The sequence below is a fragment of the Bradyrhizobium manausense genome, from assembly GCF_018131105.1.
Classification (GTDB): Bacteria; Pseudomonadota; Alphaproteobacteria; order Rhizobiales; family Xanthobacteraceae; genus Bradyrhizobium; species Bradyrhizobium manausense_B.
In genome coordinates, this window is sequence record NZ_JAFCJI010000003.1 from 54723 (window position 1) to 111162 (window position 56440).

At 64.2% G+C, this 56440-nt stretch carries 55 protein-coding genes, 1 tRNA gene and 1 pseudogene (2 of these 57 only partly in view); 32 read left to right on the forward strand and 25 right to left on the reverse strand.

The window, feature by feature from the left end:
• Positions 1 to 996 carry the 5' portion of a hypothetical protein gene (locus tag JQ631_RS26950; RefSeq protein WP_212331779.1) on the reverse strand. 219 nt of this gene lie to the left of the window's left edge, so only the first 996 of its 1215 coding nucleotides appear in the window; it begins with the start codon at positions 994 to 996; the stop codon falls past the left edge of the window.
• Positions 997 to 998: 2 nt separating this feature from the next.
• Positions 999 to 2363: an APC family permease gene (locus tag JQ631_RS26955; protein WP_212331791.1), complete on the reverse strand. Its 1365-nt coding sequence runs from the start codon at positions 2361 to 2363 to the stop codon at positions 999 to 1001.
• 356 nt (positions 2364 to 2719) lie between these two features.
• On the opposite strand from JQ631_RS26955, the gene JQ631_RS26960 reads away from it, so the two are divergent.
• Positions 2720 to 4027, forward strand: coding sequence for an alpha/beta hydrolase (locus tag JQ631_RS26960; RefSeq protein WP_212331795.1), 1308 nt, complete (start codon positions 2720 to 2722; stop codon positions 4025 to 4027).
• 171 nt (positions 4028 to 4198) lie between these two features.
• Positions 4199 to 4525 (forward strand): GrlR family regulatory protein, encoded by a 327-nt coding sequence (locus JQ631_RS26965; protein WP_212331798.1) that lies wholly within the window; start codon positions 4199 to 4201, stop codon positions 4523 to 4525.
• A gap of 17 nt (positions 4526 to 4542) precedes the next feature.
• On the opposite strand, the gene JQ631_RS26970 is transcribed toward JQ631_RS26965, so the two are convergent.
• Both JQ631_RS26970 and JQ631_RS26975 read right to left on the reverse strand, forming a co-directional pair.
• On the reverse strand, positions 4543 to 4920 hold the full coding sequence (locus JQ631_RS26970) for a hypothetical protein (protein ID WP_212331801.1): 378 nt from the start codon (positions 4918 to 4920) through the stop codon (positions 4543 to 4545).
• Between the two features lie 90 nt (positions 4921 to 5010).
• Complete coding sequence (locus JQ631_RS26975) at positions 5011 to 6183, reverse strand: MFS transporter (RefSeq protein WP_212331804.1); 1173 nt, start codon at positions 6181 to 6183, stop codon at positions 5011 to 5013.
• Positions 6184 to 6369: 186 nt separating this feature from the next.
• Between JQ631_RS26975 and thrS the strand changes: the two genes are divergently transcribed.
• From thrS to JQ631_RS26990, 3 genes are all read left to right on the forward strand, one after another.
• Positions 6370 to 8412 (forward strand): threonine--tRNA ligase, encoded by a 2043-nt coding sequence (gene thrS / locus JQ631_RS26980; RefSeq protein WP_212331807.1) that lies wholly within the window; start codon positions 6370 to 6372, stop codon positions 8410 to 8412.
• A gap of 93 nt (positions 8413 to 8505) precedes the next feature.
• Positions 8506 to 9069: a nitroreductase family protein gene (locus JQ631_RS26985; protein WP_212331809.1), complete on the forward strand. Its 564-nt coding sequence runs from the start codon at positions 8506 to 8508 to the stop codon at positions 9067 to 9069.
• A 63-nt stretch (positions 9070 to 9132) separates the two neighbouring features.
• Complete coding sequence (locus JQ631_RS26990) at positions 9133 to 10401, forward strand: serine hydrolase domain-containing protein (protein ID WP_212331811.1); 1269 nt, start codon at positions 9133 to 9135, stop codon at positions 10399 to 10401.
• Here the strand turns inward: JQ631_RS26990 and JQ631_RS26995 are convergent.
• Together JQ631_RS26995 and JQ631_RS27000 are read right to left on the reverse strand one after the other, a co-directional pair.
• Positions 10387 to 12849, reverse strand: a complete 2463-nt coding sequence (locus JQ631_RS26995; protein WP_212331813.1) for a putative bifunctional diguanylate cyclase/phosphodiesterase — start codon at positions 12847 to 12849, stop codon at positions 10387 to 10389. The two genes, JQ631_RS26990 and JQ631_RS26995, sit on opposite strands and share 15 nt — an antisense overlap.
• 887 nt (positions 12850 to 13736) lie before the next feature.
• Positions 13737 to 14588: a LysR family transcriptional regulator gene (locus tag JQ631_RS27000; protein ID WP_212331815.1), complete on the reverse strand. Its 852-nt coding sequence runs from the start codon at positions 14586 to 14588 to the stop codon at positions 13737 to 13739.
• Positions 14589 to 14692: 104 nt separating this feature from the next.
• On the opposite strand from JQ631_RS27000, the gene JQ631_RS27005 reads away from it, so the two are divergent.
• Positions 14693 to 15685, forward strand: coding sequence for a zinc-dependent alcohol dehydrogenase family protein (locus JQ631_RS27005; protein WP_212331817.1), 993 nt, complete (start codon positions 14693 to 14695; stop codon positions 15683 to 15685).
• 15 nt (positions 15686 to 15700) lie between these two features.
• Here JQ631_RS27005 and JQ631_RS27010 read toward each other — a convergent pair whose 3' ends face one another.
• Positions 15701 to 15964, reverse strand: coding sequence for a hypothetical protein (locus JQ631_RS27010; protein WP_249161117.1), 264 nt, complete (start codon positions 15962 to 15964; stop codon positions 15701 to 15703).
• Between the two features lie 498 nt (positions 15965 to 16462).
• Entirely contained in the window at positions 16463 to 17536 is a 1074-nt protein-coding gene (locus JQ631_RS27015) for an RgsD C-terminal domain-containing protein (protein WP_212331819.1), read from the reverse strand.
• 243 nt (positions 17537 to 17779) lie between these two features.
• On the opposite strand from JQ631_RS27015, the gene JQ631_RS27020 reads away from it, so the two are divergent.
• Positions 17780 to 18808 carry a patatin-like phospholipase family protein gene (locus JQ631_RS27020; protein ID WP_212331822.1) on the forward strand — a complete coding sequence of 343 codons (1029 nt, stop codon included), beginning with the start codon at positions 17780 to 17782 and terminating at the stop codon, positions 18806 to 18808.
• 20 nt (positions 18809 to 18828) lie between these two features.
• On the opposite strand, the gene JQ631_RS27025 is transcribed toward JQ631_RS27020, so the two are convergent.
• Together JQ631_RS27025 and JQ631_RS27030 are read right to left on the reverse strand one after the other, a co-directional pair.
• Complete coding sequence (locus JQ631_RS27025) at positions 18829 to 19257, reverse strand: CBS domain-containing protein (RefSeq protein WP_212331825.1); 429 nt, start codon at positions 19255 to 19257, stop codon at positions 18829 to 18831.
• A 186-nt stretch (positions 19258 to 19443) separates the two neighbouring features.
• Complete coding sequence (locus JQ631_RS27030; protein ID WP_212331828.1) at positions 19444 to 20253, reverse strand: rhomboid family intramembrane serine protease; 810 nt, start codon at positions 20251 to 20253, stop codon at positions 19444 to 19446.
• Positions 20254 to 20704: 451 nt separating this feature from the next.
• Here JQ631_RS27030 and JQ631_RS27035 point away from each other — a divergent pair, with 451 nt between their 5' ends.
• From JQ631_RS27035 to JQ631_RS27050, 4 genes are all read left to right on the forward strand, one after another.
• Positions 20705 to 21259: a PAS domain-containing protein gene (locus JQ631_RS27035; RefSeq protein WP_212331831.1), complete on the forward strand. Its 555-nt coding sequence runs from the start codon at positions 20705 to 20707 to the stop codon at positions 21257 to 21259.
• Between the two features lie 64 nt (positions 21260 to 21323).
• Positions 21324 to 21749, forward strand: a complete 426-nt coding sequence (locus tag JQ631_RS27040; protein WP_212331833.1) for a cupin domain-containing protein — start codon at positions 21324 to 21326, stop codon at positions 21747 to 21749.
• Positions 21750 to 21829: 80 nt separating this feature from the next.
• Positions 21830 to 22330, forward strand: a complete 501-nt coding sequence (locus JQ631_RS27045; protein ID WP_212331834.1) for a GNAT family N-acetyltransferase — start codon at positions 21830 to 21832, stop codon at positions 22328 to 22330.
• Positions 22331 to 22460: 130 nt separating this feature from the next.
• A complete protein-coding gene (locus JQ631_RS27050; RefSeq protein ID WP_212331836.1) occupies positions 22461 to 22787 on the forward strand; it encodes a hypothetical protein in 327 nt (108 codons plus the stop codon).
• Between the two features lie 75 nt (positions 22788 to 22862).
• Here the strand turns inward: JQ631_RS27050 and JQ631_RS27055 are convergent, their stop codons facing one another.
• A complete protein-coding gene (locus tag JQ631_RS27055) occupies positions 22863 to 24890 on the reverse strand; it encodes a DEAD/DEAH box helicase (protein ID WP_212331839.1) in 2028 nt (675 codons plus the stop codon).
• A gap of 420 nt (positions 24891 to 25310) precedes the next feature.
• Here JQ631_RS27055 and JQ631_RS27060 point away from each other — a divergent pair, with 420 nt between their 5' ends.
• The gene (locus JQ631_RS27060) at positions 25311 to 25664 is read left to right on the forward strand and encodes a cupin domain-containing protein (protein WP_212331842.1); all 354 of its coding nucleotides are present in this window, start codon (positions 25311 to 25313) and stop codon (positions 25662 to 25664) included.
• Between the two features lie 11 nt (positions 25665 to 25675).
• Here the strand turns inward: JQ631_RS27060 and JQ631_RS27065 are convergent, their stop codons facing one another.
• The 3 genes from JQ631_RS27065 to JQ631_RS27075 all read right to left on the reverse strand — a co-directional run bounded on the left by JQ631_RS27065 (position 25676) and on the right by JQ631_RS27075 (position 29314).
• Complete coding sequence (locus JQ631_RS27065; RefSeq protein ID WP_212331846.1) at positions 25676 to 26188, reverse strand: hypothetical protein; 513 nt, start codon at positions 26186 to 26188, stop codon at positions 25676 to 25678.
• 117 nt (positions 26189 to 26305) lie between these two features.
• A complete protein-coding gene (locus tag JQ631_RS27070) occupies positions 26306 to 28144 on the reverse strand; it encodes an AMP-binding protein (RefSeq protein WP_349645026.1) in 1839 nt (612 codons plus the stop codon).
• An 18-nt stretch (positions 28145 to 28162) separates the two neighbouring features.
• The gene (locus JQ631_RS27075; RefSeq protein ID WP_212331848.1) at positions 28163 to 29314 is read right to left on the reverse strand and encodes a zinc-binding dehydrogenase; all 1152 of its coding nucleotides are present in this window, start codon (positions 29312 to 29314) and stop codon (positions 28163 to 28165) included.
• Between the two features lie 129 nt (positions 29315 to 29443).
• Here JQ631_RS27075 and JQ631_RS27080 point away from each other — a divergent pair, with 129 nt between their 5' ends.
• The 4 genes from JQ631_RS27080 to JQ631_RS27095 all read left to right on the forward strand — a co-directional run bounded on the left by JQ631_RS27080 (position 29444) and on the right by JQ631_RS27095 (position 33319).
• A complete protein-coding gene (locus JQ631_RS27080) occupies positions 29444 to 30259 on the forward strand; it encodes an alpha/beta fold hydrolase (protein WP_212331850.1) in 816 nt (271 codons plus the stop codon).
• Positions 30260 to 30310: 51 nt separating this feature from the next.
• Positions 30311 to 31552: an MFS transporter gene (locus JQ631_RS27085; protein WP_283841824.1), complete on the forward strand. Its 1242-nt coding sequence runs from the start codon at positions 30311 to 30313 to the stop codon at positions 31550 to 31552.
• 197 nt (positions 31553 to 31749) lie between these two features.
• Positions 31750 to 32361 carry a PilZ domain-containing protein gene (locus JQ631_RS27090; protein ID WP_212331855.1) on the forward strand — a complete coding sequence of 204 codons (612 nt, stop codon included), beginning with the start codon at positions 31750 to 31752 and terminating at the stop codon, positions 32359 to 32361.
• Positions 32362 to 32692: 331 nt separating this feature from the next.
• On the forward strand, positions 32693 to 33319 hold the full coding sequence (locus JQ631_RS27095) for a transglutaminase-like cysteine peptidase (protein WP_212331857.1): 627 nt from the start codon (positions 32693 to 32695) through the stop codon (positions 33317 to 33319).
• A 125-nt stretch (positions 33320 to 33444) separates the two neighbouring features.
• On the opposite strand, the gene JQ631_RS27100 is transcribed toward JQ631_RS27095, so the two are convergent.
• Positions 33445 to 34152, reverse strand: a complete 708-nt coding sequence (locus JQ631_RS27100) for a GntR family transcriptional regulator (protein ID WP_212331860.1) — start codon at positions 34150 to 34152, stop codon at positions 33445 to 33447.
• A gap of 266 nt (positions 34153 to 34418) precedes the next feature.
• Here JQ631_RS27100 and JQ631_RS27105 point away from each other — a divergent pair, with 266 nt between their 5' ends.
• The 6 genes from JQ631_RS27105 (at position 34419) to JQ631_RS27130 (ending at position 40009) form a co-directional block, all read left to right on the forward strand.
• Complete coding sequence (locus tag JQ631_RS27105; RefSeq protein WP_212331863.1) at positions 34419 to 35405, forward strand: ABC transporter ATP-binding protein; 987 nt, start codon at positions 34419 to 34421, stop codon at positions 35403 to 35405.
• Positions 35406 to 35448: 43 nt separating this feature from the next.
• Positions 35449 to 36738 (forward strand): ABC transporter substrate-binding protein, encoded by a 1290-nt coding sequence (locus tag JQ631_RS27110; RefSeq protein ID WP_212331866.1) that lies wholly within the window; start codon positions 35449 to 35451, stop codon positions 36736 to 36738.
• Positions 36738 to 37697 (forward strand): ABC transporter permease, encoded by a 960-nt coding sequence (locus JQ631_RS27115; protein ID WP_212332402.1) that lies wholly within the window; start codon positions 36738 to 36740, stop codon positions 37695 to 37697. Before JQ631_RS27110 ends, JQ631_RS27115 begins: the two co-directional genes overlap by 1 nt.
• Position 37698: 1 nt before the next feature.
• Entirely contained in the window at positions 37699 to 38577 is an 879-nt protein-coding gene (locus JQ631_RS27120; protein ID WP_212331869.1) for an ABC transporter permease, read from the forward strand.
• 5 nt (positions 38578 to 38582) lie between these two features.
• On the forward strand, positions 38583 to 39314 hold the full coding sequence (locus tag JQ631_RS27125; protein WP_212332412.1) for an aspartate/glutamate racemase family protein: 732 nt from the start codon (positions 38583 to 38585) through the stop codon (positions 39312 to 39314).
• A 203-nt stretch (positions 39315 to 39517) separates the two neighbouring features.
• Entirely contained in the window at positions 39518 to 40009 is a 492-nt protein-coding gene (locus JQ631_RS27130; RefSeq protein WP_212331872.1) for a hypothetical protein, read from the forward strand.
• A gap of 218 nt (positions 40010 to 40227) precedes the next feature.
• Here JQ631_RS27130 and JQ631_RS27135 read toward each other — a convergent pair whose 3' ends face one another.
• Entirely contained in the window at positions 40228 to 40584 is a 357-nt protein-coding gene (locus JQ631_RS27135; protein ID WP_212331875.1) for a hypothetical protein, read from the reverse strand.
• Positions 40585 to 40688: 104 nt separating this feature from the next.
• Entirely contained in the window at positions 40689 to 41093 is a 405-nt protein-coding gene (locus JQ631_RS27140) for a hypothetical protein (protein ID WP_433995530.1), read from the reverse strand.
• On the opposite strand from JQ631_RS27140, the gene JQ631_RS27145 reads away from it, so the two are divergent.
• Complete coding sequence (locus JQ631_RS27145) at positions 41092 to 41322, forward strand: hypothetical protein (protein WP_212331878.1); 231 nt, start codon at positions 41092 to 41094, stop codon at positions 41320 to 41322. The genes JQ631_RS27140 and JQ631_RS27145 overlap by 2 nt on opposite strands.
• Positions 41319 to 41483: a hypothetical protein gene (locus tag JQ631_RS27150; protein WP_212331880.1), complete on the forward strand. Its 165-nt coding sequence runs from the start codon at positions 41319 to 41321 to the stop codon at positions 41481 to 41483. Before JQ631_RS27145 ends, JQ631_RS27150 begins: the two co-directional genes overlap by 4 nt.
• On the opposite strand, the gene JQ631_RS27155 is transcribed toward JQ631_RS27150, so the two are convergent.
• Positions 41480 to 42010 carry a gamma carbonic anhydrase family protein gene (locus JQ631_RS27155; RefSeq protein ID WP_027536203.1) on the reverse strand — a complete coding sequence of 177 codons (531 nt, stop codon included), beginning with the start codon at positions 42008 to 42010 and terminating at the stop codon, positions 41480 to 41482. The two genes, JQ631_RS27150 and JQ631_RS27155, sit on opposite strands and share 4 nt — an antisense overlap.
• Before the next feature lie 82 nt (positions 42011 to 42092).
• Positions 42093 to 42422: a DUF6949 family protein gene (locus tag JQ631_RS27160; RefSeq protein ID WP_212331882.1), complete on the reverse strand. Its 330-nt coding sequence runs from the start codon at positions 42420 to 42422 to the stop codon at positions 42093 to 42095.
• Positions 42423 to 42644: 222 nt separating this feature from the next.
• Between JQ631_RS27160 and JQ631_RS27165 the strand changes: the two genes are divergently transcribed.
• Together JQ631_RS27165 and JQ631_RS27170 are read left to right on the forward strand one after the other, a co-directional pair.
• Positions 42645 to 43370 carry a hypothetical protein gene (locus tag JQ631_RS27165; protein ID WP_212331883.1) on the forward strand — a complete coding sequence of 242 codons (726 nt, stop codon included), beginning with the start codon at positions 42645 to 42647 and terminating at the stop codon, positions 43368 to 43370.
• Between the two features lie 239 nt (positions 43371 to 43609).
• Positions 43610 to 45386 (forward strand): annotated as a pseudogene (locus tag JQ631_RS27170) (caspase family protein).
• A gap of 129 nt (positions 45387 to 45515) precedes the next feature.
• Here the strand turns inward: JQ631_RS27170 and JQ631_RS27175 are convergent.
• The 3 genes from JQ631_RS27175 to cysE form a co-directional block, all read right to left on the reverse strand.
• Positions 45516 to 46721, reverse strand: a complete 1206-nt coding sequence (locus JQ631_RS27175) for an FAD-binding domain (RefSeq protein ID WP_212331885.1) — start codon at positions 46719 to 46721, stop codon at positions 45516 to 45518.
• A gap of 93 nt (positions 46722 to 46814) precedes the next feature.
• A complete protein-coding gene (locus JQ631_RS27180) occupies positions 46815 to 47033 on the reverse strand; it encodes a DUF3126 family protein (protein WP_007602550.1) in 219 nt (72 codons plus the stop codon).
• A gap of 122 nt (positions 47034 to 47155) precedes the next feature.
• Positions 47156 to 47980 carry a serine O-acetyltransferase gene (gene cysE / locus JQ631_RS27185; RefSeq protein WP_212331887.1) on the reverse strand — a complete coding sequence of 275 codons (825 nt, stop codon included), beginning with the start codon at positions 47978 to 47980 and terminating at the stop codon, positions 47156 to 47158.
• Positions 47981 to 48255: 275 nt separating this feature from the next.
• On the opposite strand from cysE, the gene JQ631_RS27190 reads away from it, so the two are divergent.
• Positions 48256 to 49632 (forward strand): hypothetical protein, encoded by a 1377-nt coding sequence (locus tag JQ631_RS27190; RefSeq protein ID WP_212331889.1) that lies wholly within the window; start codon positions 48256 to 48258, stop codon positions 49630 to 49632.
• On the opposite strand, the gene JQ631_RS27195 is transcribed toward JQ631_RS27190, so the two are convergent.
• Complete coding sequence (locus JQ631_RS27195; protein WP_212331912.1) at positions 49618 to 50373, reverse strand: alpha/beta fold hydrolase; 756 nt, start codon at positions 50371 to 50373, stop codon at positions 49618 to 49620. The genes JQ631_RS27190 and JQ631_RS27195 overlap by 15 nt on opposite strands.
• A 35-nt stretch (positions 50374 to 50408) precedes the next feature.
• On the reverse strand, positions 50409 to 51545 hold the full coding sequence (locus tag JQ631_RS27200) for a hypothetical protein (RefSeq protein ID WP_212331924.1): 1137 nt from the start codon (positions 51543 to 51545) through the stop codon (positions 50409 to 50411).
• 317 nt (positions 51546 to 51862) lie between these two features.
• On the opposite strand from JQ631_RS27200, the gene JQ631_RS27205 reads away from it, so the two are divergent.
• Together JQ631_RS27205 and JQ631_RS27210 are read left to right on the forward strand one after the other, a co-directional pair.
• A complete protein-coding gene (locus JQ631_RS27205; protein ID WP_194403017.1) occupies positions 51863 to 52108 on the forward strand; it encodes a zinc-finger domain-containing protein in 246 nt (81 codons plus the stop codon).
• A 19-nt stretch (positions 52109 to 52127) separates the two neighbouring features.
• Positions 52128 to 53330, forward strand: coding sequence for an FAD-dependent monooxygenase (locus tag JQ631_RS27210; protein ID WP_212331926.1), 1203 nt, complete (start codon positions 52128 to 52130; stop codon positions 53328 to 53330).
• Between the two features lie 18 nt (positions 53331 to 53348).
• Here the strand turns inward: JQ631_RS27210 and JQ631_RS27215 are convergent, their stop codons facing one another.
• Entirely contained in the window at positions 53349 to 53759 is a 411-nt protein-coding gene (locus JQ631_RS27215) for a twin-arginine translocation pathway signal (protein WP_212331930.1), read from the reverse strand.
• A 171-nt stretch (positions 53760 to 53930) separates the two neighbouring features.
• On the opposite strand from JQ631_RS27215, the gene JQ631_RS27220 reads away from it, so the two are divergent.
• The 3 genes from JQ631_RS27220 to JQ631_RS27230 all read left to right on the forward strand — a co-directional run.
• Positions 53931 to 54019, forward strand: a tRNA-Leu gene (locus JQ631_RS27220).
• A 283-nt stretch (positions 54020 to 54302) separates the two neighbouring features.
• Positions 54303 to 55310 (forward strand): hypothetical protein, encoded by a 1008-nt coding sequence (locus tag JQ631_RS27225; protein ID WP_212331933.1) that lies wholly within the window; start codon positions 54303 to 54305, stop codon positions 55308 to 55310.
• A 281-nt stretch (positions 55311 to 55591) separates the two neighbouring features.
• Positions 55592 to 56440, forward strand: partial view of a multidrug effflux MFS transporter gene (locus JQ631_RS27230; protein ID WP_212331936.1) — the 5' portion only. It continues 402 nt past the right edge of the window; the window shows 849 of its 1251 coding nt (coding positions 1-849); it begins with the start codon at positions 55592 to 55594; its stop codon lies off the right edge, out of view.

Sequence of the window (56440 nt, forward strand, 5' to 3'; positions counted from 1 at the left end):
CAGTTCTGCGTAGCGCTCCTGGTAGCGGCCGGGGAATTCGTTGATCGGGCCGAGATAGCGGCCGAACGGGAAGAAGCGCCACTGCCGCGAATTGTAATTGCCGAGTGGAATGCCGGAATCGTCCTGAATAATGGTCGCGCTGTTGGCGAGCAGCCAGTCGCGGGCGACGGTGAAGTTGCCCCCGTGCAAGAGATACGACGCGCTCTTGAGCAGGCTGTTGCCTGGCCCCTGCGTCTCGCAGAATTTCAGGAAACCGGCGGCGCGCGCGCCCGAGTTGGAAAGATCGGTCGAGAAATAATACAGCGTACGCGCCTCGCCATCGGGGCCTGCGAAGGTGATACGGACGCCGCGCGTAGCGTTCGGCCCGGGATTGTCGTTGCCGGCGTGCATCCCCCCCTTGGCATCAAGCGCGACCATCTCGACGTTGCGGATGGTTTTGCCCGAGCGTGCGAGGAAAACGTAGAGGATCGGCAAGGTGCCATTGACCTGATTGGCATGCAGGTCGACCTTCATCTGCTTGGTAATGAAGAAAGAGAAACTCAGGATCGAGCCCAGCGAACGCTCGACATTGTAGAGCGCGGCATCGACTGATCCGCGCGACAGTTTGGTCAGATCAGGCACTGCGCCGACCGGCTCCAGCGCGCCGAGCACGTAGGTGCCGGCCTTGGAGTAGAAGGCATTGGCGTAAAGGAAATCGGGGCCACTGAAAAAATAGAACATGGTCGGCCGCGGCGCAGCAAGATTGACGTCGGACCAGCTCCGGATCTTCGATATCTGCCGTTGCTCGAGCTGGGCGAAAGCGCCGTCGAAGAATTTGGCGTGATGCTGCCAGGACGGGTTCCTGGTGAGCGCGACAAGTGGCGAGTCCGCCGAGGGCTGCATGCCCGCAAGGAAGCGCGCGGTGTCGTCGAAGGTGACTTCGGCCGCATGCGCGGACGAGATGGCCGCAGCCATCAGGGCAAGTGCGACGGCCGCAAGTCTCATGGGTCGAAACATGTCTATTCGCGATGGTGTGACGTGGCAGCGGCGACCGGCCGCCTGCGGAAAACAGCATAAATCAACAGACCCGCGAGCATGACGAGCATCCCCGACAGCGACTGCACGGGCCGCTCGGTCAAGAGGTAGTACATCATGAACGCGGTCACGAGCAGGAAAACGAGCGGCGTGAACGGGTATCCCCAGGCGCGATAGGGCCGTGGCAAATCGGGATCGGTGATGCGCAGCTTGATGACGCCGGCGACCGTGAAGAACGAGCAGAACAAGAGCGCGAACTGGATGAAGTCGAGCACCGCCTCGAAGCTGCGCGTGAATAACAGCAAATTGGCGACCGCGAGCTGAAACAGGATGGCATAGGCGGGCGCGCCGCGCACCGATCTCTTCGAGAATACACGCAGCGCCGGGATATCCTCCCCCATCGTCATCATCACGCGCGGGCCGATCCACATCATCGCACTGATCGAGGAGATCAGGCCGACACAGATCATGGCACCGACGATCCGGCCGCCGAGGGGACCGAAGATGGCGCTCCCGGCCACGCTCGCGACATCGAGCTGACCGGCCAGGGCGCCGATTGGCGTCGAGTAAAGGAACACTGCGTTGAGCGCGACATACAGCGCCAGCACGATCAGCGTGCCCACGAGCAGCGCGCGCGGCAGGCTCTGCTGCGGCGTGTTCATCTCGCCGATGATGTAGGTCGCAGCATTCCAGCCCGAGAACGAGTACATCACGAAGACGAGCCCGATCGCGAAAGGCGCGCTGGCGATATGGGCGAGATCGCCCGTCTGCGGCGCAAAGGAGATCGGCTGCGGCGTGCCGATGACGAAGCCTGCAACGAGGAAGGCGACGATCAGCACGACCTTGAGGATGGTCGAGATCAACTGGAAGGTCGAGGAGTGCCTGACGCCGGTCAATTGCACGATCGAGACCAGCCACACCACGCCGATCGCGAGCGGGATCGGCGGCACCCCCGGCACCACGGACTTGGCGTATTCGCCGAAAGCCATGGCCGCGAGCGCCACTGGCGCCGCGAAGCCCACCGTCGCCGAGACCCAGCCGGCGAGAAAGCCGAAGGCCGGATGATAGGCGCGACTGAGAAAATTGTATTCGCCGCTCGAGCGCGGAAACATCGCACCGAGTTCGCTATAGGAGAACACGCCGCACAGCGCGACAATGCCGCCGACCGTCCACAGCGCGAGGATCGAGAAGCCCGAGGGGATGTCCTTGACCTGGAAGCCGAGGCTGGTGAAGACGCCCACCCCAATCATGTCGGCAACGACGATCGCGGTTGCGACCAGAACGGAAACCCCGGAGCCGCCGGTCAGCCGCCCGGTCCAGGGCGCAGTTCCCGCATCTGATGCCGTCATCTGGGTCCTTCAGCCTCAGGCGTGGCGCCTCGTTGGAGGCAGCGAGCAGATTGGTCCAGTCAATTCAAGCAGGGTTAACAAGGGTTAAATGAGGCGGTGAAAATGGGTAATTGGCCACCTTTTACGCCCGGCTGCGGGCAATAAACCCGCATTCGGGCGCAGAAATGCGCATGTCCCTCCCACAATCGCGACACGATTGCGTGGTCTTTTTTGATCGTTCCGGATGTGGGGAAGTTTCTCCGGACACTTAACGTCGCCTAAACGCCAGTCGGCTCAATTGTCTCAAAGATTGCCGATGGTTCGTGACTTGGGGTCATGGGTGGATGGTCGGGGCCGTTCCGAAATTGAAAGCAGGCATGCGTGCTGACCGGACCAAAGTGTCCGGCGCACGCGGCCGTGCGATTCGGATCGCCCTGATCTCTGGTTTGGTGCCACTCTCGCTCACACTGGTTCAATGCGGCCAGTCGCCCAATCCGACGGCGCTCGCCGCAAGCTCGCAGGCCAATGTCCAGGTCGTTGGCAAGACCAATCCCCAATTCTCCAATCGGCAAGTCGCTGGCGGCGACACATTCGATGATCGCTTCCCGGCCCCGCAGTTCAAGGAGCGCTTTCCCTCGGCGAGCGAGAGTTTCCTGCAACGGCAGATGTCCGACTTTTCGCCCAAGCGTGCCGTGCAGCAGCAGCCTCAGCCGGAGCAGGCGCCCTACAAGGTGGCTTCGCTGGAGCCCCAGCTCCCCTACCGGCGTCCGCAGCGCGAGGATCTGACGACCCTCGTCAGCATGAAGTCCTCGGCCTTCCCCTATTTCGGCAACAACCCCGCCTCCGATGCGCCCTTCCTCAACATCTCCAAGGGCGACCGCCGCGGCCACCGCAGCTATTCGGGGCGCGTGTTCTGGCAGGACGAGACCTACAACGACAGCCGCGTGCTGGTGCACGTCCCCGAACATTTCGACGTGCGCAAGCCCGGCGTGATCGTGGTGTTCTTCCACGGCAACGGCGCGACGCTCGAACGCGACGTCCGCGACCGCCAGCTGGTGCCGCAGCAGATCACTGCGTCCGGCGCCAATGCCGTGCTGCTTGCGCCGCAGATGGCCGTCGATGCCGCAGACTCCAGCGCCGGAAAATTCTGGCAACCCGGCGGCCTCAAGCGCTTCATGGAGGAATCGGCGAGCCACCTCGCCCGTCTCACCGGCGACCCCGACAGCGTGCGGGCCTTCGCCAACATGCCGATCGTGATCGTCGGCTATAGCGGCGGCTTCCTGCCAACCGCCTGGAGCCTCGAAGTCGGCGGCATCAGCGATCGCGTCCGCGGCGTCGTGCTTCTCGATGCGGTCTATGGCGAGATGGACAAGTTCGCCTCCTGGATCGAGAGCCACCGCTCCGGCTTCTTCGTCAGCTCGTATACGCACTACACCGCGCGGCGCGACCGTGAGCTGATGGCCATGCTCAGGCAAAAGGGCATCAGCGTCTCCGAGGATATGGATAGACCCTTGCGTCCCGGCAGCGTCGTGTTCGTCGAAACCGGTGACGGCATCACCCATCGCGACTACGTCAACCGCGCGTGGACGCAATACCCACTCAAGGACGTGCTGGTGAAGATGTCGGCGACGCCGGCGCTGGCGCTGACGCGCGTCGCCGCCAGTTCTTCGGAATCGAGCCGCTGATCCAGATCGCGCGCACGCCGGCATTTCGGCGCGCCAACTGTGAATTTCTCAGGCCATGATCAAAATGTGATGTTGATGGCCGTCACTCCCCGGCAACCACCGGATTGTTTCCGCTGGTCACGATCATAATTTGCCGGCCAGGTTGAAGCTGGAATTCCGCGGGGACAGGCAGTGCGCCACGGACTGTACAAGGTCGACTTCCACACCGTTCACGGAACCGGCTGCGGTGTCGTTTACGTGATCGAGGGCAAGATGCGCGGCGGCAATTCGGCCTTCGCCTTCATCGGCACCTATACGGGCGACGGCGACAGCATCAAGGTCAAGATCTCGACCGAGCGCTACAACGACGACCCGTCGTTCAAGGCCCTGTTCGGCATCGACCGGATCACGCTGACGCTCGCCGGCCGAGAGGACGGCGACACGGCCGAGTTCGAAGGCACCGCGCTGCAAGTGCCGGGCGTTGCCTTCAGGGCCGTATTGAGCCGGATCAGCGATTAGCCGTCCGGCTGCCGAAGTCAGCTTTTCGGCAGCTTCGGAATGCTCTCGGCAAAGCCGTTGAAGCAGGCCAGCCGCTCGTCCTCCTCCTTGAGGAAGCGGCAGTCGGCAACACCCTTGGCCTTGGGCGGCTTGGGCTTCGGCGTCGGCGGAATCACCGCGTCGTAGCAGTTGAGACGGTCCTTGGTGCCGTCGTCGGTGTCGAGGCAGGCCTGGAGCCGCACCGCGATCGACTGCGGCTTGCCCTTCGGCGCGGCGGCCGGCTTGGCCGCAGCCTGTTTCGTCCCCTTGGGCGCGACCTGCACCAGCGGCTTGTCCCCCACCATCGGTGGCTTATCGGTTTGCGCAAACGCGGAGGCTGAATAGAGCACCGCGGCAACCGCCAGAATCATCCTCATTTCAGTCAAACCTCTTTGGTCCCCATGCCCGGCCTTCTAGCGCCCTCCCGCGCCGTTTGCCAAGCGCCTTGCGCACATGAAAGGCGGCTTTCAACCGGGGGCACCAGCAGCCGGCCGGGGCCGGCTCACAACCACCAGGATGAGCGCCAGGACAACGAAGCCGACCGCCACGAAGCCTGTGCTGTGCAGCAGTTCGCGGGCAAACAGGCCCCCTCCGACGGCGGAGCCAATGGCCTGGCCGATATAGAGGACCGACGTATTGAGCGCGACGGTTGCGGGCGCGAGCGGCGGGGCTGCCGCAACCAGCCGCACCTGCTGCATCGAATTGGTCGAGGCAAAGCCCAGTCCCCACATCGCCACCGCGACCGCCATCCACACGAGGGCGCCCGCGCTCAGCGCCCACCCGATGATTCCAGCCAATAACAAACACATGAACAGCAACGAGGTCGGGTACGGGCCCCATGTATCGACGATGCGGCTCGCCACCACGACCCCGAGGAAGCCGCACACACCATAGATGGCGAACACCGCGCCGATCGCATCCGGGCTCGCTCCGGTCAGCTTGTTGAGCAGCGGGCCCATGAAGGTGAACACCACGAACTGGCCGGCCATCTGCAGCATCGTGATCGCGAGCAGCAGCAGGATGGTCTTGTTGCGGCCGACCTCGCCCCAGGTCTTGAGGTCGACGGGCGTGCCCTTCAAGCCGGCCGGCAGGCGCACCAGCAGCAACAGGAAACTGATGCAGCCGAGCACGCCGATCTCGCCATAGGCGGCGCGCCACCCGTAGCGGCTGGCGACGAAGGTGATCAGCGGGAGACCAACGGCGGCAGCCAGCGACCAGCCGAGGAAGATATAGGCGATCGTGCTGCCGCGCCGCTCCGCCGGCACGATCAGCGCCGCCGTGCCCGCCGCCTGCGGCGTGTAGAGCGCGCCGACAGCCAGCATCACCAGGCGGATGACGAGGAGGGTTGCATAGTCAGGCGCAAAGGCCGAGGCGAGATTGCCTGACGCGAGCACCGCGAGCGTGGCCGTGAGCAGCAGCCGCCGTTCAATGCGGCTTGTCAACCACGCCGTCAGCGGCGAACCGATACACAGCATGATCGCGCCAAAGGTGATGAGCAGCCCGGCCGCATGGACGCTGATCCCAAGCCCCGCCGACAATTCCGGCAGCATCCCCGCCGGCGCCAGCACCGAGCAACCGGTGACGAGATTGCCAAGCATCAGGGCGGTTGCCGTGAAACGGCCGGCGCGAGCATTTTCCATGCAAATGCATGTAGAGCGGCCCCGCGGCCAGTTAAAGGGCGCCGCGCGAAATAGTTGGCGTACTGCCTCCGCTTTTGCGCGCCACTTTCTTGGAAATGCCGGATTGCACAGGCCGAATCGCCTGATATATCGCTCGTTCCCGCTTACCTGCGCTCGTTCGCAGGAGTGAGCCTCAGGAGAAAAGCAATGTCCGACCAGCCCAAATCCGAATCCGGCTTTCAATACAGCCTCAGCAACCTGAAGCCCGTGACCCCCGCCGCCAAAGTCACCCTCACCTTCCCCGACGGCGCCCAGCGCCAATACGACCAGAACATCACCGGTCTCGATATTGCCAAGGGCATCTCGCCCTCGCTCGCCAAACGCACCGTCGCGATGGCGCTGGACGGCGTGCTCACGGATCTCAACGACCCCATCGAAGCCGATGCGAAAATCGAGCTCGTCAACCGCGACGATCCGCGCGCGCTCGAGTTGATCCGACACGACTGCGCGCACGTGCTCGCCGAAGCCGTGCAGTCGCTGTGGCCAGGCACTCAGGTCACCATCGGCCCGGTGATCGAGAACGGCTTCTACTACGACTTCTTCCGCAACGAGCCGTTCACGCCGGAGGATTTCGCGGCCATCGAGAAAAAGATGCGCGAGATCATCGCGCGCGACAAACCTTTCACGAAAGAGGTCTGGGACCGCGAAAAGACCAAGCAGGTGTTCCGCGACAAGGGCGAGGCCTTCAAGGTCGAACTGGTCGACGCCATTCCCGGCAGCGAGCCGATCAAGATCTACTATCAGGGCGACTGGTTCGATCTCTGCCGCGGCCCGCACATGACCTCGACGGGCAAGGTCGGCAACGCCTTCAAGCTGATGAAGGTGGCTGGCGCCTATTGGCGCGGCGACAGCAACAATCCGATGCTGACCCGCATCTACGGCACCGCCTTCGCCAAGCAGGAGGATCTCGACGCCTACCTCAAGCAGATCGAGGAAGCCGAGAAGCGCGACCATCGCAAGCTCGGACGCGAGCTCGACCTCTTCCATTTCCAGGAGGAAGGTCCGGGCGTCGTGTTCTGGCATCCGAAGGGCTGGACCATCTTCCAGCAGCTGATCGCCTACATGCGCCGCCGCCTGACCGGCGATTACAGCGAGGTCAATGCGCCGCAGATCCTCGACAAGTCTCTGTGGGAGACCTCGGGGCATTGGGGCTGGTATCGCGAAAACATGTTCGCGGCGCAGTCGGCCGGTGACGAAGCCGAAGACAAGCGCTGGTTTGCGCTGAAGCCGATGAACTGCCCGGGCCACGTCCAGATCTTCAAGCATGGCCTGAAGAGCTATCGCGATTTGCCCTTGCGCCTTGCCGAGTTCGGCGTGGTGCATCGGTACGAGCCGTCGGGCGCGATGCACGGCCTGATGCGCGTGCGCGGCTTCACTCAGGATGACGCGCACATCTTCTGCACCGAGGATCAGCTCGCGGACGAATGCCTGAAGATCAACGAACTGATCCTGTCGACCTATTCGGATTTCGGCTTCACCGGCGAACTGACGGTCAAGCTCTCGACCCGGCCGGAGAAGCGCGTCGGCACCGATGCGATGTGGGATCACGCCGAGCGCGTGATGGCGACCGTGCTGCGCGAGATCCAGTCGCAGAACAATCACATCAAGACCGAGATCAACCCGGGCGAAGGCGCGTTTTACGGGCCGAAGTTCGAATACGTGCTGCGCGACGCCATCGGCCGCGACTGGCAGTGCGGTACCACCCAGGTCGACTTCAACCTGCCGGAGCGGTTCGGTGCATTCTACATCGACCATGACGGCGGCAAGAAACCGCCTGTCATGGTGCACCGTGCGATCTGCGGTTCGATGGAGCGCTATATCGGCATCCTGATCGAGCACTATGCCGGCAACTTCCCGCTCTGGCTCGCCCCGGTGCAGGCGGTGGTCACCACCATCACCTCGGAAGGCGACGAATACGCCAAGGTGGTGCTGGAGCAGGCGCGCCGTGCCGGGCTTCGCGTCGAGATCGACCTGCGCAACGAGAAGATCAACTACAAGGTCCGCGAGCACTCGCTGGCCAAGATCCCGGCGCTGCTCGTGGTCGGCAAGAAAGAGGCCGAGACGCATTCGGTCTCCGTCCGCCGGCTCGGCAGCGACGGCCAGAAGGTGTTGACGACCGAGGAGGCCATCGCCGCCCTGGTCGACGAGGCGACACCGCCGGATGTCCGGCGGATGCGTGAAGCGGTCTGATCCCTGAAATCGATCTAAACTCGCTTTCGGTTGCGGGCGTGCGTGCCTATCTGGGCATGGCACGCCCGACGACCTGCCGAAGAGGCCATTGCAATGCCCGACGCCATCGAACTTCTGAAGACCCGCCGCTCGGTCAAGCCGCGCGAGATGACCGGACCCGGCCCCTCGCCCGCCGAGCTTGAAACCATTCTCACCATCGGCGCACGCGTGCCCGATCACGGCAAGCTGGCGCCCTGGCGCTTCATCATCTTCGAAGGCGACGCACGCCAGCGCGCCGGCGAGGTGATCGCCAAGGTCTTCGCCCGCAAGAATCCCGGCGCTCCCGCCGCCGATGTCGAGACCGAACGCAAGCGCCTCACCGATGCGCCGCTCGTGATCGGCATCGTCAGCTTCACCAAGCCGCATCCGAAGGTGCCGGCGTGGGAGCAGGAGATGTCGGCGGGCGCCAGCGCCATGAACATCGTCACGGCCGCGACCGCGCTTGGCTACGGCGCCTGCTGGCTGAGCGGCTGGTTCTCTTTCGATCGCGATGTGCTGGACGGGCTTGGCCTCAAGGCGGACGAGAAACTCGCCGGCCTCGTGCACATCGGCAAGCCGACCAGGACGAGCGAGGATCGTCCGCGACCGGTCCTTTCCGAAATCGTGACGCGTTTTTAATCGAAGTCTTGTTGACGCCTCTGACGTCTTGCGGCTTTGTTCCCGGCAAGGGAGGAAGCCCGGATGAAGCGTCGTGAATTTCTGGTCGGGGCCGCAATGCTGGCCGGCACGATGGCGCGCAGCCGCGCCACCGACATCCCCGCCCCCGCACCCGACAAGCTGCGACGCATCACCGCGTTCTTCGAGAATGAGGTGACCACCGGCCGTTTGCCCGGCGCGATCGTGTCGATCTCCCAGCACGGCAAGCCTGTTTATTTCAAGATGTTCGGCGTGCGTGATGTCAGGACCCGGCTGTCGATGACGCCGGACACGATCTTCGCAATCCATTCGATGTCCAAGCCGATCACCAGCCTCGCGGCAATGATGTTGATCGACGAAGGCAAGCTTGCGCTGACCGATCCGGTGTCGAAATACGTTCCCCTCTTCGCCGGCACGAAGGTCGGAATGGAGATCACCAAACCGGACGGCTCGATGGCGCTCGAAATGGTGCCGCCGATCCATCCGGTGACGATCCGGGATTTGATGCGCCACACCTCGGGAATCACCTACGACTACATCGGCGGCAAATGGGTCGAGCTCGCCTACAAGTCCGCAAAGATCTTCGAGGGCCCCTTCAACAACCGCGAATTCGCCGACCGCATCGCCCGACTGCCGCTGGCGCGGCAGCCCGGCACGCTGTGGCGCTACGGTCATTCCACCGACGTGCTCGGCAGCGTCATCGAGATCATCACCGGGCAGTCGCTGTACGACGCGCTCAAGCAGCGCATCTTCGATCCGCTCGGCATGACCAGCACGAAATTCGTGCTGTCGACGCCCGACGAGTTCGAGCGGATGGCGCGGCCGCTGCCGAGTGACCAGATCCTGCTCGATGCCGAGCGCGATCGTCTCGACCATCCGGAATGGCAATCCGGTGGCGGCGGCCTGCTGTCGACCATCACCGACTACCAACGCTTCGCGCAGATGCTGCTCAGCGGCGGTGAGCTCGACGGCAACCGCTATCTCAGTCCGGCCGCTTTCAAGGCCATGACGACCGACCAGATCGGGCCAGGCTCCGGCGTCGATCGCGACTATTTCTATTTCCCGGGTGACGGCTTCGGTTATGGCTATGGCCTTGCGGTACGCACCGATCCCGGCGATGCAAAGCCGCCGCCGGCGGGTTCGATCGGCGAATTGAAATGGGACTCGGGCAGCGGCACCTATTTCGGCGTCGATCCCAAGCTCGACATGGTCTACGTCCTGATGGAGCAGACCCAGAATGAACGCGGCCGCATCACGCCCGCCTTCAAGGAACTCGTCTACGGCACCTTCCCGCCCGAGCTAAGCCGCCCGTGAAGGCCGCTCGCCGAATTCGGCGAGCAGCTTTGCGATCTCGGCAGCGGGCCGCGCCGCGCTGAACAGAAAGCCCTGCACTTCGTTGCAGCCTTCGGCGCGAAGCCAGTCGAGCTGATCCTCGGTCTCCACGCCCTCCGCCGTCGTGGTGATGTTGAGGCTGCGGCCGAGGCCGGAGATCGCTCGTACGATCGCGCCGCAATCGGGCCGTTGCGCCAGACCCTTCACGAAGGAGCGGTCGATCTTGATCTTGTCGAACGGGAAGCTGCGCAGATAGCTGAGGCTGGAATAGCCGGTGCCGAAATCATCCATGGAGATGCCGACGCCGAGCTCGCGCAATTGATGCAGGATCGCGAGATTGGCATCGGTCTCGGCGAGGAAGATCGATTCGGTGATCTCGAGCTCGAGTCGCTTCGGCGACAGGCCGGACTGCGCCAGCGCCGAGATCACGACCTGAACCAGATTGCGGCTGCGGAATTGCGCCGGCGACAGATTGACCGCGACCTTGACGTCGTTGGGCCACTTCACCGCTTCGGCACAGGCTTCCCGCAGCACCCACTCGCCGAGCTGGGTGATCAGGCCGATGTCTTCGGCAACCGGAATGAATTCCGCCGGCGAGATCATGCCCTTGTCGGGATGATGCCAGCGCAGCAGCGACTCGAAGCCGGAGATGCGGTCGGAGGCGATCGACACCAGCGGCTGGTAATGCAGCTCGAATTCGCCATTGGCGAAGGCCCGGCGCAGATCGAGCTCCATGTCGCGGCGCTTCTGCGCCTGGAGGTCCATCTCGCGCTCGAAGAAATGATGCACGCCGCCACCGTCGGACTTCGCCCGATACAACGCCATGTCGGCGTTGCGCATCAGCTCTTCCGGCGTCACGCCGTCGCCCGGCGACAGCGCGATGCCGATGCTGGCTCCGATCACCATCTCCTGGCCGTCGATCTCATAGGGCGCTTTCAGCATGTCGATCAGCACCGTCGCGCAGGCGCTGGCCTCGTTCGGCGAGACATCGGCCGCCAGGATCACGGCGAACTCGTCGCCGCCGAGCCGTGCCGCGAGATTGGCGCCGCGGACCGCAGTGGTGAGGCGCCCGGCGACCTCCTTGAGCAGGCGGTCGCCCGCGGGATGCCCGAAGGAATCGTTGATGTTCTTGAAGAGGTCGAGGTCGATATAGAGCACGCCGACCCGCCCGCCGCCGGCCTGATCGAGCGCCTGCTTCAGTCGCTCCTGGAAATATTTGCGGTTCGGCAGATCGGTGAGCCCGTCATGATGGGCCATGTGAGCGATCCGCGCCTCGGCCTTGCGCCGCTCGGTAATGTCGACCACCGCGACCAGGTAACCGTCGCGATCGTCGAAGGCGACACGGCGGCCGAAGGTCAGCACCTCGATCTCGCTGCCGTCGGCACGCAAGTGGCGCCAGTTGCGCGAGGAGTGATAGGCCTCGCCGACGCGCTCCAGCGCCTCGGCATGGCTGTCCCATTCGTCCTCGGGCCAGATCTCGTGCAGTTTCATCCGCAGGAACGCGGCGCGGCTGTAGCCGTAATGCTGGACCGCGGCGTCGTTGACGCCCAGGAATTCCTTCGTCTCGGCGTCGAACACCCACATCGGCATCGGGTTGTTGTCGAACAGCAGGCGGAACGAGGCGTCGCGCCGCTTCAATGCCGTGACATCGGAGATCGTCAGCGAGATCACGTCGGCAAACGCGGTGGCGCTGAGCCGGAGATAGCGACCATCGTGCTCGATCTCGAGCTGCTCGCCGCGACCGCCGGAGACGGCCTTGAGCAGGAACTCCATGACGTCCGACGCCGCCAGCAGCGTGGTGCCCTGGCCGATCTGGCGCCATAGCAGGCCGCCGCTCGCGATATCGAGCAGCAGCTCGGCGCTCTTGTTGTGATGCACGACCTGGAAATCGAACGGCTGACCGTTCGCATCGCGCAACGTCGCCAGCGAGACCACCGCGTCGTCGGTCGCGGAAAAGATCGCGTCCAGAAGATTGTATTGCGCGCCGCGCTCGTTGACGTAAGCGCCAACCAGCGTCGCGCCCCAGCGCGAGGCGGTCGGCAGCGCCAGCACATCGTAGGTCCTCACCATGCCATCGCGCACGCAATGGGCACTGGCTTGATACGGCCTTCCGTTCTTGAGCGCGCTCGCCGCCGCCTCCGACAGCGCGGTGGCGCAGTCCGGCGACAGTTCGGCAACCGGAATGTCCCAGCGCTCCTCACCGAGCCATTTCTGCACATAACGTCCGCTGCGCGACAGTTCGAGCGCGCCGTCGCCCTTGAGCAGTGCGATATGATCGGCGAGCCGTCCGAGGCTGCCGAGCATCACGTCCTCATAGCGCGGCAGCCGATCACCCGGCTTCAACGCGGCGCGCCATTTGCGCTGAAGCACCGGGATGTCGTCAAACATTTCGGTGACCGGTTTGCCCGGCATCTTCTTCGCGGCACTCATTGCAGTCCCCAACGCACTTTCCCGCCGCATCCAATGCACCGCCGCTTAATGGCGTGTAAAAAGCGCGCAATTGCGGTTCCGCTTTGGTGATTGTGACAGTTTTAAGTCGAGCGATGGTTAGTGCGTCTTAGAGACTGTGACAGTGGTGTGAAGTGCGATGCGTGCATGCGCGCCGCTGCATCCGTGTCATTGCGAGCACAGCGATGCAATCCAGGACTCTTCCCGCGGATACATTTCTGGATTGCTTCGTCGCAAGGGCTCCTCGCAATGACGAGCAAGGGGGCACACCTTCGCATCCTCGCGGCTTGCTTTCGCCCGAGCTTTGCCCAGTCGCCTCACCCTCATTGAAAGAGGGCGCAGGGAAGACCGGGTGCCGGCTGGCACCCGCGATCCACTGTGCGAAGGTTGCGCTACAAGAAGCTGCACAGCGGCATACAGGTGAAGCCAGGACATCCGGCCTTCCCTGCGCAGTGGGTTGACGGCTTATGTCGTGATCTCCCCGGGGAGCGATGCACTATTGCCCCCGTCGTCTCGCAGATGACCGATACGCGAACCCGGTCGGGCCACACGCATCACCACGAGCCTTGACGCACAGACACCGGGCGCCAGGACCACACGATTTTGCCGTACGCAGTCACACCGGTCGTATGCGCGAGGCCTTCGCTCACGGTTGCCCGCCCTGCAAAACCCGTCGCGCCGATGTAACCCGCGTCCACCGCCGACCGGCCCGCGTCGTGACGATCGCGATACGCCCCTCTTCCATGGGCCGGGTTGCGTGACACATACGCCGTTTCCGAATTTCGGTAAAGTGGAATATTTTCGAACGTGCGGCTTGACCTGATGGTTGGGTGTCTTGCCCGTCGGGCAACGCAAGGGAATGTGGCCGATCACCCCGCCATCTTCTCGATCACCAGATCAAGCAGCGCCCGCAGGCGCGCCAGCCGCCTGAGATCGCGGTGATAGCCGACATAGGTGTCGCGGCCGGGCGGCGCCGCGCCGACGTCCAGGGCGACCAGGCGGCGGTCACAATCGCCGAGCGGGCGGGGCAGCACTGCGAGGCTGCTGCCGCCCGCACAGATCTCTGCCTGTGCCTGCCTGTTGTTGCTGCGCGCGGCGATCTCCGCCTTCGGCAGCGTGCGCTTCAGCCAGACCGCATCGGGCATGTCGGCGAATTCGGCGTTCATGGTCACGACGCGGACGCCGCTGCCGTCGCCGGCGCGGGGCGGCTTGCTGCCCTTCTTGCCGTAGAGCGCGTAGGGAATGTGGAGCAGCTTTCGGGAAATGACCTCGGGCTCACTGAAGGGCTTGATGCGAAACACGAGGTCGGCTTCGCGGCGCGGCAGGGTGTAGAGCCGTGCGTCGGTCAGGAGTTCGACGATCACCTTGGGATGGCGCTTGCCGAACGCCGCGATCACCGGCGACAGCATCAGCGTGCCGAACCAGTCCGACGAAGACAGACGCAACGTGCCGTCGAGGTGCGTCTCCGTGCCTGACGCCTGCCGCTGCAGCGCGAGCGCCTCCTCCTCGATCCGTTCGGCATGCGCAAGCACCGCCGAGCCCTCGTCAGTCAGGACAAAGCCATCCGCCGTGCGCTGGAACAGCGTCTGCCCGAGCGCCTGCTCGAGCGCGCGCAGCCGCCGTCCCATCGTCGGCTGGGTCTGGCCGATTTTTCGCGCGGCAGCTCCGAGCGTGCCCTCGCGCGCGATTGCCAGGAAAACGCGCAGATCGCTCCACTCCATCGAATTCCCCACTCATTCAAAAATGCACGATTATCGTACATCCTTGTTCCTTCTCATGCAAAAAATCATGGGCATATTGGAGGGCGAGAACGGAGCAGGACGATATGACAAGACAATCGACGATGCGTGCAGGCGTGCTGGAGACCCACAACGCCCCCTTGCGACTCTCCACCATCTCCACGCCTGAGATTGGCGCGCGCGAGGTGCTGGTGCGGGTGCGTGCAAGCGGGGTGAATCCGCTCGACACCAAGATCCATGCCGGCGCCGCCGCGCATGCCCGCCATCCGCTGCCGGCGATCCCCGGCATCGATCTCGCAGGAGTGGTCGAACAGACCGGGCGCGACGTTTCGCAATTCAAGGCAGGCGATGAAGTCTACGGCATGACCGGCGGCGTCGGCGGCGTGCAGGGATCGCTCGCCGAATTCGCCGCTGTCGATGCCGACCTCCTGGCGCTGAAGCCGGCCAATCTCAGCATGCGGGAGGCGGCCGCCCTGCCGCTCATCTTCATCACGGCGTGGGAAGGCCTCGTCGACCGCGCCGCCTTGAAGGCCGGCCAGAAGGTGTTGATCCATGGCGGCGCAGGCGGCGTCGGCCATGTCGCGATCCAGATCGCGCGTGCCTTCGGCGCGAAGGTGTTCGCGACAGGTTCGGCCTCGCAGCGCGCGACGATCGAAGGCTTCGGCGCCACGTTCATCGACCGCGACACTCCGGTCGAGGCTTACGTCGCGGACCACACCGGCGGCCGCGGCTTCGACATCGTCTACGACACTGTCGGCGGCAAGGTGCTGGACGCCGCTTTCATCGCGGTGCGCCGCTTCGGTCATGTCGTGAGTGCGCTCGGCTGGGGCACGCATGCGCTGGCACCGCTCTCGTTCCGCGCCGCCACCTATTCCGGCGTGTTCACGCTGCTGCCGCTGCTTTCAGGCGAAGGCCGCGCGCATCACGGGGAGATCATGGCGGAAGCCACACGCCTTGCCGAGGCCGGCAAGCTGGTGCCGCTGCTCGATGCCAGGCGCTTCACGATGGAGAACGTCGGCGATGCCTATGCGCTGATCAGGGATCATGCCGCCAAGGGCAAGCTGGTGGTCGATCTCTGACGTGCGGAACGGCCGCTAGTCCTCGCTCGACGCCGCCGAACGGTTGCGCAAATAGGCCTGCGACAACAGGAAGAATAGTGCGCGCTCGCCGTGATATTTGGCTGAAGGACGCGCGCGCTCGAAACCGTCGGCAAAGATCTTGCCGGACTGGTCGCAGACCTGCCATCGCCAACCGAACCGTTTGCGTCTGGTGAGGATCACTTCGAACATGCCGACGCGCTTGGTCCCTGCTCCTTGCCGGCCGCGCAAGCCCACCAGGGCTACATCGGCCTCCTCCATTGGAGGAATGTCCGACATATAACCCAGCAGGACGGAAAGCGAATGAAATTGATTATCGGAAATACGTAGCTTGCACCTGAAATGTCGAAGTCAAAATGAAAGCTGGAATAAGCTGATGCCGCCGGTGTTTTTCAAACCCTCCGCAGCGCGGCGTGGTCGCGCTTACAGCTGGTATACAAGGCGAAACGCCGCGGGAATGTCATGTAAGCAAACGCTCACCGGAGCATTCACAACAAATGTTAGCGTCCTACTCCTGCCTGCGGATGCGCGAGGATGCATCGCCTTGCACCGCGACCCGATCGAGCAGGCCAGCGCGATTTGCGCCGGCGTCAGTTTCTGCGATGCAGCGATCTCGCTGAGTGGATTAAAACAGCGACCGATTGGCTTTTCGTGCGCTGAATGAGAAGCGCGGCACGATGTGCAGGATCACTGTTGTCCGATTGCAGGGACGATGTGGAAAGACTCAGCGCTCGATCGACCGGATCGACTCGCGGTCGATCAGCGCGCGACGACTTCGACTTCGCCGTCGACGCCGTTGACGACGTTGAAGCCGCGCTCGTAGACCTTGCCCTCGTTCTTGGCGATGGCGCGGTATTCGCCTTCGGAGAGCACGACGCGCGGGAAGGCGCCGATCGATTCCTTGATGACGTCGCCGCCGGGCGTCAGCACCGACCATGCGGTGTTGGCGAGCGCCTCGCCGCCCTTGTCGCTGACGAGCTTGAGCGTGATCACCGCGGCGCGGTGGGTGATGGTGACGTCGGTGAGCTTGCCGGCCTGGACGCGGATGTCCGAGCGCACCACCGAATTGGCGTCGCCATAGTTGGAGATGATGTAGTAGGTGCCCTCAGGAATCAGCACCACGTCGCCGGCGGCGACGTTCGGCACCAGCGAGGCGCGCTCGCCGGACTCGAACTGGCTGCCCTTGTAGATCGCGAACGAGATCTGGTTCTGCGGAATGCGGCTGGTGCCGACGCGGCCTTCGATGCGCAGCCCGCCGGCCGGAAGCACGAAAGATTCCCGGTCGGTCTCGGCCTTCAGGCTGACGGTCCGCACCGCGCTGACGAGGCCGAAGGCGACGTGCACGACGTAATTGCCGGGCGGCAGCACGATGTTGGGCGCGGCGCTGCGATCCTCGCGGATCAGCTTGAAGGTGCCGTTCTCGTCGGGACGGTCGGCGAACACGCGCCAGACCAGGCCGCTGTTGATCGCAGGCGTGTCCTTGCCGTATTTGGCGCTCAGCGACAGCACGGCCTGCCCGGGCGCGGCAGCATTGAGCGGGGCTGCCGACGGCACGCTCGTCACCGCGGGCGGCGGCATGCTGGGCGTATTCGGCTGGGTCAGGGTCGGCGGCAGGCTCGGAGGAGCCGCGCCCGGCCCCGAGGGTGGCGCGAGGCTAACGGCGCCGCCGGGATCGGGCACCGAGGCCGGCGGTACCGGCGGCGGCCGATCGGAGAAAAACTGCGCCTGGGCGGCATTTTGGCCCAAGGCCACGAGGCATGCGGCCATGACAAGCGCCGGCAGCACCCTGCCGCCGCGCCGCCATCCGATGATGCCGTCACCCCCTGGAGTCATGCCCCCTGCTTTTCACCGAAAACGCGGCAAATTCAAGCCTGTGAAACCCAGGGAAATACGGCTTCGCGCCTGATCATTGGAACCCGGTTGACGCCTGCGTGATTAATCAACGGCAACCGGCCCTCGCCACACTCCTGCCCCCAGCGTCCCGAACGCTATAAACCAAGCTTTGCCCTGTTTCTGGCGAAGCGGCAGCGCGGCGCCTACTCTGGAGTGAGGACGGGCCGGAGTAGGAGAGTTTCGGTGCTTGAAATCTTGAGAGGTCGGGGTGTGAACGGGGCAAATGGCGAGAAGGTCGGCCTTGGCACTATCCGCCGACCCGTCATCGGTCTCGCCCTCGGCGGCGGCGCGGCGCGCGGTTTTGCCCATATCGGTATCATGAGGACGCTGCTGGCCAACGGCATCGTGCCCGATGTCGTGGTCGGCACCTCGATCGGCGCCGTGGTCGGCGGCCTCCACGCGGCCGGGCGACTCGACACGCTCGAAGAATGGGGGAACAGCCTGCAAGGGATGCGCAACATCCTCGGCTATCTCGACATTCGCCTCAACGGCTCCGGCCTGATCGGCGGCGAGAAGCTGGCAATCCGGCTCGAGGAGGCGGTCGGACAGACCCTGATCGAGGACTTGCCGATCAAGTTCGCCAGTGTCGCGACCGAGGTCCGCACCGGCCACGAGATCTGGCTGACGCACGGCCGCCTGGTCGATGCGATGCGAGCCTCCTACGCGCTGCCCGGCATCTTCTCACCTGTCCTGATCGGCGATCGCTGGCTGGTCGACGGCGCGCTGGTGAACCCGGTGCCGGTCTCGGCCGCCCGCGCGCTCGGCGCCGAAATCGTCATTGCCGCGAATCTTTCGAGCGACATCTTCACCCATTCCACCACGATCTATTCGCACGGCGCGATGCCTGAGCCGGTCGCGACCGTGCCGGACGAACTGCCCGCCAAGCGGCGCTTTCCACGATTCTTCTCGCCCGAGAAAACCATGAAGCGCGAGTTCTTCGGCGGTGGCGGACGGCCCGGCATCTCCTCGGTGATGGTCGACGCTTTCAACATCATGCAGGACCGCATCACCCGCGCACGGCTCGCCGGCGATCCGCCGGACCTCCTGATCTCGCCGCGGGTCGGCCAGTTCGGCTGGTTCGACTTCCACCGCGCCGAGGACCTGATCGCGCACGGCGCACGCTCCGCCGAACGCGCACTGGAGTCGATCCAGGAGGCAATCGACGTGCTGGCGCCGGCGCCCCAAGGCACCGCGCCCAAAGCCGTTGAGTAAGCCCGGCTCGTAACGCCGGCTCAGGCGGTCTTGATGTAATCGCGCAGGGCTTCCTGCTCGGATTCGTATTCCTGGACCCGGCGCTTGACGATGTCGCCGATCGAGATCAGGCCGACCACCTTGTTGTTCTCGAGCACGGGCAAGTGGCGGAACTTGCCTTTCGTCATCATCTCCATGAGTTCGGCGACGGTGTCGGTCTCCTTGCAGGTCACGACCTTGCGCGTCATGACCTCAGAGACCGGCTCGTCCAGCACGTCGGCGCCCCGCTCGCCGAGCACACGCACGATGTCGCGCTCGGACAGGATGCCCTCGAGCCGGCTCTGGTTCATCACCAGCACCGCGCCGATCTTCTTCTCAGCGAGCAGCTTGACTGCGGCGACCAGCTTGGCGTCGGGCTCGACGCTCATGATCTGGTGCCCCTTGGTATTGAGAATGGAACGTACCGTCATTGTCGCCTCCCAGAATAGGATCCGTCCGCTGCGCGGTTCGGACTTGTTCGCGAGTCTTCAACTAACAGTTTGGGCGCCGGTTTCACGTTCAGGCGCTTTGCGAAGCGCAGCTTCTATGGGCTTGCTGCTTCGGAACATTCTTCGCGAGAATGATGGATGAATTCAGGCCGCGCGGCAAGCGCCGCTTCAAATACCGTTTGAAATGTCCTGTGATGACGCATCCGCAGCATCATCATTTCGCACGCGCGGCACGGGATCGAACAGCGCGAACAGCAACAGGCCTGCGAAGAAGCCGCCGATATGCGCTTCCCAGGCAACGCCGGCGCTATCGCCTTCGACGCCGATCGCGCCGACGCCGAAGATGATATTCATCACGAACCACACCGTCAGGAAGCCGAGGATTCGCCGGTCACGCAGTGCCTGAAACAGCGGCAGCGCCGGCACCTTGGCGGCGGTATCGGCGTCCGAACGGCTGAACGACAGGAAGCTGCCGCGCACGAAGGCGAACCGGATCGCCGCGGCCATGGCGCCCGACACCGAGGCCGAGGCGCCGATCATCGGCACCACCGCATGCTCGTGGGTGACGAGATGAGCGAGCGCGCCGGCTGCCGCAGTCACCGCCAGGAACACGAAGAAGCGCAGTGCGCCAAAGCGCCGCGCCAACGCGCTGCCGAACGGCAGCAGCCACAGCACGTTGAAGGCGAGATGGGTGAGATTGGCATGCAGCAGCGAATAGGTGACGAAGGTCCAGATCTTGGCGCCGGCGCCGCCCTCGAACTGCAAATTGATCAGCGAGGAATCGTAGCGCTTCGGAATGAAGCCGAAGACGTCGATGGTCCAGTTCTCCAGCTCCGGCGGCAACAGCACCCGCAGATGGATCACCGCCAACAGGATGATATAGGCCGTCAGCGGCAATGGTAACGTCAGGACCGGCTCGCGCGGGGCCTCCTCGACGACGACCGGCTGGTCCGACGGGGGTTGTGACGGGGAATCCAAGGCGGTTTCGCTTTCAGGCGCGATCGAAGCAAGAGACTTGGAGATAGTCGCGTTTGCCGGCCCTGCGCAAGTGCACAAAAGGAAAAGGCAGGGCCCTGGGAAAGCCCTGCCTGTCCGTGTCGATCTTGCCGGCACTGCGGAGGAACAGATGATATCCCCACCCCTCCCCGCGGCCAGTGACCAAACTGTTTGACGCCTGTGTACAGGCCTCGCCGAGAACCTGGGAAAGCGGCGAGGCTTGCGACCGCGATCACCATAGCCACCGCATCGCTGAGCGAAAGCGCATAGTTAATTTAACGTTAACGACGCAAAAGCAGCGCGCAAGGCGCCGAAAACGCCCCCGCGGCATGGACGCTGCAATTCCCCTCCTGCACAACAACACAGGGATCTCAGGTGCACTGAAGCGGGACAGGTTTGTCCCATGAGGTTGCGCCGAGGATGAGCGTCAGTCATGAAACATCCATCGAGCCGCGAATTCTTCGCGTATTGGGACAAGAAGCGCGGCAGCGCGCGGGCCCCTGACCGGGCCGACATCGACCCGGCCGCCGTTCGCGAACTGCTGGGCGACATCTTCGTGCTTTCCTGCGAGCCGAAAGCAGGCTTTCCGTTCCGGGTCGCCGGTACCCGCGTCTGCGCCCTCGCCGGCTGCGATCTCAAGGACCAGGGCTTCGCCGCCATGTTCACGGACGCGAGCCGCAGTGAGATCGAGGAGATCACCACCGTGGTCGCCGACGAGACGCTCGGTGCCATCGCCGGCCTCACCGCCCAGCGCGAGGACGGCAGCAAGGCCCATCTCGAGCTGCTGCTGCTGCCCTTCAACGCCCGCCCGCATACGCCGGTGAGCGTCACGGGCGTGCTTGCGCCGTTTGACGACGAATGCGGCGCGCTCGGCCCATTCACCGTCACCTCCTGGCGCTATCTGCACCAGCCGGAGAAATTGCTGCCGCGCGCCATCCGCAAATTGCAGATCGCACGCGGGCTGATGGTGTATGAGGGGCTGCGGTAGTTTTCGTTTCGACGTGAGCCAACGCCGCGCCTCGATACAGCCCCCTCACCTGGACGAGAGAACCATGTCCGACATCATCAACTTCGGCGCGCTTGCGCTCCGCTTCCTGCACAGCAAGGACGACACCGGCGGCAGCGTCGACATCTTCGAAATGACGCTGCAGCCGAATGCGCGGATGCCGATCCCGCACTATCACGACCGCTGGGACGAAACGATCTACGGGCTGTCCGGCGTCTCGACCTGGACGATCGACGGCAAGCCGACCGGCGTTGCCCCCGGAGAATCGGTCTTCATCAAGCGCGGCATCGTGCACGGCTTTACCAACCGATCGACCGGGCCGGCGACATGCCTGTGCATCTTGAGCCCCGGGGTGCTGGGCCCGCAATATTTCAGGGAGATGGCCACGCTGCTGTCGTCCGGCGCGCCCGATCCAGCCCAGATGAAAGCGACGATGCTACGCTACGGCCTGATACCGGCCCCGCCTGCGTAAAGCGCGCGACGCGAGGCGCCATTCAGGAAACATCGCCGGGCGACGGCATAAATTGCGGCGGTTGATACGGAACGGGCAAGATGAGCAAGCCGGACTGGCGCTGCGCACATGCCGAAGACCTCGACGCGATCTGCGCGATCGCGGCGCAAGTCCATCCTGATCTTCCCGAGCGGCCCGACGTGCTCGCAGAGAAAATTCGCCTCTGTCCGGGCGGCTGCCGCGTGCTTGCCGCCGGCAGTGAGATCGCAGGCTACGGCCTCGCGCATCCCTGGATGCAGCAGCACATCCCACCGCTCGACGATTTTCTCGACCGATTGCCCGACGCGGCGGACTGCCTCTACATACATGACGTCGCCGTGCTGCCCGACGCCCGTGGCGGCGTGGCGCGGGCTTATGTCACAGAGATCGAGCAGCTCGCGCGCGCATCAGGCATCGCGACGCTTGCGCTGGTCTCGGTCTACGGCACGCACGTGCTGTGGGAGCACCTCGGCTTCCGCTCCATCGCACCGGATGCGGCGCTGCGCGACAAGCTGTCGTCCTATGGCGCAAGCGCGACCTACATGCTGCGCGCACTCACCTGATGGCCTCGTCGTCCCGCGTGATCCGTCTCACACCGGCGTGACCGAACTCTTCGAACCGGTTTCGATCAGGCCTCGTCGAAGGACTGCGCGAGCCGTTCAGGTCTCGCCGAACCGAGGCTGGAGAAATCCCATGAAACTCACATTGCCGAAAGTGGCTTTGATTGCATTCGTTGCAGCGACCGCCTTCACCGCCACCAGCGCCAATGCACTGCAATTCCGCACCTATACCAATGGCTGCGACATCGCCTTCTTCGGAGGCTGCAGCGTCATCCCCTTCCAGGAGCCTGCACCCGTACGGCGCCATGTCGTCCGCATCGACCACGATACGTCGCCCACCTACATGAAGCAGATCGACTCGCGCTACAACTCCGCCATGCATGATGCCGGTGGCGGCGGCGGAGGAGGTGGTGGTGGAGGTGGTGGCGGCGGTGGCGGCGGTGGCGGCGGCGGCCGCTGAGCACGCAGTTTTCAGATGATGTCGCCGGCGCAGTCCGGCGGCATCATTGCTGTCTGCGCGGCAAACCGCGACCGCTCAACCACGGTGCTTCTTCTTGCCCTTCTTGCCCGGTGCGCCCGGCCATTCGGTGACCGACGGCGCATATTTGCCGTCACCGGATTTGTGACCGAACTTCTTCTTCCCGAACGCCGGCTTGCCGAATTTGCCACCGTCGTGAGCCTTGGCGTCAGCTTTGCCGCCAGACTTGGCGTCAAACTTGGCGTGCGGCTTGCCCTGATGCTTGCCTTCCGGCTTTCCCCGCGGCCTGTCGTGCTGCTTTCGCTCGTTCGCGTTCCAGGGATCGTCGCTGCGGCGGACGACGTGATCGTCCTCACCTTCTTCGCGCCGTGGCGCACGTGAGCGCTTCTCCGCCGGCGGCTGCTCTTGCGGCGCGCCCGTCATCGGCTCGATGCGGATGCTGTCTTCCTTGTCCGGGCGCTTGACCTTGGCGGCGAAGGACTCGGCGACGCGCTCGGAAATCTCGAACTCGGTGGTGGTGTCCATGACCTTGATGGCGCCGATGTCGCGCTTGTCGATACCGCCGCGGCGGCAGATCATCGGCAGCAGCCAGCGCGCCTCCGCATTCTTGCGACGCCCGATGGCGGCCCGGAACCACACTGTGGGCTCCGCCATGACATGTTTTTTCCCTGATTTGGCACGAGGCCGCTCGGAGCGATCGTCGTCGCGCGGTGCGCGATCGCCACGCGGCGCGCGATCGTCGCGATGACGCTCATCGCGCGGCCGGCTGCTTCGCTCGCCGGGATCGATGATGTCTTCCGGCGACGGCAAGCGCGCGCGATAGAGCCGCGCCAGCGCTGCGGCGATGTCCTCGGCCGAGCGCTCGGCCAACAAGGCCTTTGCCAGCTCCAGATCGTCGGCAGTCGTCTCTTCCGTGAACAACACGTCCTTCATGCGCTCATGATCGAGCTTGCGGATTTCATCCGCCTGCGGCGCAGTGCCCCAGTTCGCCTCGATGCCGGACAGATTGAGCAGCACCTCTGCACGACGCCGCCGGATCGGCGGCACCAGGAGGACGCTTGTCCCCTTGCGGCCCGCGCGCCCGGTGCGGCCGGAGCGATGCTGCATCACTTCAGGATCGTTCGGCAGGTCCGCGTGAATGACGAGGTCGAGGCTCGGCAGATCGATGCCGCGGGCGGCCACGTCGGTCGCGACGCAGATGCGGGCGCGCCCGTCCCGGAGCGACTGAAGCGCCAAAGTACGCTCGTTCTGCGTCAATTCGCCTGACAGAGCGACCACCGAAAAGCCGCGCTCCAGCAGCGCCGCCTGCAGGTGCCTGACGGCATCGCGCGTGTTGCAGAACACCAGCGCGCTCGGCGACTCGTAGAAGCGCAGCACGTTGACGACGGCATGCTCGACATCACCGGGGGCAACCCTGATGGCGCGATACTCGATGTCGGCGTGACCGCCTTCGTCGCCCGCAACCTCGATCCGGAATGCGCCCTGCTGGTACTGCTTGGCCAGCGCCACGATGCCACGCGGAAACGTTGCCGAGAACAGCAAGGTGCGGCGCGTGTCCGGCGTGGTCTTGAGGATAAACTCCATGTCCTCGCGAAAGCCGAGATTGAGCATCTCGTCAGCCTCGTCGAGCACAACGACTTTCAATTCCGAGATGTCGAGGCGATTGCGGCGAAGGTGATCGCACAGGCGGCCGGGCGTGCCGACGACGATATGGGCGCCGGCGGCCAACTCGCGCTGCTCGCGGCGCGGGTCCATGCCGCCGACGCACGAGACGACGCGCGCGTGCGCATGCTCATAGAGCCAGGTGAGCTCGCGCTGGACCTGCAAGGCGAGTTCGCGGGTCGGCGCGACGATCAGGGCCAGGGGTGCTCCGGCCCGCTCGAACTTTCCGGCATCGCCGAACAGGTCCCTGGCCATGGCCAAACCGTAAGCGACGGTCTTGCCCGAGCCGGTTTGGGCCGACACCAGGAGGTCGCGGTCGATAGCATCCTCGCCGAGCACAGCGAGTTGAACGGGCGTCGGTGAATCGTAATTGCGCTCAGCCAGGGCACGGGCGAGCGGCGGGGTCAGGGCCGGAAAAGGCACGGGATGAAACCTTGGTTGGTCGGGCGCGGAACGGAAAGCCGAGGGGCCTGACACTGCCGTCGCGGCAGAAGGCCCGGTCACACCCACGATGATTTTGATTTGGACGCTCTTTACGCCAGCAGCGTCCAAATCACCATGCCTTTGATGCATGGCATCGGCGACAGGGTGAACAAGCCCGGGACGCTCACCCCTGCCCTTTGGCACCCTTTTGGCCCAGAACGACGGACTTTTGCGGTCATCTCGCCTGGATTGCGTCCAATCGTAGGCCCCCGGGATGCATACATGACCTCGTCAGGCAAACGTCAGCTGCCACACAGGCTCGCCCAGATGCCCGAGAGCCCTACGCCCACAGTGATCCTTGCCATGCGGACCGTTCGATTCCAAATCGTGCCTCACGAGATAACGGGACACGGATCAACCATGGCCGACAGCATATCGCTTGCCGACAAGCTCGCGACCTTTCATGACCACTGGTCGCCGCGCACGGTCACGACCTTCAATGATTGCGACGTGATGGTGGTGAAGGTGAAGGGCGAATTCACCTGGCACAAGCACGACGACACCGATGACTTCTTTCTGGTCCTGAAGGGCCGGCTGGACATCGAGCTGCGGGACCGCACGGTGACGCTCAGACCGGGCGAACTCTATGTGGTGCCCAAAGGCGTCGAGCATCGTCCGGTTGCCCGCGAGGAGGTTCATCTGCTGCTGATCGAGCCGAGCGGCACGCCGAATACGGGCGACAAGGCCACAGCCGCGCCGCGCAGGCTCGCATAGAGGGCGCGGCTCTAATCCCTTGAGGTCACGAGCTTGCTGAAGCTGCCAGCCAGGCTTGTTCTGACTCGTGCGACGTAATCTTTCGCCGCGCGGCTTATGGCGCGGATGGCGCGCCAGGCTTCGGTGGCCTGGAGCCATGCCCTCATCTCGGTGAACTTCCCGTAGCCCCACGCGAATGCCGGGATCCGCATCAGCTTGTCGCGCGTGAGATGGAACAGGCGCTCGACCAGCACCAGTTTGAGCAGTTCGCAACCGACAAAGGCCGCCACACCGCACACGAACTGGCCGGTTGCGACCAGATAGGCTGCCACGGGCTTGATCGGCTCCAGAATGATCACAGGCACGGAAAACAGCGCGAGCGACGGATAAGGCGGCAGCGATTTGATCCAGGCTCGCAGGCGCTTGAATTCGAAATGCCGCGCAAGCCAGCGCGAGATCGGCATCGCCACGGCCATGAACAGCGCATCTACCAAGAAGTAGATGGCGGCCAGGACGTAGGTGATGGGCTTCAGGATTCGCTTCACGGTATACTCTCCCGTCAACTCAAGCCGTAACGCGGGCTTAAGTTTCACCTCCACGTGAATTTCTCGGGGATTCAGTGTGAAACTTTTAGGGCAGCCTGCTGGACGCAATTCGCGGGGCTACATCTGCTCGATCCGATACTGAATGGGCATGCCAAGCAGCGCATCGCGCACCCGCGGCTCGTCCGTCGGATTCTTCAGCCGGATCACGTTGCCAGCCTCCGAACAGTCCGCTTCGGCCGCCCCCGCGGCCGGGATGAGCCTGGCAAGCTCACGCTGCAGGGCAGTCCGGGTCGCGAGCACGCGGAGCGCCGGCTTGTAGATCTTGCCAATCGGCGTGACCGGCATCTCCTGTAGAATGGTGACGGATTTGGGGACGGCAGCAGGTTCGGACATCATCGGGCCGACGAACGCGAGAATCGCAGCCGCATCGGTGACGGCCCCGGGCTTCAAGGTCACATAGACGACAGGTAGTTCACCAGCATAAGCATCCGGCTCTCCGACGGCGGCGGCGATCGCCACGTCCGGATGCTGAAGCAACGCATCCTCGATGATCGATGGGTCGATATTGTGCGCGCCGCGGATGATAACGTCCTTGGCCCTCCCCGTCACGAACACGCGGCCCTTCGCGTCGACATGGCCGAGATCGCCGGTGACGAGCCAGTCCTGCGCGAACACACCGGCGTTTCGCTTCGCATCGGAGTAGCCCGGCCCGACATTCGGACCGCGTAGCGCGATGACGCCGGTCTCGTCGGAGACGCACCGGTCGGCCGGGTCGAACACGCCCCCGGCCATGCGCATTGCTGCGACTTCAGTGAAAGGCAGCGGCAAGCCGGTCGAACCGGGAATCCGTGGACCGTGCGCAGGCTCGATAGTGATGATCCCCGCGCATTCGGTCATTCCAAGGATATTACGGACCGGCTTGCCGATCGTGCGTTCGAACGCATCGGCCAATTCCGTCGGCAGCGGTGAACCGCCTGTCAGCATCATGCGCATGCACGCGATGTCTGCATTGACGGGGATGGCCATCAACGACGTCATGACGGTCGGCACGCCGCCGATGACGGTCACGCCATAATGCGCGACCTGCTGCCAGATCGTCTCGACGAAGGCGCGGTTGCGCATGCCAAGCCGGGTGGGAATGAGGATGGAGCCGCCCGCCGCAAGCACCGACAGACCGTAGACGAACGCGCCGGCGACATGAAACAGCGGAAAACCATTGACCATGACGTCGTCAGAACCGAGATCGTACATGAGCGCTGCGGATCTGCCCACGAAGGCCTGGTTACGCCTGGTGTGAACGGCGAGCTTCGGCGCGCCAGTCGTTCCGCCGGTGTGGAAATAGGCGGCCACGGCGTCGGGTCCGCCGGAGATCTGGAAATCGAGCACCTCGGCATTTTCCAGCGCGATGAGCTCATCGAAATTGCCGTCGGACCCTGATGTCGGCGCTTCGGAATCGCAATCCAGGATATGCGTCAGGCAACCGGATTTGCGGAGTGCCGGCACCAACCGCGTCCAGATGTCGATGTCCTTGTTATCGCCGAGGGCGATTGCGACCTTTGCTCCCGACGCCTTCAGCAGCCCGATGACGTGGTCGGGCGCAAGCATCGGATTGATCGGACAGACACGGCCCACGACTTCCGCAGCCCACAACGCGATTTGCGTCGACAGAACGTGCGGAGCCAGGATTGCAACGGAATCTCGTTCGGTCACACCGAGGCGGCGAAACAGGTTCGCCGCCTGCCTGACCCGTCCGAGGAATTGCGCGTATGTGAGCACGACGTCATCGTTCGCCGCACCGACCCGGCGAAGATAGCGGATTGCGGGTCGGTCGGGATACCGCCGCGCGCTCGCTTCAAGGATATCAAACGGCGAAGACTGCGGCAGGAAGTCCGACAGCCCCGCCTCTTCAACGGCGCGAATATCTTCGATCGTTGCGACCGTCCGGCGCGCTGGCACCACGATTTCTCCCACGGCCTATTCCACCAGCTCCGGCCACGGCACGATGGTCGACTTCACCGTCTTCATCGCCATGGCGTCCCTTACGGCGCGCGAGACGCCCTCTTCGGTGAACGGATAGATCGTCTGCATCTTCAGCCAGGGATATTTGTCGCGCGTGCGGTAGAGCATGTCGACGCCGAGCGGGAGGTCATTTCCGGTAAAGCCCCAGGAGCCCAGCACATTGAGGTCCTTGGTGCAGATGCGGTGCCAGGACGTCTCGATCGAGCCGGCGTCGGTGAACTGGCCCATCTCGACATAGGTGCCGCCGTCGCGCAGCATCTCGATGCCTTCGGGGCCGGCGGTCGGGTGACCCGAGCAATCCATCACCAGATCAGCGCCGAAACCGCCGACAATCTCGCGGACGCGGGCAATGCGATCCTGCGGCGATTTGATCTCCTCGATGTTCACGGTCGCCTCCGCACCGAACTCGCGCGCGAGCTTGAGGCGCGGCTCTTCCGGCGCGCCGACGCAGATGACGCGTCCCGCGCCCATCTCCTTGGCCGCCGCCACCGCCAGAATGCCGATCGGGCCGGAGCCCTGAATCACCACCGTGTCGGCCCAGGTGAAGCCGCCGGCGCGAGTCGCACGGTTGAAGGCGCGGATGCAGGACGTCAGCGGCTCCGACAATGCACCCAAGCGCAGCGACATGTCGTCGGGCAATTTGTAGATCTTGGTACCGGGCAGCATGTCGAGATCGACATAGACATATTCGGCCCAGCCGCCCCACATGTGCGGCGCCTTGTCGAAGCCGAGATAGCGGCCGTAGTAAACCGGCGTCAGGCATTTGTTGGCGGTCTGCGGGTAATGGATGCAGTAATAGCATTTGCCGCAGGGCATCAGCGGCGGGAGCATCACCTTTGATCCGACCTTGAGCGGCTTGCTCATGAAGTCCTCGGTGAACTCATCGCCGCATTCGACGATGACGCCGCCGATCTCGTGACCAAGCGTGAACGGCCAGGGCAACGGCTTCGGCCAGTGACCTTTCAGGATATGCAGATCGGTGCCGCATACCCCGCATGCGCCGATCTTGATCAGCGCACCCTTGCGACCGACCTTCGGCCACGGCACGGTCTTGATCACGGGCTCTGAGCCGGGGCCTGCGTGGGTGCAGACGCGGATATGGTCCATGGCTGTTTCCTCGCGGCCCTCTTGTTTGTGTTTTGATGATTGCGGGCCTGAGGCGAAGCGTATGTGAGATGCGCGATCGTGCCAAGGTGCGATAGTCCGCAGCCCGCATGGATCCAGTATAATTCCCGAATGACAGACTGGATTCGCGGGACCTGCGCGGCAAACGGAATCGACATCCATTATCTTCGGACCGGCGGCGACAAGCCGCCGTTGCTTGCGCTACATGGATTGACCGGAAGCGGCGCCTGCTGGACGCTCCTGGCTCGCGCGCTCGAAGATCGCTACGACGTCATCATGCCGGACGCGCGGGGGCACGGCGCGTCGAGCGCGCCGCCGCGCGGATACATGTATTGCGACCTCGCCGATGACGTCATCGGTCTCATCAAGGGGCTCAGGCTTGACGCACCGGTCGTGCTCGGCCATTCCATGGGTGGCATGACGGCGGCCGTGGTTGCGAGCGAGATGGGTACGGCGATTCGCGGCTTGATCCTCGCCGATCCAACATTCCTGCCTCCCGAGCGCCAGCGCGAAGTCTATGAGAGCGACGTCGCCGAGCAGCATCGCCGACTCCTCGGCCGGAACAAGGATGAAGTGCTGGCCGAGGCGATGCAGCGGCAACCACACCGGTCGCGCGAGCTGCTCGAACTGATCATCGACGCGAGGCTTCGGACCGCGGTCAGCGCCTTCGAGGTTCTGACGCCGCCGAACCCGGATTATCGCGCGTTGGCCAAAGCCATTGCCGTCCCGAGCCTGCTAGTCATCGGAGACAATGGTGTTGTCTCCGTCGAGACAGCGCGCGAGCTCCAGGACCTCAATCCGCGCCTTCGCCATGAGGTGATCACGAACGCTGGCCATGGGCTGCACTACGACAGGCCGGATGAGTTTGCGGCGGTGGTTAGGACCTTTCTGGAGACGGTGGATACGTCCTACACCCAATTGCCTTGAGCCACCCGCACTGAGCGTGTAATTCCGCAACAGTCCTTTCCTGGTGATCGCTTGAACCTCCACCCTCAAAATCCCGCGGCCGCGTCCGGATCGTTCGCGGCGATGAAGTCCGTGCCGTACCGGCTGCAGTTCATCGCCTATGTGCTGGCGATGATGGCCGACAATATCGAGCATGTGATCAGCTATTGGGTGGTGTTCCAGAAATTCCACTCGCCAACCCTGGGCGGCTTTGCCGTGCTGTCGCACTGGCTGCCGTTCCTCTTGTTCTCGGTCGTGGTCGGCGGGCTCGCCGACCGCTACGATCCGCGCCGCATCATCCAGTGCGGCATGCTGCTGTTCATCGTGGCCTCGGCGGGATGGGGCTTCTTCTTCATCACCGACACGATCCAGATGTGGCACGCGATGCTGCTGCTGGTGATCCACGGCTGCGCCGGCGTACTGTGGCAAACACCGAACCAGTTGCTGCTGTACGACCTCGTGAGTCCGGCCGATTTGCCGAGCGCCGTGCGGCTGAATGCGATGGCGCGCTATCTCGGCATCCTCGTGGGGCCTGCGGTGGGCGGCGTCATCATGCTGACGCTCGGTACATCGCACGGCATCATCTTCAACACGTTGTTCTACCTGCCGATGCTGCTCTGGCTGTTCCGGGCGCCGGCCCGCGACAGCAGTGTCGCGGTGCGGCGTTTCGCCGTGCGCGGCTTCGCCGATATCCTGCTGACCATCCGGGCCATCGGCACGCAGCCGGTGCTGACGGCGATGACGTGGCTTGCCGGCCTCACCTCCTTCATGATCGGCAACGCCTATCATGCGCAGATGCCGGGGTTTGCCGGCGATCTCGGCCATGGCGATCCCGGTGTGTCCTACAGCGTGCTGCTCGCGGCCGACGCCGCCGGTGCGCTGCTCGCCGGCATCGCGCTGGAATCCTGGGGCCGCCTCAAGGGCACGCCGCGCACCGCGATCACGCTGGCAATGCTCTGGAGCGTGGCCCTGCTCGGGTTTGCATCCGTGCGGATCTACCCGGTCGCGATCGTACTGCTGTTCTTTGCCGGCTTCTTCGAGCTGTCGTTCAACACCATGGCGCAGGCACTGGTGCAGCTGAATGCGCCGACCGACATTCGTGGCCGCGTCGTCGGTCTTTATAATATGGCCGGCCTCGGGATGCGGGCGTTCAGTGGCATCACCGTCGGCGTGTTTGGCGCGGCGATCGGGATCCACTGGTCGCTGGGACTGTCGGCCGCTGTGTTGCTGGCACTGCTGTGTCTGCTCTTCGGGCGGGCGACCGGGAAAGCCTAGGGGCGGCTGCCCCGGTTGCCAGTCGAGGGCTGCTGCGGTCCCCGATACCGAGACAGCCGGATACTGCCCGCCCCGATGTGGCTTCTGAAGGCATTGCGCCGGTGCGTATTCGACGCGCGAAATCATAACGCGGCATTAACCCTATGCACCTTAGGGTCGTGCCGGACTCCGCCCGGGCGGGGGGTCGGGTAGTGAAAATGGCGTTGGCGAACAAAAAATTTCTTCCGGCCGCCGAGGAACGTCGGCGTTTCCAGCGGGTGAAGGTGCACCTGCTCGGCCGCTACATGCTGCCGGATCGCCGTGAATTCCCCTGCCAGGTGATCAACATGTCGCCGGGCGGGCTTGCGCTGCTCGCGCCCGGCATCGGCAATGTCGGCGACCGCGTGGTCGCCTATCTCGACCATATCGGCCGGGTCGAGGGCAAAATCACCCGGATCATCGACAACGGCTTTGCCATGACGGTGGGCGCAACGCCGCGCAAGCGCGACAAGCTCGCGGCCCAGCTGACCTGGCTCGCGAACCGCGACATCCTCAATCTGCCGGAGGACCGCCGCCACGACCGTATCGTGCCGCGCAACCCGATCGCGGTGCTGACGCTCGAGGACGGCACCAAGATGACCTGCCGCATCATCGACCTGTCGCTGTCGGGCGCGGCGATTGCCGCGGAGAACCGCCCGCCGCTGAAATCGACGGTTATGCTTGGCCGGGTCCAGGGCCGCGTGGTCCGAAACCTCGAAGACGGCTTCGCACTCGAGTTCCTGCATTCGCAGCCCATCGAAACTCTCGAAGAGAGCGTTACCGCGCGGTAAAGCGAAGGCGCGCCAAAAACCCCTGTTTTCCAGCCCTCAAAGGCGGCCTCCGTGATCCGGACGCCGCCTTTTCCGTGTCCAGCTGCGATTTCGCACGGGTTAACGGGCGGCCCCTTCGCGCGTCCAAACAGCAGTTCCACCAGCGTTTCCGCGTTAATCCCTACAATTTGAATCAATTGCAGTAGTCTCAAATTTTACTCGAATTTTCTTCAAGTATAGATCGAATTCGCTTCGACTTTTACTTGTATTCGTCTCGACTTGACTTGGCCGACTTAGCGGCAACTCAAAAGCTCCGTGCGAAATGTGGTCCCAACAAGAAACGGGGGCCGCAATGTTGGACTTCAGGGGACAGGGGAAGGCACTGGCACTCGCTGCCATGCTGTTCGGAATTGGTGCGGCAGCGCAGGCCGGCGAAGGCCGTCTGCTCTACGCGAGCCTCGGTGACACCGCGCGTGCGCCGATCGGCTGGGTCGAGTTTTGTGCGGAGAATGCCGCTCAGTGTCAGGGCGGGCCGACGCAGCCGCGCGACATCGTGATGTCGCAGACCGCGTGGCGCGATCTGGTCAAGGTCAATCGCTGGGTCAACGAGACGGTCAAGCCTTTGACCGACCAGGACCACTGGGGCGTGATCGAGAAGTGGTCGCTGCCGACGGATGGTTACGGCGACTGTGAAGACTACGTGTTGTTGAAGCGCAAGATGCTGATGGATGCCGGTTGGCCGCGCGAGGCCCTGCTCATCACCGTGGTGCGTGACAAGAAGGGCGAAGGACACGCGGTGCTGACGGTGAAGACCGACAAGGGCGAGTTCGTTCTCGACAATCAGAACGAGAGCGTCGTTGCCTGGACGGAGACCGGCTACCGCTTCGTCAAGCGCCAGTCGCAGGCCGATCCCAACGTCTGGGTTTCGCTGGGCGACACCAAGCCGGCGATCTCCACCGCCAGCGCAAGAGATCAGTAGTTTCAAGAGGACGAGTTACGCGACCCGGTCACATCCCCACCCCTCCCCGTCCCAGACCGGTTCGCGCGCGGCCAGCCATCCCCCAATGGCTGGCCGCAACTTTTTGGGGTTAGCGATCGCGAGAGTCAGGCGCCCAGCACATCCGCGAGCCGCAGCTCGTCGGCAGCGGGATCCTTCAAAAACAGCTCGGCTTCGATCTCGTTCAGATGCGACAGCATTTGCGCGCGTGCGATCTGCTTGTCGCGCTTGCGGATCGCGGTGACGATCTCGGAATGATGATCGGTGCCACAGGCGGGCGTGTCGTGGCGGCGATAGAGCAGAATGATCAACGAGGAGCGCGCGACCAGCTCTTTCAGGAAACCAAGATAGATGCTGTGGCCGCTCATCTCGGCGATGAGACGGTGAAAGTCGCCGGAGAGCCGGACCGACGCGCGCGCATCACCGCGCAACTCGGCCTCTCGCTCCTGGGCAAGATGCTGCTGAAGGCGCGCGATCCACGCAGGCGAGACGGCATCGACTGCGTGATCGACGATGGTGGGCTCGATCAGCCGGCGCGCCTCGAACACTTCGCGGGCATCCGCCGGCGTCGGACGCGCGACGAAGGCGCCGCGGTTCTTCTCGATGTTGACGATGCCCTCATGCGCCAACTGTTGCAGCGCTGTGCGGACCAGCGTGCGGCTCGCGCCATAGATCTCGCCGATCTCGTCCTCGCCGAGTTTTGTGCCCGGCAGCAGGCGGTGTTCGAGGATCGCCGCGGTCACGCCCTCCCTGATCCTGATGACGCGATCGCTCACGTCGGGCGCATCGGATTTTGGGCGGGATTTGGCGGCCATTAGTTCGAAGGCTGGGTTTGAGGGCTCGATCGGCGATCGTTGGTCCTGGATGGTAATCGACGAGCTGTATCCAATCACAGGCGAAACTTTATACAATCCCCGCCCATTTCGTGTGCACATCCTGGCTCATCCGTGCGCCGCACAAATGTGCGTATTCGATCTAACGACATGACTCCGCTGCACAGTTTTCGAATTCGGCAATTCTGGTGCTGTTGGCACGGACCTTGCGGAGAGAGGCAGAGCATCGCCTCTCTCGCGGACACGCCATGGCCACTCCCGCCGCTCTCGAACTGGTTGCCGTCACCAAGCGCTACGACACGACGCTGGCGGTCGACAACGTCAATCTGAAGATCCCGGCTGGCACCTATTGCTGCCTGCTCGGCCCGTCCGGCTGCGGCAAAACCTCGACCTTGCGGATGGTCGCCGGCCACGAGGCGGTCAGCAAGGGCGACATCATCCTGGGCCCACAGAACGTGACCGACCTCGCGCCCGCCAAGCGCGGCACGGCGATGATGTTTCAGTCCTATGCGCTGTTTCCGCATCTCACCGTGCTCGACAATGTCGCGTTTGCCCTGAAAATGCGCGGCATCGACCGCGCCATCAGGCACAGGCGCGCCGGCGAACTTCTGGAGCTGGTGGCGATGAGCCCCTATGCCGCGCGCCTTCCGGCCCAGCTCTCCGGCGGCCAGCAGCAGCGCGTCGCGCTCGCCCGCGCACTGATCACCGAGCCGCAGATCCTGTTGCTCGACGAACCGCTGTCCGCCCTCGATCCGTTCCTGCGGGTGAAAATGCGCGGCGAGCTGAAGCGGCTGCAGCGCGAGCTCGGCATCAGCTTCATCCAGGTCACCCATGGCCAGGAAGAGGCGATGGCGCTGGCCGACCACATCGTGGTGATGAACCAGGGCAGGATCGAGCAGCAGGGCACGGCGCGCGAGATCTTCCACCATCCCCGCACCGAATTCGTGGCGCGCTTCATCGGCGGCCACAACGTCATCAGCGATGCCGGCAGTCTCATCGCCGTGCGCGCCGACCAGCTCGGCATCAAGCCGGTCACTGACGGCGCGTTCGGCGCGCCGGCGCTGCTCACCCAGACCGAGTACCAGGGCGCCTATGTCGCCGTTTCGCTCACGCTCGACGACGGCACCACCCTGTTCTCCCACATTCCCGAAGCCATTTTCGACGTTCACCCGTTCCGTCCGGGCGATCGCGTGCTGGCCACCTGGGATCCCGCCAAGGCGCAACGTCTGCAATAGCGCCGTCACCTTGGAAAATGCGCAACACAGAGGAGTGACTGCAATGACCGAGACGACCAACAAGACCGGCGTCAGCCGTCGCACGCTACTGAAGAGCACCGCGGGTCTCGCCGGCCTCGCCGCCGGCTCCGGCGCCATCACCGGCTTTCCCTATGTGATGTCGGCCGAGCCGAAGGTGCTGCGCTATCTCGGCACCGCCGTGAACGAGGGCGACGACATCTCCAAGCAGTGTCTGAAGGACACCGGCATCAAGATCGAGTACATCACCGCGACCACCGACGACGTCACCAAGCGCGTGATGACCCAGCCGAACTCCTTCGACGTGCTGGACACCGAATATTTCTCGCTGAAGAAGATCGTGCCGTCGGGCAACATCCTTGCCCTCGACGCCAAGAAGATCAAGCAATTCGACAACATCACGCCCGTCTTCACCAAGGGCGAGACGCCCGGCGGCAAGAAGATCGGCGGCCAGGGCACCGCGCCGTGGAAGGTGCTTTATCTCGAGGGCAAGGACTCCAAGAAGTTCGCGACTTCCGCAACCGAATTCGTGACGCTGATCCCGACCGTTTACAACGCCGACACGCTCGGCATCCGTCCTGACATCATCAAGCGCCCGATCAACTCGTGGGCTGAGTTGCTCAACCCCGAGTTCAAGGGCAAGGCCTCGATCCTCAACATCCCCTCGATCGGCATCATGGATGCCGCGATGGTCGTGGAAGCCACCGGCAAGTACAAATATGCCGACAAGGGCAACATGACCAAGGAAGAGATCGATCTCACCATGAAGGTGATGACGGAAGCGAAGAAGGCCGGCCAGTTCCGCGCCTTCTGGAAGGACTTCAACGAAAGCGTCAACCTGATGGCTTCAGGTGAGACCGTCATCCAGTCGATGTGGTCGCCGGCGGTGACGAAGGTGCGCTCGATGGGCATCGCCTGCACCTTCCAGCCGCTCAAGGAAGGCTATCGCTCCTGGGCGTCCGGCTTCTGCGTCTCCAAGGGCGTGTCGGGTCCGAAGCTCGACTGGGCCTACGAGTTCGTCAACTGGTTCCTCTCCGGCTATGCCGGTGCCTATCTCAACCGCCAGGGCTACTACTCGGCCGTGCTCTCGACCGCGAAGGCGAACATGGAGCCCTACGAGTGGGCTTACTGGATGGAAGGCAAGGCGGCCGAGAAGGACATCAAGGCACCCGACGGTTCGCTGCTGGAGAAGGCAGGCTCCGTGCGTGACGGCGGCTCCTACGAGGACCGCATGGGCGGCGTCGCGTGCTGGAACGCCGTGATGGACGAGAACGACTACATGGTCCGCAAGTGGAACGAGTTCATCGCCGCGTGATGGATACGTCGGAAGACATCCTGCAACAGGCATCCGCGGACCTGGTCCGGGGATCGGACACGGCGCGCCCTGCGAAAGCGGCGCGCCTGTCGCCCTCCTTCGTCTCCTGGCTGCAGGCCGGGCCGATGATGCTGGTGTTTCTCGCCTTCTTCCTGATCCCGCTCGTCTTCGTCGTCATCGTCTCGTTCTGGGACTACAACGAATATCAATTGCTGCCGGCGTTCTCGGGCCGCGGTTACACCGACACGTTCGAAGGCTGCATCGCACAGCTCCCGGAGCTCTGCACGATCGCCAAGACCTATGTGAAGACATTGAAGCTGTGCTTCCTGGTCTGGGCCATCACGCTCTTCATCGGTTTCTGGGTCGCCTATTTCCTCGCCTTCCACGTCAAGTCCAAGACCTGGCAGATGGGGCTATCGTTGCTCTGCACGATCCCGTTCTGGACCTCCAACGTCATCCGCATGATCGCCTGGATCCCGCTGCTCGGGCGCAACGGCCTCGTGAACTCCGGCCTGATGAAGACAGGCCTGATCAACCAGCCGGTGGAGTGGCTGCTGTTCTCCGAATTCTCCGTGGTGCTGGCGCTGGTCCACCTCTTCACCTTCTTCATGGTGGTACCGATCTTCAATTCGATGATCCGCATCGACAAGGCGCTGATCGAGGCCGCCTATGACGCCGGCGCCACCGGATTCCAGACGCTCGTCAACGTGATCATTCCGCTGGCCAAGCCCGGCATCGTGATCGGCTCGATCTTCGTCATTACCATCGTGATGGGCGACTTCATCACCATCGGCGTGATGGGAGGGCAGCAGATCGCAGCGGCCGGCAAGATCATCGAGACGCGGGTGAACGCGCTGCAATTCCCGGCGGCCGCCGCCAATGCCGTGATCCTGCTCGTCATCACCTTCCTGATCATCACCATGATGTCGCGCATCGTCGACATCAAGAAGGAGCTGTAGGATGAAGGAAGGACGTCCGCGCAGCTTCTATGTCCTCGCGATCTTCTTCGCAGCCTATGTGCTATTTCTCTACGGTCCGATGATCGCGATCTACGTGCTGTCGTTCCAGGGGCCGCAGGGCGGCCTCACCTTCCCGATGAACGGCGTGTCGACCTATTGGCTCGCAAAGCTGTTCCAGGGCACCGGCATCGTCGATCTCGGCGCGGCCTTCCGCCGCTCGCTGCTGCTCGGAATCATCGTGATGGCCGTCACCGTCGTGCTGTCGGTCGCCGCCGGCATGGCGTTCCGGCGCAAGTTCAAGGCGCAGAGCATCCTGTTCTACTCGGCGATCGCGAGCCTCATCGTGCCCTCGATCATCACCTCGCTCGGGATCTCGCTCGAATTCCGCATTGTCGACGATCTGATCAAGGCGCACTGGAACGAGAATTTCGAAACCTCGATGGGCCTGCTCACCTCCGGGCTCGGCGCGCATCTGACCTGGACCTTGCCGTTCGGTCTTCTGATCATGTTCGCGATCTTCAACCGCTTCGACCCGCGCCTCGAGGAAGCCGCGCGCGATCTCGGTGCGACGCCGTGGCAGGCCTTTCGTCATGTCGTGCTGCCGATCATCCTGCCGTCGGTCATCGGCATCGGCCTGTTCGGCTTCACGCTGTCCTGGGACGAGCTCGCACGCTCCAGCCAGGCGATCGGCGCGGTGAATACGTTGCCGCTCGATCTCCAGGGCCTCACCACGACGGTGACGAACCCGGACATCTACGCGCTCGGCACTATCATCTCCGCGGTGTCATTTGCGGTCATCACGCTGGCGCTCGGCACCATCCACATCCTCAACAAACGGCAGGCGGCCAAAGGCTCGGACGCCGGCAAGGGGCTCGTCTGATGGCGATGCGACTGCACATCGTCAACCCCAACACCACTGCGCCGATGACGGCGAAGATCGCCGCGGCGGCGCGCGCGATCGCACAGCCCGACACAGTGATCGATGCCCGTCAGCCTGCGATGGGGCCGGTCTCGATCGAGGGCTTCTACGACGAGGCCTTCGCCGTTCCCGGCATGCTCGGCTGCATCCGCGAGGCCGACCGCGACGGCGCGGATGCGCACGTCATCGCCTGCTTCGACGACACCGGCCTCGACGCAGCACGTGCCGCAGCGAAGGCGCCGGTGATCGGTATCGGCGAGGCGGGCTTTCACGTCGCGAGCCTGATTGCGGCGCGTTTTGCGGTCGTGACGACGCTCGGTGTCTCCATCGTGCCGATCGAGCATAATCTGCGAAAGTACGGCCTCGTCGAGCGCTGCGCCCGCGTCCGCGCCGCCGAGGTCCCCGTGCTTGCGCTCGAGGAGCGCAACGCAGACGCGGTTGGAAAAATCTCCGCGGAAATCACGGCCGCGATCCGCGACGACCGCGCCGAGACGATCGTGCTCGGCTGCGCCGGCATGGCCGATCTTGCCGCGGAGCTTGCAGCCGCCCACGGCCTGCCCGTGGTCGATGGCATCGCGGCTGCGGTCACACTGGCCGAAGGGCTGGTGCGCCTTGGCCTAACGACCTCGCGGCTCGGCCCCTACGCGACGCCGCGTTCGAAGACCTATTCAGGCCCGTTTGCGCCGTTTCAGCCCTGAGCCCGCAGTCTACGATCTGGCGCCACAATCCCCCGCCGGACGCTTCGCATTGGGTCAATTACGCTTTTTCCACCAGCGGCCACCTTTTTGTCCCATTTGTTGCTGAAATGTAACGCTTTCGGGACGTCCCGGCCGCCATGTTCTCCGTTCTTGTGCTGCCGCTCTTCGCCACTCACCAAGATTAAATTTGGGTTTTGTCAGCGATGATCGATCTCGCAGAGGACACACGGTCCAATCCTCTCCTCCGTCTCGGTGCGCAACCGATCGCGCTGACAGCTGTGGCGCTGCTGCTGCTGATTGCCGGCGTCACCTCGATCGCGATCTGGCGCGCCTATACCGGCGCGGCGCCCGAGACCGACCGCGCGGTCGCATCGCGGCAGCTTCAGGTCCGTGCGGCACAGGCCTCCGAGCAACTCGTCGAGAAGACCAAGGGGCTGGAGGCGACCCAGCAGGAATCGATCGATCAGCTCCAGGTCGTCCAGGACCAGCTTTTGACGATGAAGCGGCTGCTCGCCTCGCAGCAGGCCGACACCAAGCGCCTGTCGGAGCAGGTCGCCAATCTGAACGAATCCATCGACGGGTTGCGGCAATCCTTTGCCAGCGTCCGGTCCACCGAGGCCGATACGCCCTCGGTTACCCCGAAGAAACCTGCGCGTCACCGGCACGCCAGCGCCCGCAAACGCTCTCGCAGCTGATTGGATCCCGGGCCGCCGCCTTTTATTTTCACCACTTGTGAAATGGATCACATTTGCCCGTATGATTCCGCGCCATGCTTGCGCATACCGGATGGCGTGAGCCGATTTCAATATCCGGGGCTGGCAAGGTCGTTGACGGTATACTGCGTCAACGGCCTTGTTTTTAGTGCCGCGGTATTTAGGTGCCTCGATCCAGGCGCCTGCGCGCGTCGCTGCCCCTATTCACAGACCTGGACGCGGCGGACGCGCCAGCCCCACTGCGTCATCACCCGCTGCCGCCTGAGGTAGCACTGCGCGCCGTAGTCCTCGTAGCCGACGCCGTAGTAATCGCCATAATACGGGTAGCCGTAGCCGTACGCGCCGTAATAGCCGGCGCCTGCGATGCCGGCGCCGATGGCGACACCCGGCCAGAAGCCGCCGCCATGCCAACCGTGGCCCCAGCCGCCGTGGCCCCAGCCACCACCGCCATGGCCCCAGCCGCCGCCACCGAAACCGCCCCTCGCCTCCGCGCCCTGCGGAGCCGCCAGGCTCAGCGTCGCGATTGCCAGTGCGGCCATGATCATCTTGCGCAACATCAACTCACCCTCCGCGTGGAAACGCTCCACGCTTCAAAACAGGTGCCACGCTAATGTCATGCGATCATCGATGATAGGCGCAGCGGCTCACTTCCGCGCGAGCATCAGCAGCCGCGGCAGATGCCCTTCATCTTCTTGTCGAGCAGCCGGTTCTCGGCGCTCACCGCGGCATCAGCATCAGGGTTCGTCCCCAAGGCGGCACCGGTGGTGGTGCCAGCCGCCGTATTCGCCCCGGAAGACTGCGCCGTGCCTGCGCTGTTAGTGCCGCGTGCGGGCGCCGGCGCATGAGCGACGCCGCCGGTTGATCCGGTCGCCCCGCCAGTCGTTTGCGCAAACGAGATCGCCGGCGTCGCGGCGAGAGCGAAGATCACGATCAACGTTTTCATTGAACTGCTTGCGGTCCATCTGATCATCGGAAATTCTCCTTGCCCAACAACCGTCGCAGCAAAGACAGGTTCCGGAACAAATTCCCTCACATCAGCTTGAAACTGGGAGGCAGCCACGATCATGCGCAAACTGATCGCGTTCGACGAGGATACGTTCGACAAGCTGAAGCAATTGGGGCGCGACCGGATGGCGACGTTTCAGGAGCTCGCGGATGAAGCCTTTGCCGACCTCCTGAAAAAGCACGGCATCCCCATCGACCTCAGGGACGCCCTGCGCAGGAGCGCGCGACTCGACGGCGTGACGGGCAAGACGACGCCGCGCTCGAAAACCAGAAAGGCAAAAGCACGATGACGGATCGCGATCCCTTTGCAGACGGCGAACGCGCAGCGCGCGAGAACATCCCGGCCGAAGCCAATCCTTACACAGTCGGCAGTGACGAGCACGCGCTGTGGGCCGCCGGCCACGAGAAAGTCGCGAGCTCAATCGAAGCGCGCGAATCCGAGGGAAGCTAGCCGATCCGCTTCAGGCCCTTCTTGAAGCGCGGGCCGTTGGCGACATAGAACCTCGCCGCGCTTCCCATCTTCTGCACCTGGGCATCGTCGAGCGTACGGATGACGCGCGCGGGCGAACCGATGATCAGCGAGCGTTCCGGAAACTCCTTGCCCTCGGTGATGACGGAGCCGGCGCCGACGATGCTGTTGCGGCCGATCTTCGCGCCGTTCATCACGATCGAGCCCATGCCGATCAGCGCGCCCTCTTCGATGGTGCAGCCGTGCAGGATGACGTTGTGGCCGACGGTGCAGTTCTTGCCGATGACCATGGGAAAGCCGAGGTCGGTGTGACAGGTCGAGCCGTCCTGCACATTGGCGCCCTCGCCGATCTCGATCCACTCGTTGTCGCCGCGCAGCACGGCACCGAACCAGACACTCGCGCCCGGCTTCAGGCGTACGCGGCCGATCACGGTCGCGGTCTCCGCGATGAAGTAATTGCCGTCAGAGGGAAGATCGGGCGCCTGCCCGTCGAGCTCGTAGATCGCCATGGAGGTCTCCTGTCGCGTTGACCTCAGGCATAGCGAAACGGCGGCGTGGAAGCAAAGGGCTGTCAAGCAGCCCTGCAAAGGTTCAGGCGAGCACGCCCGCCGCGCGCAGCGTCATCAGGAAGAAGGTGCCGCTCATCATGCTCCAGAAGCCGGCGATCACGGTCGCCATCATCACGAACTCGACGCGGCGGCTTTCCAGCCGCATGCCGCGCAGTGTGTTGCGCATGATGATGAAGGGCGCGGCGAACACCAGGAACGGGATCGCAGCGAAGGTGCGAGGGGCGACGCCTTCCTGCAACAGCCCGAAACCTGCTTGCCGCTGCGACAGCGCCTGGTAGCCGTTCGAAAGCGCGCCCGCGAGCGCAAAACCGATGCAGATCGAGAAGAAAGTATTGAGAGCTTCAGGTGTCATCGGAAGGTCCGCCCATACGCAACGCGAGGTACTTCCTGTGACAAATAGCGCCGGTTAACGCTACATTATCCTTAAGCGAAGGTTAACGACGCCGCCCGGCGCGCGCAGGGCTCCCTGCCGTTCCCGGTGGCCGGGAACCCTCCGCGAATTCGCCGCCCCGTGGCATATTCGCCGGTGATTCGTCGGCCACCGGCCGACCCCCGGGCTCATTCGCGCGACGTCATGACGGTGTTTTCGGCAACTTCTCCTCGGTCTTCCAAGACAGGTGCAAGGACGAGCGCAAGGGCGCGCTCGCATCTCGTCCCGTTTGCGCTCACCGGCGTCGTCGCGGCGGGCGCGATCGCGCTGGTTGCCTATCTGCTGTGGCCGACCTGGAGCACGAGCGGCGTCGATACGCCGGACAAGCTGCCGGTCAGCGTCGGCGGCACGCTGTTCAACCTGCCGGTACAGGCGATCCGGATGAAGATCCAGCGGCACTCCGGTCCGCAGGAGCGCATCGATCTCGATTTCCTCTATCCCTCGCTGCAAGCGCCGAACGGGCCGCGGCACGTGACCGCCGACACCGTGGACACGGCGATGCAGCCGATCGACCGCATCTTCCTGTCGATCGCGGCGCATCACGACGCACTCTCACCGGAGCAGCGAACGACGACGATCTATCCGCGCTATCTCGACCAGGCTGCGACGGCACCGGACGACGGATTGACGATGCGCCCGTTCCGCAGCGACACGCCCTATGGCAGCGAGGATCTGTATTCCGCGAGTTTCCCCGCCCTCGCCGCGCGCTGCACGCGCGATGCCGCCACGCCCGGCATGTGCCTGTCCGAACGCCGCGTCGGCGCCGCAGACCTCACCTTCCGCTTTCCGCGCAGCTGGCTGTCGCAATGGCGCGACGTCGCGAACGCGATGGACAGGCTGACGGCGCAGCTGCGCGGGCCGAAGGGCTGAGCACGAGGCCTCCGCGATAAAAAGTCGAAAACAACCCCATGCACCGTAGCCGGCGTCGGCCACGAGTTCGCATTTACCGAATTTCGGCTTGCCCCGTCGGGCAAAACAGCGGCATGATGTCATCATGCGGGCGATCGACTTGAATGATGCGCCGGCAGGGAACGTGATTGATGTCACAGACGTCGAATTGCATTTGGCCATTCTGCGAATAATCTGACGTTTTGCATTCGGGGGCTGGAATGCGGCTTCGGCTGTTTGTTTTACTGGTTCTTGCGACCTGGCTTTCGACCTGGCTGGAGACCGGCTCTGCACTCGCCGCGGAGAAGCGCGTCGCGCTCGTCATGGGCAACTCGGCCTACAAGAACGTGGGGCGGCTGGCGAACCCCGCGAACGATGCCGCGCTGGTCGGCGAGATGTTCAGGAAGGCAGGCTTTGACTCGGTCGACATCAAGCTCAACCTGAGCGTCGCCGAGATGCGCAAGGCCCTGCGCGATTTTGGCGGCAAGGCGCGCGAGGCCGACGTCGCGGTGGTCTTATGCCGGTCACGGCATTGAGCTCGACGGGACCAACTATCTAATCCCCACTGACGCGACGCTCGAGACCGACAGCGACGTCCTCGACGAAACGCTGCCGCTGGATCGGGCCCTGTTCGCGGTCGAGCCGGCCAGGCAATTGCGCCTCGTCATCCTGGATGCCTGCCGCGACAACCCGTTCGCCAAGACGATGAAGCGCACGATCGCCGCCCGCGCCATCGGCCGCGGCCTCGCCAAGGTCGAGCCGACCAGCCCGAATACGATGATCGCCTTCGCCGCCAAGGCGGGATCGACAGCATCGGATGGCGACTCCAAGAATAGCCCATTCGCCACCGCCCTTGTCGAGCGCCTGCCCACCCCGGGGCTCGACCTGGGCAAGGCGTTTCGATTCGTGCGCGACGACGTTCTCAAGACCACCGGCTACAAGCAGGAGCCGTATGTGTACGGCTCGCTGGGCGGCGACGACGTCTCGCTGGTACCTGCCAAGCCGGCGGCAGCGCCGGGCCCGCAAGCCAATCCACAGGACGCCGTACGCCGTGACTACGAACTGGCGCTTCAGCTCGGTACGCGTGACGGCTGGACTGCCTTCCTCAACAGCTTTCCCAGCGGTTTCTATGCCGATCTTGCCAAGGGCCAGCTGAAGAAGATCGCTGCAGAAGAAACCCGCGCTGCTGCTGCGGAAAAGGCCAGGCAAGCCGAGGATGAGAAGGCCCGCCTGGCATCCGATCGCGCCAAGAAGGTCGAACAGGAGAAAGCGGCGGCCGCCGCCAAGGCCGCTGAGGACGCCCGAATCGCGGCGGAGAGGGCCAAGCAAATCGAGGACGCCAAAACGGCCGCCGCGGAGCAGCGCAGGAAGGATGCCGAGGCCGCCGCGGCGAAGGCGTCGGCCGAGAAACAGTCTTCCGAGAACGAGCAGAAGGTGGCGACCCTAAGTCCCGCGCCCGTGCAACCGAGCCTGTCTCCGCAGGAAACAGCGAAGCTGGTTCAGTCCGAACTGCGCCGCGTCGGCTGTCTGGCGGACGCTGCCGATGGCGACTGGACTGCGTCATCACAGCGCTCACTGACCCTGTTCAACAAGTATGCGGGGACGAAGCTCGACGCCAGGCTCGCGAGCTTCGACGCGCTCGACGCCATCAAGGCCAAGCCGGGCCGGGTCTGCCCGCTGGTGTGCGACCGTGGCTTCAAGGCCGATGGCGACGCTTGCGTCAAGATCGCGTGCCGCGCGGGCTATCGCGTCAATGACGACAATGAATGCGAAAAGGTCCAGGACAAGAAGCCGGTTGCGACCCGCGAGGATGCCAAGAAGCGAGACGCGGAGCGCAAGCAAACCGAAGCTGCCCCCGCGAAGCCGTCTGCATCGGGTCAAATGATTTGCAACAACGCGGGCTGTCGGCCGGTGAGGCCCGGCTGTCGAATTACAACCCAGAAGTATGGCTCCGCAGTCTCCATGGTAGGAGGCGGACAAATGGAAGTGTGCGATTGAGCGGCGACCGAGGTGCAATCGCCGCCTTGCGTGCAAGCCGAATGGGTCGATGCGAAGTGCATCACAGTCGCCGACACCACCGCGGCTGCGAATTTTCGCAGAGAAACAGAGATTGAGGCCGCGGGCCGCTCAGATGTCCGCCTCACCCGGTGCGCCCCATCGATAGTCCGGCACATCAAGCTTGTCGGCGAGGTCCCGGCCGACGGCAAGTCTTGCCGCGCCCGGCCATGAGAAGGCCCTGACAACCTGGTTTCGAAACCACAGACCATACGAGGTCCTCGGCGCGAACGCGGCGGCGAAGCGTTCCGCTCCGCGTTGCTTGGCGTCGATATAGCTGCGAAGGCGCGCTTCGTAGGCGCCGAATGCGTCCCGGTAGCGCCCGTCAGCACGGGCGAGCTCCCCCGCAAGCACATAGGCAGAGATCATGGCCAGGGCCGAGCCCTGCCCGGCCACCAGCGACACACAAAACGCCGCATCGCCAATCAGGGCGATACGGCCTCGCGACCAGCAGTCCATTTTGATCTGGCTGACGCGGTCGAAATAGAGATCGTCGCAGTGCTCGAGCGCGTGACCGATCTGCGGCCACTCCCATCGCGCGTCGCGATAGATGTCGCGCAGCGTTGCCTTCTGATCAGCAAGCGTCGCGGGCGACCGATTGGCGTCGTCGGCGAAGATGAAAACGAGCAGCGTTCGATCACCATGCAGGGCAAAGCGCCCGATCATGCGGCCCGGGCGGGTGTACATGAGATATGTATTCTCGTCGCGCTTGTCGTAACCGTGCACCTCGAACGCAGCGACGCCGTAGCCGAGATGCCGTTCGACAGCCTGTTGCGGCCCGAAAGCAAGACGCCGCACCTGCGAATGCAGGCCATCGGCCCCGATCACGAGATCGAAGCGGCGCTCGCCACCGCGGAGAAAACGAACCCCGACCTCGTCGGCCCGCTCCTCCAGCGCAACGATCTCATCATCGAAAATGACCTCGGTGGAGGCGCTGATCTTCTCGTACAGCAGGTGTGACAGATCGCTCCGCGCCAGCGTGATGAAACGTCCGCCCGTGAGCTCGTCGAACACCTGTGTGCCGAAACCGGCAGCCCGCCGACCGTCATCATCGACGATCCGCACCTCGCGCACATGATAACCGGCGCGATCGATCGCCGGCAGCAGCCCCATGCGCTCGGCAATGTCGTAACCCAGTCCCCAGAAGTCGATGACATAGCCGCCGCGACGAAGCGCGGGCGCGCGCTCGACCAGCGTCGGCACGTAGCCGGCACGCTTCAGCCAATAAGCCAGGGTCGGCCCTGCGATCCCCGCCCCGGAGATCAGCACTGTTTTCATGACGAGGATATAGGGAGAGCGGCGATCGATTGCACCGCCGCCTCAACTCCAGATGATGACGAGGTAAGTTCCGCGCCAGGTCACCGGCCGGCATTATTCCTGGTCGACGAGATCGTCCTCAAGGATCGCCATCTGGAACTGGAATGAGCGATCATCATCCTCGTCGTCGACGAACAGCACGCCGATGAATTCTTCGCCGATATAGACCTCGGCGGAATCATCCTTCTTCGGCCGCGGCACGACGCGGATCTTGGGATTGCCGAACACGCGCTTCAAATACGCGTCGAGCTTTCTGACTTCTTTGACGTCCACGGCAAGTCTCCGATCAAAATTGGTCGGCGGGTTTTAGGACGAGATGCGACGAACCGCCAGCATGAATTGCCAAAGAATTTGGGGACGAAAAGGGCCGGAAGAACAGGCCCTTCTTGCAGAACTCAAAGACCCATTGCGTTGATCATCTGGTCCATGGTGCGCGACGGCTCCGCGCAGCCGGCCTCGCCGACGATCTTGGCCGGCACGCCGGCGACCGTGACATTGTGCGGTACGGGCTTGACCACGACCGAGCCGGCCGCGATGCGGGCGCAATGGCCGATCTCGATATTGCCGAGAATCTTGGCGCCGGCGCCGATCAGCACACCGTGACGAATCTTCGGATGACGGTCCTCGTTCTCCTTGCCGGTACCGCCGAGCGTGACGCCGTGCAGGATCGAAACGTCGTCCTCGATCACAGCCGTCTCTCCGCAGACGAAGCCGGTGGCGTGGTCGAGGAAGATGCCGCGGCCGATGCGCGCGGCGGGATTGATGTCGGTCTGGAACACTGCAGACGCACGGCTCTGGAGGTAATACGCAAAATCCTTGCGACCCTTCAGATAGAGCCAGTGCGAGAGGCGATGGGTCTGGATCGCGTGAAAGCCCTTGAAGTAGAGCAACGGATCGATGAAGCGCGACGTCGCGGGATCACGGTCGTAGACGGCGACGAGATCGGCGCGGAAGGCATTGCCCAGATCGGGATCGTCGCGCAGCGCTTCGTCATAGGTCTGGCGCACCAGATCGCCCGACAGCGCGGAGTGATCGAGCCGGTCGGCGACGCGGTGGATCACCGCATCTTCGAGGCGGCTGTGATGCAGCACCGTCGAATAGATGAAGGTCGCAAGCTCGGGCTCGCGATGGACAATGTCCTCCGCCTCGCCGCGGATCCGGTCCCAGATCGGATCGAGCGTTGCGAGCTTTCCGCCCGGATTGACCTGATGCACTGCCATGGGATCTGCTTTCGAATGGGCTGGTTTTGTTGGCTCTATAGCACAGTGTAGGCGACAAAGTCCTGACGGGCTTGCCTGAGAGTGAACAGTGCGTTGTCCCGCGAAAGCATGCCAACGCGTTGAAACACAACAGGTTCTTATGGCGCCCCCAGGCGGCAAGGTCGGCTTGAAATGGTCAGAGTCCCGCCAAATTCAAGCCGGGCGACGTCAAACTATTGGTGAATTTCGCCTCGACCGTTATTGCGGGCATGGTCCGGCAGAGGACGGGAACAGCTTTGAGCATTACCACCGATAGTTTGCGCGCACGCGCCGCGGGTACGTTTTGGCTGCGGCTGGCGGCGGTGGCTCTGCCCCTCCTCATGATCGCGCCCGCATTCTGGAACGGCTATCCGCTGTTGCAATGGGACACCGGCGGCTATCTGGCGCGCTGGTATGAGGGCTACCTCGTCCCCAGCCGCTCCACCGTCTTCGGCCTCTACCTGCATTATGGCGAAGGTTTCGGCTTCTGGATCAACCTCGCGGTCCAGTCGCTGGCGACGCTGTGGCTGATCCAGCTCACACTGCGCGTCCTTGGATTGATGCAGACATTCCGCTTCGTCTCGATCAGCCTGCTGCTGATCCTGTCGACGGCGCTGCCCTGGCTCGCCAGCATGCTGCTGACCGACATCTTTGCAGGGCTGTCGATCCTGTCGCTGTTTCTCCTCATCATCGGGGGCAGCCGCATCTCGGGGCTGGAGAAAGCCTCGCTGTTCGTCTTCACCGCCTTCGCCGCCGCGACGCACAGCGCCACGCTCGGCGTGCTGCTTGGACTCTGCGCCGTCGGCTGGATGGCGCGACCGTTGCTCGGGCGTCGTCTTTCGATTGCCGGACTGACCCAGGCGAGCCTTACGATCGTCGTGGGCGCCTTGATGCTGGTGTCGGCCAACCATGCGCTGTCGGGCAAATGGGCCTGGACGCCCGGCGGCTACGGCGTCGCCTTCGGCCGCATGATGCAGGACGGCATCGTCGCGCGCTTTCTCAACGATCATTGCCCGCGCGAAAACTTCAAGCTCTGTCCCTACCGCAACGAATTGCCGGCGACCGCCGACGAATTCCTGTGGGGCAACAGCATGTTCAACACGCTCGGCCGCTTCGAAGGCCTGAACGACGAGATGGGCACCATCGTCGTGCGATCGCTCGGCGACTATCCGGCCTGGCAGGCCGGAGCGGCGCTGCGGGCGATGGGCCAGCAATTGCTGCATGTGGCGACCGGCGAAGGCGCCAGTGTCTGGATCCCTCACACCTACGGCATCATCGAGCGCTACATCCCGGCGCAGGTCGCGCCGATGCGCGCGGCCCGCCAGCAGAATTGGGGCCTCAATTTCGACTACGTCAACTGGCTGCACGTCCCGGTCGCGCTGGTCTCGATGCTGGGACTACTGGCGCTGCTCGGACATGCGCTGGCCAACAGGAGGCTCGACGATCTGACGTTGCTGGCGGCGACCGTGACGCTGGCCTTGCTCGGCAACGCCTTCATCTGCGGCGTGATCTCGGGCCCGCACGACCGTTACGGCGCGCGCATGGTGTGGGTTGCGACCTTCGTGGTGCTGATGGCGCTGTTTCGATCGATCGGTGACGACGAGCCGGCGGACGAAACTTCAGCCGCGGCGTGACAGGAAGTCGAGCACGCCTGATTTGTAGACCTTGTCGCCGACCGCGCGCATGTGATCGCGGCCCGGGATATCCAGCACTTCCGAGCCGGGAATGATGGCGCCCAGCGCGCTGGCCGAGCCCGCGACGTCATCGGTCGAACCGACCGCGATCAGCACGGGCACGTCGATCCGCGCGGCCTCGTCCCTCGTCATGAGATCGCGCGTGCCGCGGAGGCAGGCCGCGAGCGCACGGCGATCGGAACGGGTCTGATCGGCAAACGCACGAAATGTGCGGCCGACGGGATCAGTGACGTCATCAAGCGAAGGCGCTTCCAGCGCCTTGGCGACGGTTTCGCCCGGACCGGTGCCCTCGATCAGGCCACCGATGCCGATGCCGCCGAGAATTGCCGAGCGCAGGCGCTGCGGCTCGTTCAGCCCGAGCCAGGCCGTCATCCGCCCGCCCATCGAATAGCCCATGAGGTCGGCCTGCGGGATGGCGAGATGATCCATCAGCGCGAGCACGTCGCCCGCCATGGTGGGGATCGAGTACTGCGCGGGCTCGTAGAGCTTTGCGCTTTCGCCATGGCCGCGATTATCCAGCGCGATGACGCGGCGGCCGTTCTTGCGCAGCTCGGAGACCCAGGTCGGATAGACCCAGTTCACGTTCTTGCTCGAGGCAAAGCCGTGCACCAGGATGATCGGATCGCCCTCGCCTTCGTCGAGATAGGCAATTTCAACGGCGCCGTTGTGAAAGCTCGGCATCAGCAGTTCCGGACTGTTGTGGGGAAGGATTGATCTTAGGCCGTCGCGGCCCGACTGGCCAGAGCGGCCTCGGCGGCGGCCTGCGCCCGGCGGAGCCGTTTGGCCCGTCTGCGATCGCACCAGGCCTGCGTCAGGCGCTCGGTGGTCGCCTTGATCGAGGACAACAGGCCGAACAGCGTCAGGGCCGCACCCAACAGCCAGAGCGTGAGATCGAACGCGCCGCCGACCAGCAGCAGCGCGCCGCGGCCGAGCAGCTTCATGATGGCGCGCGTCTTGCCGCCTTGCGCTTCAGCAAGCCGCGCTGCGCGCGCGACGTCCTTCGGTCCTTCGGCGATGCGCAGCGTATCCATCGCGCCGCGCGTGCCGGTCTTCTCGGCCACGCGCGTGACGTCCTTGCCGAGCCGCACCAGCGCGCCGGCCTTCTCGACGCGGAACGCGGCCTTGATTGCGCTCATGGTCTCACCGGGGCGGAACACCGAACCCTTGGCGACGGCATTCTGAAGCATCGGCGCGTCGACCAGTTCACGCGCCGACCGCCCGGCCCATGCGGCGAGACCTTCGCCGAGCCGTCCGACCTTGCGGGCATCCTTCACCAGCGTCAGCCCGGCGCGAACAGGCGCGGCGCCGCCGGCGGACACGTAGGTCACCGCCGTCACCGCGAGGCCCGCGGTGGCAAGGCCGAGCACGAGGCGATCGGTGTCCTCGCCCATGGCGAGATGCTTGCCTTCGCGCACGACGTCCCTGATGTCGCCGATCACGAAGAGATCGCCGGCGACCGTCCCCGACAGGCTCGCGACATCGTCGGCATTGCCGGTGACGAGCCCGGCGGCGAAACGCCTGGCGAAATGCGAGGAGGAGTTTTCGGTTTTGACGGCATCGCCGACACGGCTCAGGAGATCGTCGGGCAGCGCGATGTTGCGGTCACGCGCGAGCGCGACAAAGCTGTCGGCGAGATCGGCATCGCCCGCCGCGAGCGCGGCCTCGATATTGTCTTGAACCAGGCGGTCGTTCTGCGCGAGGGCCGCATCGAGCTTGAGTTCGGAGAGCGCCGCCGGATCATCCTGGGCGGCGAGAACCGCGCCGGCCTCGCGGGCATGCGGTGCTACCTGCGCGAGCACGAGGCTGCATGCAGCAATCCCCGCCAATGCTGAGCTGATTCGCAGCCACTTCATGCTGAAAGCCTGGACATTCGCAGATCACTTGCGCGCGTCATTCGCGCCCGATGGTTCGTCTTTCGTCGCAATTTGCGTGTCCACAGACATAGTATGCCAAATTTGCGACACAACGTCCCCGACGAAAGAAGGGCTTCTCTGAGGCGACAAGATTGTGTCGAATTTACATGAGCAAATGAGCATGGGGCAATTGCGAACCTTTCAGTTCCGCCGGGCTAGCAATCAACTGCACCCATCAGTATGGTCCGCGGCGTTGAAAATATGCTGCGTCACCGCTGATTGTGTCTGCCGCCATTGCCACTCCAGGATGAACTACGATGTCCGACCATGTCGTCCCGCACTTCCATAACGATGCCGGTGTCCCCGTCATCGAGATCGGCTCGAAAGAGTTCATGTGCGTCGGCGCCAATCCTCCGTTCGACCATCCGCACGTGTTCCTGGACCTCGGCAACGACAACGAGATCATCTGCCCTTACTGCTCGACGCTGTACCGCTTCGCCGCCGACCTGAAGGCGGGCGAAGCCCGTCCGCCGGAATGCGTCTTGAAGGACAAGGTGGCCTGACCGTTCCCTCCGGTCAGGGGTGGCGCTCCCACGAACGATCGTCATTGCTGGTGCCGGAATCGGAGGACTGACGGCTGCGCTTGCGCTGGCCGGGCGCGGTTTCCGCATCGTCTTGCTGGAAAAGGCCGAGCGGCTCGAGGATATCGGCGCCGGCCTGCAACTTTCCCCGAATGCCAGCCGCGTGCTGGTCGAGCTCGGCCTGACGGAACGGCTGAAGCTGCGCGCTGTCGTGCCGGACGCACTCTCGATCATGAGCGCCCGCGCCGGCGGCGAACTGCTGCGGATGCCGCTCGGCGAGGCCGCCGCCAACCGTGCCGGTGCGCCCTATTGGGTGGTGCACCGGGCCGACCTGCAATCGGCGCTGTCAGGCGCGGTTGCGGACCATCCCGACATCGATCTGAAACTGGGCGCAACGTTCGAGGATGTCGCGCCCCATGCCAAGGGACTGACGGTGGTCCACCGCAGCGGGACGATCCGCCGCAGCGATCTCGCCAGCGCCCTGATCGGCGCCGACGGGATCTGGTCGACGGTCCGCCAGCATCTGTTCCCCGAGGTGCAGCCGCGCTTCTCCGGGTTGATCGCCTGGCGCGGCACGCTGGATGCCACGCAACTGCCGAAGGATTTTACGGCGCGGCGGGTGCAGCTCTGGATGGGTCCGAACGCGCATCTGGTCGCCTATCCCATCGCGGGCGGCCGCCAGCTCAACGTGGTGGCGGTGTTGCCGGGCACCTGGAACAGGCCGGGCTGGAGCACGCCGGGCGATCCCCTCGAGGTGATGGAAGCCTTCGCCGCGCCACGCTGGCCGCCGACCGCGCGGATGATGCTGGCCTCCGTCGACAGCTGGCGCAAATGGGCGCTGTTCGGCGTGCCCGACGGCTGCCCCTGGAGCAAGGGTCCGGTCGCGCTGCTCGGCGATGCCGTGCACGCGATGCTGCCGTTCGCGGCGCAAGGCGCGGGCATGGCGATCGAGGACGCCGCCGTGCTGGCCCGGCAACTGAGCCTCGAGGCCGCCGAGGACGCAAGCAGCGTTGCGGCGGCATTGAAGCAGTATGGCCTGATACGTCAGGCCCGTGTCAGGAAGGTCCAGCGCACTGCGCGACAGCAGGGCCGCATCTATCATCTCGGCGGCCCCCTCGCGATCGCGCGCGATCTTGCGATCCGCGCGCTCGGGCCCGAGCGCATGCTGGCGCGGCAGGACTGGATCTACGGCTGGCGTCCGTGACGCGCTGGCCGCAGCCGCCTAGCGCTTCGGGGCTGGCTTGATATCCGGCCGCTGCGGCGTAGCGGACGCCGGCGCCGCATCAGGCGGCGTTTCCCGGCACCTGTTGCGACGCCAGGCATCTTCGGCGAGTTGCGCCGAGCCGCGCACCGCGACGTAATCGTTACGATAGGCGAGCTCGGACACGACGGCACCGCCGGTCCCGGTCTGCGCCTTGTCCATCAGCGCCTGCAACCCCGCGGTGCGCGCCGCGAGCGCCTTGCGCTCCGCCTCGAGCTGCTTGCAGTCGTACAATTCGTATTTGGCAGGATCGGCAAAGGCCGGGGCGATCGTCTCGCTCACGCCGGCGCAGCCGGACAGCGCAGAGCCGGCCGCGACCAGCGCGGCAACCACGCAACAGGCGCGGACGGAAGAGGAAGGCGAAGCAGGCATGCGCAGAAAAATAGTCCCCGTGAATTGAGATTGCCTAAAGCAGGACCAGATGTCCGGATTGAGGCTTTGCCTTGTGTCGCCGGCTCGCTTAAGGAAGAACCCCTGTCCGGCCCACACGCGCCAATTCGAGACGGCCGGACGTGACTTAAGTGTTTGATCTCGTTGGATCAAGCGGGCATGGCGGAATTGGTAGACGCAAGGGACTTAAAATCCCTCGGTGCGCAAGCGCTGTGCCGGTTCGACCCCGGCTGCCCGCACCACCTGCCTCGGCGCGACCGACTGCGCCCACAGCATGATCCAGAAGCACATCAGCGCCACCGCGAGCTGAACGAAGCTGTCTCCGACCGGTAGTCCCGCGAGCGAGATTACAGCCGGGACGGCGACGCCGATGGCCAGGACGGCCGCGAGGGCTGCGGCCGGGAGATCGACGATGAGGATGGCGCCGTAGAGTGCCGGCTCGAAGAAGGCATATTCCTTCAGACGCGGCGCGCAGAGATAGAGCGCGACCATCGCCAGGGCGGTGATGCGCAGAGCTTCGCGCCGATGGTCGATCAGCCAGCGATCCAGCCGTGCGGGGAAACCGACATCGGTGCGCGCTGGTCCGCCGACCATGCGCAGCACGACAAGAGCGAGCGGCGCAAGCACCAGCACCACTGCCGCGAGCGCGTAAGTCGCGAACACGACCGGCTTGCTGCCGCCGAGCCCGACATGGTCGAGTGTGCCTTGCGCCAGCAACAGCAGCGACGGGGTGGTGTCCACCACATAGATCGAATGCTGATCGGGAATCTGCCCCCTCATCGCGAGCAGCCAGCTCGAAAACAGATCGGGATAGAGCACCATCGAGAGCAGGACAGGCAGCACCAGGCCTGCGGCCGCGGCCGCGATCAGGCCGATCTTTTGCCCCCGCGGCAGCGGCAGGAAATACAGCGCGGCCAGCACCGGGCTGTACACCAGCTTAAACGAGGCGACGAGGCCGAGCAGCGCAGCGCCGACGATGCGCAGCCGGAAGCTTCGATCGTCGTCGATATCAGGCGCAGGGAAACGAAGCAGCAGTGCCAGCGCAGCGGCGCTGAGCGTGCCGCTCATGATGGTGAAATTGCCGGAGGCCGAGACCCATTCGAAGCCGACGAAGGCGCCGAGCGCCCAGAGCACCCTGAGCACAATCTCGCGCGAGCCGCCGCGGTCGCGGCCGAGCCCGGGCAGCAACAGGCCGCACAGCATGGCGAGCAGCAGAAACACGCCGCGGTAATGACCGACGAGAAAGCCGCCCGCGCAGAGCGGACGGAACGCGTCGAGCGTCACCGGCAGATAGGGATAAGAGAGTTTTGTGCCCTTCAGGTTTTTCACAAAATAAGGATCGAGCCCGTCGACATGCGCATCGACCGCCGCGCAATTGACGCGCACGTCCCAGCCGTATTTCACATCGAGCGTGAGGTCGCTGAGGAGATTGCCGAGCACCAGCAGCGCCACCAGCGCGACCAGGCAATCGAGCCAGATCTTTCTCGTCGTGCCGAAACCGCCCGACGGTCCCGACCATCGTGCTGGAGCTGAGACGTCAGACACGAGCGGATACCTTGTTTGGCGCGGACCTGGAGCCGCCAACGCGGCGCGACCGCCGCACAATGCTCACGATGCGTTTCCGTTTCGTCTCGGGGAGCGCGCGCAACGGCCATATGGTGAATCCCTGGTTGCTTCAGCCCGTGGTCGCGGAGCTGCGGCAACCTCACAAGGTCTTGTCCGTCCCCAGCCCCGCCGGACAGCCATCCCAAAACATGGGTTGTGCGATGCAACATAGACCTTAAATATCGCGCCTGAAATCAGAGGTGAGCTGCTTGTCCGACGTCAATGCTGACGACTGGGTGTCCTCGGGACACCGCCCCATGGGTTTTCCCGAATTCGTTATCGTGATCGCGTCCATCATGGCGCTGAATCCGCTTGCGATGGACATGATGCTGCCCGCGCTGCCCAATATCGGGGCGGCCTTCGGCATTCCCAACGCCAACCATCTCCAGCTCGTGCTGTCGACCTTCCTGATCGGCTTCGGCGCCGGCCAGTTCATCATGGGCCCGTTGTCGGACCGGTTCGGACGCCGGCCGGTGCTGCTCGGCGGCATGGCTGTTTATGCGGTGGCGAGCGTGCTCGCGGTCGCCGCGCCCACCTTCGAGACGCTGCTGCTCGCCCGCGCGCTGCAGGGCCTCGGCACGTCGGCGACGCGCGTGATCGCGACCTCGATCGTGCGCGACTGTTATGCCGGCCGCCGCATGGCGAGCGTGATGTCGCTTGCCATGATGATCTTCATCGCAGTGCCGGTGATCGCGCCCTCGTTCGGACAGGCCGTGCTGCTGGTCACGCAATGGCGCGGCATCTTCGTCGTGCTGATGCTCTACGGCATCATCGCGCTGGCATGGAGCGTGTGGCGCCTTCCGGAAACACTGCCGGAGACGGAGCGCAGGTCGCTCGCGCCCGCCGACGTGCTCTCGGCCTTCCGCCAGACCGTCACCAACCGCCAGACCATCGGCTATGCAACGGCCGCCGGCGCCGTCATGGGCGCGCTGTTCGCCTTCGTCTTCTGCGCGCAGCAGGTGTTCACCGGCATCTATCATCTCGGCCGCTATTTCCCGCTCGCCTTCGCCGCGATCGCGGCCGGCACCGCCGTCGCAGGCTTCCTCAACGCGAAGCTG

Excerpts from the sequence above, each read along its gene's own strand:
- JQ631_RS26960 (WP_212331795.1), top strand. The coding sequence starts at position 2,720 with ATGCGTGCTGACCGGACCAAAGTGTCCGGCGCACGCGGCCGTGCGATT.
- JQ631_RS27165 (WP_212331883.1), top strand. The coding sequence starts at position 42,645 with ATGACGGTGTTTTCGGCAACTTCTCCTCGGTCTTCCAAGACAGGTGCA.
- JQ631_RS27095 (WP_212331857.1), top strand. The coding sequence starts at position 32,693 with ATGTTGGACTTCAGGGGACAGGGGAAGGCACTGGCACTCGCTGCCATG.
- JQ631_RS27015 (WP_212331819.1), bottom strand. The coding sequence starts at position 17,536 with ATGACTCCAGGGGGTGACGGCATCATCGGATGGCGGCGCGGCGGCAGG.
- JQ631_RS27225 (WP_212331933.1), top strand. The coding sequence starts at position 54,303 with ATGGTCGATCAGCCAGCGATCCAGCCGTGCGGGGAAACCGACATCGGT.
- JQ631_RS27075 (WP_212331848.1), bottom strand. The coding sequence starts at position 29,314 with ATGGACCATATCCGCGTCTGCACCCACGCAGGCCCCGGCTCAGAGCCC.
- JQ631_RS27205 (WP_194403017.1), top strand. The coding sequence starts at position 51,863 with ATGTCCGACCATGTCGTCCCGCACTTCCATAACGATGCCGGTGTCCCC.
- JQ631_RS27110 (WP_212331866.1), top strand. The coding sequence starts at position 35,449 with ATGACCGAGACGACCAACAAGACCGGCGTCAGCCGTCGCACGCTACTG.
- JQ631_RS27200 (WP_212331924.1), bottom strand. The coding sequence starts at position 51,545 with ATGAAGTGGCTGCGAATCAGCTCAGCATTGGCGGGGATTGCTGCATGC.
- JQ631_RS27215 (WP_212331930.1), bottom strand. The coding sequence starts at position 53,759 with ATGCCTGCTTCGCCTTCCTCTTCCGTCCGCGCCTGTTGCGTGGTTGCC.
- JQ631_RS27090 (WP_212331855.1), top strand. The coding sequence starts at position 31,750 with ATGGCGTTGGCGAACAAAAAATTTCTTCCGGCCGCCGAGGAACGTCGG.
- JQ631_RS26970 (WP_212331801.1), bottom strand. The coding sequence starts at position 4,920 with ATGAGGATGATTCTGGCGGTTGCCGCGGTGCTCTATTCAGCCTCCGCG.
- JQ631_RS27025 (WP_212331825.1), bottom strand. The coding sequence starts at position 19,257 with ATGACGGTACGTTCCATTCTCAATACCAAGGGGCACCAGATCATGAGC.
- JQ631_RS27135 (WP_212331875.1), bottom strand. The coding sequence starts at position 40,584 with ATGTTGCGCAAGATGATCATGGCCGCACTGGCAATCGCGACGCTGAGC.
- thrS (WP_212331807.1), top strand. The coding sequence starts at position 6,370 with ATGTCCGACCAGCCCAAATCCGAATCCGGCTTTCAATACAGCCTCAGC.
- JQ631_RS27000 (WP_212331815.1), bottom strand. The coding sequence starts at position 14,588 with ATGGAGTGGAGCGATCTGCGCGTTTTCCTGGCAATCGCGCGCGAGGGC.
- JQ631_RS27130 (WP_212331872.1), top strand. The coding sequence starts at position 39,518 with ATGATCGATCTCGCAGAGGACACACGGTCCAATCCTCTCCTCCGTCTC.
- JQ631_RS27045 (WP_212331834.1), top strand. The coding sequence starts at position 21,830 with ATGAGCAAGCCGGACTGGCGCTGCGCACATGCCGAAGACCTCGACGCG.
- JQ631_RS27140 (WP_433995530.1), bottom strand. The coding sequence starts at position 41,093 with ATGATCGTGGCTGCCTCCCAGTTTCAAGCTGATGTGAGGGAATTTGTT.
- JQ631_RS27060 (WP_212331842.1), top strand. The coding sequence starts at position 25,311 with ATGGCCGACAGCATATCGCTTGCCGACAAGCTCGCGACCTTTCATGAC.
- JQ631_RS26985 (WP_212331809.1), top strand. The coding sequence starts at position 8,506 with ATGCCCGACGCCATCGAACTTCTGAAGACCCGCCGCTCGGTCAAGCCG.
- JQ631_RS26990 (WP_212331811.1), top strand. The coding sequence starts at position 9,133 with ATGAAGCGTCGTGAATTTCTGGTCGGGGCCGCAATGCTGGCCGGCACG.
- JQ631_RS27050 (WP_212331836.1), top strand. The coding sequence starts at position 22,461 with ATGAAACTCACATTGCCGAAAGTGGCTTTGATTGCATTCGTTGCAGCG.
- JQ631_RS27120 (WP_212331869.1), top strand. The coding sequence starts at position 37,699 with ATGAAGGAAGGACGTCCGCGCAGCTTCTATGTCCTCGCGATCTTCTTC.
- JQ631_RS27105 (WP_212331863.1), top strand. The coding sequence starts at position 34,419 with ATGGCCACTCCCGCCGCTCTCGAACTGGTTGCCGTCACCAAGCGCTAC.
- cysE (WP_212331887.1), bottom strand. The coding sequence starts at position 47,980 with ATGGCAGTGCATCAGGTCAATCCGGGCGGAAAGCTCGCAACGCTCGAT.
- JQ631_RS27125 (WP_212332412.1), top strand. The coding sequence starts at position 38,583 with ATGCGACTGCACATCGTCAACCCCAACACCACTGCGCCGATGACGGCG.
- JQ631_RS27150 (WP_212331880.1), top strand. The coding sequence starts at position 41,319 with ATGACGGATCGCGATCCCTTTGCAGACGGCGAACGCGCAGCGCGCGAG.
- JQ631_RS26995 (WP_212331813.1), bottom strand. The coding sequence starts at position 12,849 with ATGAGTGCCGCGAAGAAGATGCCGGGCAAACCGGTCACCGAAATGTTT.
- JQ631_RS27035 (WP_212331831.1), top strand. The coding sequence starts at position 20,705 with ATGAAACATCCATCGAGCCGCGAATTCTTCGCGTATTGGGACAAGAAG.
- JQ631_RS27080 (WP_212331850.1), top strand. The coding sequence starts at position 29,444 with ATGACAGACTGGATTCGCGGGACCTGCGCGGCAAACGGAATCGACATC.
- JQ631_RS27195 (WP_212331912.1), bottom strand. The coding sequence starts at position 50,373 with ATGCCGAGCTTTCACAACGGCGCCGTTGAAATTGCCTATCTCGACGAA.
- JQ631_RS27100 (WP_212331860.1), bottom strand. The coding sequence starts at position 34,152 with ATGGCCGCCAAATCCCGCCCAAAATCCGATGCGCCCGACGTGAGCGAT.
- JQ631_RS27145 (WP_212331878.1), top strand. The coding sequence starts at position 41,092 with ATGCGCAAACTGATCGCGTTCGACGAGGATACGTTCGACAAGCTGAAG.
- JQ631_RS27040 (WP_212331833.1), top strand. The coding sequence starts at position 21,324 with ATGTCCGACATCATCAACTTCGGCGCGCTTGCGCTCCGCTTCCTGCAC.
- JQ631_RS27115 (WP_212332402.1), top strand. The coding sequence starts at position 36,738 with ATGGATACGTCGGAAGACATCCTGCAACAGGCATCCGCGGACCTGGTC.
- JQ631_RS26975 (WP_212331804.1), bottom strand. The coding sequence starts at position 6,183 with ATGGAAAATGCTCGCGCCGGCCGTTTCACGGCAACCGCCCTGATGCTT.
- JQ631_RS27005 (WP_212331817.1), top strand. The coding sequence starts at position 14,693 with ATGACAAGACAATCGACGATGCGTGCAGGCGTGCTGGAGACCCACAAC.
- JQ631_RS26955 (WP_212331791.1), bottom strand. The coding sequence starts at position 2,363 with ATGACGGCATCAGATGCGGGAACTGCGCCCTGGACCGGGCGGCTGACC.
- JQ631_RS27010 (WP_249161117.1), bottom strand. The coding sequence starts at position 15,964 with ATGGAGGAGGCCGATGTAGCCCTGGTGGGCTTGCGCGGCCGGCAAGGA.
- JQ631_RS27160 (WP_212331882.1), bottom strand. The coding sequence starts at position 42,422 with ATGACACCTGAAGCTCTCAATACTTTCTTCTCGATCTGCATCGGTTTT.
- JQ631_RS27175 (WP_212331885.1), bottom strand. The coding sequence starts at position 46,721 with ATGAAAACAGTGCTGATCTCCGGGGCGGGGATCGCAGGGCCGACCCTG.
- JQ631_RS27155 (WP_027536203.1), bottom strand. The coding sequence starts at position 42,010 with ATGGCGATCTACGAGCTCGACGGGCAGGCGCCCGATCTTCCCTCTGAC.